Genomic DNA, 57,671 nt, shown 5'->3' with positions numbered 1-57,671 from the left:
CAATCCTGTTATATCCGCAGAAGTTGTAGCTACCGTAGTAACTAATGTTCCGTCTTGGAATACATCATAAGCCGTTACACCGATATTGTCTGTAGAAGCATCCCAGCTAACTGTTGTAGAAACATCTGTAGTATTAGAAGCTACTAAGTTCGTAGGAGCTGTTGGTGCTTCTGTATCTGGAGTATCTGGCTGTAAATTAAATGCTACAACGTGGTTTTTTCTAAAACCTCCATCAAAATACTCAGCCGTATGCCAGAATGTTAAATCATCTGTAGGATCGATAGTCATGTGACCATAATCTCCATATCTGAAAGAAGGATCTACCTGAGTACCTTCTACTGCAGATTGTTCTGCTAATGTCATAGTTCCTATTGGATCACTAGCCAATCTTCCTGTATAACGGATAGAAGGAAAAACAGAAGTACTTACCACTGTATAAGCTAATCCAATATTTCCTTGACCATCCATAGCCATACTTCCACAAAAAGCACTCAAACCATCTGGCTGCACATAAGTACCTTCTTGAAAGATAGTCCATGGTTGACCATCTGCAGTTTGTCTAAATTCATACCAGCGAATACCTGCAAGATCATCATTACCATCTAAATCAACGGCAAAATTAAAAATCATTGAGTTATGACTAGGGAAACGTCTATATGTTGTCATATATAACATAGTCGCTTGCAATGCATCGATATCATTACCGCTAGGCTGTGGTAAATTAGAGAAAGATCCTCCATCAAATACACTATCAAAAGGAGCAGTTAAAACTTCTTGAGGTTGAGAAATAGTTGAATTAGCAACGTTTGTCCAATCCACATCTGTTGTCCATACTTTTACGTGATCCTGAGAAACTCCTGTCCATCCATCATCCTGTAAATAGATGATAGAATGTCCTACTCCAACAGGAGGTAATGTAGGTCCTGTAGCACTAGATCCTCCTGGACTATAGAAACCACTTGTAGTGATTCCAGGAAGCGGAAATCCAACAAATTGAGCGTTAGGATCTCCTACTAACATTAGATCTCTTTCTACTGCGTAAACTACCTCGCTAGTAGCTGCAGATCCAGAGTCTTTATTAGCAGTTATATAATATCCATCACTCCATATAGATATTTTTTCATAATCAGGGAATGAACCTGTATTAAATCTGTAAGTAAACCACCCGTCGTTAACAGGATCTGGTCCTTGTCCCACTGCAATTAAAATACCATTTGGAGTATTACTAAACTGCATGATAACAAAACGCTCTGCGTAATTATCATACAATACGATTGGATCTCCTAAGCTTTCTCCAGGAAAGATAGTCGCTAGAGAAGCTTCTGCTAAAAGGACATTTCCAGCTCTATCACGAATTCCGAAACCAGAGTTAAATGCGTACACATAATGATTAGGACCAATAGCTCCTGTAGGATCCGTTGGAGTACTAAACCCTTCGTGTGATTGAAAGTTCGCTACTTCTGTAGAGATAGCGGTTCTTGCAGATTTCTGCTGAATCTGCATAAGCGGATCATTTTGTCCTGCAAGGGGAAGTCCTTTGCCAGGAACGTAGGTATTTTTACCTCTTCTTTTTTCCTGACCATGTTTTATCATTCCTTTGGCTGAAATGATATTATCCATCTTTGATAGAGCAGGCACGGTTCTGACATACTCGGCCTTTCCAAACAAGCTGGCTTTTTGAGGTTTTTGTTGAGCAATAAGCCCAAGACTACAAAGCATAAAAAATGCAAAATAATAGAATTGTGTTTTCATATCTAAAATTTGGTTAACAATTACTTCACTGAACCATATTTTAGCATAAGTAGTAGGTCTTTGGATTGCGAATAGGGGGCATGCGCATAATCAAAGCTTAAATTTTATACTCAAAAATTTAACATTTCGAGCGATTTAAATATAGATTATTTAACGAAGGAATAAAAAAAAACAGTGTCATAAAATACTTACAATCAAGCATTTACTTTAAAACCGTAATCAAATTAAGGGATTTATATTTTAATGATAATTTAACAATAGTGTTAAATTTGTGCATTATTTAACATTGAAGAAACAATAATATTTTCTATAGTAAGTTAGTAGAGTATTTTTGATCCCTTATAAAATCTATATACGCTCAAACCCTAATCAATATAGAAATAAAAAAAAGAGCTATGATTACACATAACTCTTTTCCCGCAAAAAATGGCTAACACTTAAAATTTAAATTGGTCTAAAAATGTACCTCTGCTTTTCTTACAATATGAAAACTGAATAGAGAACCTTACCGATTATAGTAAATCCTAAAGGTCGAAACGCAATCCCAAAGACACATTTCGCTGATCAACTGCTGCATTTTCGAAAATTGGAGACAGATCATACTTAGCATATAAAGACATATCTCCGAAACCGAAATAGCCGCTTAAACCATAAATTAAGTCATTGGTATTATAATCTCTTTTGATTTTATCCTTTATACGTTCACCGTTTTCTTTATATTTTAATTTTTGACGTGTACTTATATTTGCACCAGCATATCCACCTAAGCCAATTCTAAATTTCTTCCTTGTAGAAAACCTTAATCTTTCGTCAGTTTCTATTCTTTTAGAAGGGCCAAATTCAAAATGTACAGGAACTACTATGTTATCCATTCTAAATTTAGATTTATCTAATTCCACTCTAAATTCTTCTAACTCCGTCTGATCCCCATTCTCAACGAAATATCTATTATCTGTAGGTTTCAGACCATTAGATTGATAAGAAATTCCATATTTGATTCTCATAAAATTTGAGTTCTTAAAAACTCTTGTTTTCCAAGCTAAACCGATTTCAAAAAATCTACTTCCCGCAATTTTATAATCCGAATCATCAAGCGATTGATCTTCTACGATCGCATTGTTTAATCCAAAAGCAACCACTAAATCTGAATAGGTACGCTTATCATATTTCTTCTTGCCTTTCTTTGTATTTTTTACATTTATTCCAAACAAAATATCACCATCATCATGATCTCTAGCACCAAAACCTATAGAGAGTTTTGTTTTATCAGAAAGGTATGATGCATTATTACGCTCTAATAATGCTATTTGATTATCCACAATTGCCAATCTATTTTCAATATTTAAGGCATGTTTCTTAGCTAAGCTTTCTTTTAAATCTTGAGCTTCATCAGTTGTTATTTCGCCTTTTACCAATCTTTCATTAATCTCTTCCACTCCTTTTTTAAGCTCTTCCTTTTCAGAAAGCACTATGTCTTCTTTTTCTTTTTTTAATTCCTCTATTTTATCAGCATTTTCTGATTCTTGTGCCGTTAAAAATTGGGCATTAAGTGTCATTGTCGTAATCACGACGAACATAATTAGTGTTCTCATAAATAATTGATTTGACTTACTCTCTTCCCTCTCGAAGATGAGAGGGAATAAGTAAGAATTGATTGATGAATGTTTATATTAATTATCTCTTTCTGCTACAGTTGTTTTAAGTTTTTCAAAACCAGTTTTTAGCGCTTCAAAAACCCGATCTTTAAATGACTCGTCCAATTCTGATTCTACGTCTAGAAGCAGTGCGGAAGCATTTACCGTATTAGATTGTAAAATTTGTTGTGTAGTAATTTCGTGCTGAGCTTTTAGTAGCAAAGCCTCTATCTCTTCATCCGTAACCACTTTATTATTTTGTTCCAATTGTTCCACTTGTGCAACTATACCTGAAACTTTATTGTCAATAACTCCTTTATTTATCTCTAAAGGATCTTCTATTTCTTTAATTGGATGAGTAATAACTTCTGATTTTTCTGTAATAACTATTTTTGTGTCTTCTTCGGAGTTTTCTTCTACCTTTTGTACAGATTCAATGGTAGCAATAGTAGACCGAAGGGATTTTTTATTCTGTATTCTTTCTTCTTTATTCTTCTTTGTAATTGGAGTATTGATTTCTTTCTCAATTGCTTCTGTTGTCTCTTTATTAACAATTATTTCCTCTTCTTTTAATGCATCAATATTAACTACATCTATATCTTCTGATTGTTTACTATCATTTTTTTCATTTGTAACCTCGACCAATTGATTATTAGAAGGTTTTAAACTATCGGAAGAATTCGTAAAAAATGTGGTGGTCATTAAAACTCCTACTATACTAGCAGCTAGACCCATCCACCAATACTTCTTAACTTTTTTTTGCCCACTTTTTGCGTCAAGCTCTTGATCTAATCTTTCCCAAATCGCATCTGATGGTTGTATCGTGCGCTGTTCTAGCTTATCCTTTATATTATCTTCAAATTTTAACGGCGCCATTACTAATCATGTTTTGTTGGTTTAACTTCTGCTGTAACACTTTTCTTGCTTTAAAGAGTTGAGATTTAGATGTACTAATACTTATATCTAGCATTTCAGCAATCTCATTGTGTTTATATCCTTCTACAGCATATAATATAAACACCATTTTATACCCCTCTGGCAGACTATCAATTAGCTCTTGAATTTGCCCTACTCCTAGTTCTATATGTATATTATTCCAGGACTCTTCCTTATACATTGAAATATCCTCAGTAAAAACTAATTGCTTTTGCTTTCGTAAAAATGAAATAGACTCATTAATCATAATTCTCCGAATCCATCCTTCAAAACTTCCCTGAAAACTAAACTTCTTTAAATTCATGAATACTTTCAGAAATCCAGACAGCATAACTTCTTCTGCATGATGAATATCTTTTATATAATATCGGCACACGCTCAGCATTTTTGACGCATGCTTTTCATATATCTGATGCTGGGCATCACGATGTCCCTTTGCAGCTTTCTTAATGAGTTGTGTTTCGCTTTTATAAAACTGAATAACTTTCAAAGTAAAATCAATTATTTAAGATCTTCTATATACATAGACGCAACAAAAATTAAAAAGGTTGTCTGAGATAATAAAAAAATATTTTTTTATTTCGACTCTTCAATATCATCTATAACCCATTGTAGTTCTTTATCTTCTGCAGTTACATAACTTTCTATAGGAACATCTGGTTTAATCCCATAACCATCTGGTTCAATACTATATGGAGCATTAATTTTTAGCAACCCTACACGCATATTTATTTTAGAATTAGGTAATTCTATTGGTGCATACACTCCAGCAACGGTTCCATTATATGCGCCACCTGTTTCTTCTCCTACAAAAGTTGCTCGTTTTGTTGCTTTTAAATGTGTAGAAAAAATACTGCTGGCGGAAAAACTTTCACCATCGATTAAAACATAAATCTTACCCTTATAATTATTCGGCTTAGGCTCTCTTAACTTACTATATTTAAATTTAAAGTACGAATCTCCTTTTTCCTTTTTTACTTTAAACAGCTGATACACTGCTAATATAGGAGATAATAATGTAGCTGCTGTTTTGGTAGTTATTGATTTCGTATGGAAGTATGGATATAAAAAACTTAACCTTCCGGTCATTTTTGATTTTTCTATAAACACATATTCTTTATCTGCTACATAGGAATATAGATCATCAATTTCCGTTAATCTCCCTCCCAAATTACCTCTTAAATCTATTACTAAGTTTGTAGATTTTGCAGAATCAATCTTAGCAAAACTCTCTTTATAAAACTCTTTATACCCGCCATTAGTAAAGCTCTTTATTTTCATATAGGCAATGGGCGTTTCGCTCTTTGACTTTAAGAAACTAAAATTCCTGTTATAATCATCTGTTCGCTTATTATATCCATACTTATTATTTTTCTTGTAGAGGTTTTTCCGAGCTTCTTTTGCTTTCTTTCTTTCTAATTTACTTAGTTTTTTCTTTACCTGCTTTATAGTATCACTTTTAACAGATGAGTCCTTCGCTTTATCATAACTAGCATATATATACTTTTGATAGAGGCTATCTTTAAACTTTAAATTTAATAAAACGCTATCTTTTCGTTTATGTGTATTCATATAAAAGAAACCGAAACGATTACCTATAAATTTTGGAATGAAAGTTTGGTTATATCCATCGCTAGCATGAAATGTTTTAAAAGAAGCTAAAAGGTCTTCTACTTTTTCATCTTCGAACGCAATAACTTCAGATCCTTTTATGATTGTAGTATCTCCTTTAAAAACCTTTTTCACATAAAGCTTATCTTCCGAACTCTGAAAAGACAGTGAATTAAAAGGAGAATCTCTTTTTCCTTTCTCTTTGATGGACTCTTTGGTTTGCTTAACTGAAGGTGCTTGTATAGATAAATGTCCTTGTTTAATACTCGTAATAACAGGAGCGAATACTGTATAAAACTCTTTTGTAGTTAAGGGTTTTGTTAGCTCATCCTTTAGTTTATTTACCTTCCCATCTAATTCTTCCTGAGAAATATACCAGTATACATCTGGATGTAACTTTTTTAGTTTTTTATAAGCATACTCTACATCTTCTTTTAATTCTTCTGGACTATGTTTCTTACTTATTTGTTTATTATACTTCTCTACAGATCCACAACTTGATATCACTATTATAATAGCACTGTATAAAAATAGTTTTCTATTCATAAAACACGAATTGTTTAAGATTAAATGCGTTTGATATTCTTTGAGAGAGACGATAATAACTCGTAAAAGTATCTCATCAAGGAAAATATTTTATAATTATCCTTGATCATCAAATCTAATACCAACTTTTATTTTTGATTAAAAAATTGGAGCAACCACCATCATACTCCAAGAAAGATAAAGAGAATTTCGATTATTTCTTCCTATCGATTACGTAGCTAACCATTAATTCTAGTGAAGACCTATACTCTGATTCTGGGTACTCTGACAAGATCGTTAAAGCTTCTTCTTTAAATTGATGCATAATTTTGGTAGCATACTCTAACCCTCCACTAACCTTTACAAAGTCAATGACTTCTTTTACTCTTTTCTTATTCTTATTATGATTTTTAACAGAGTTGATAAGCCATTTCTTCTTTTCTTTTGTACAATGGTTTAAAGTATAGATCAACGGCAGAGTCATTTTTTGCTCTTTGATATCTATTCCTGTTGGCTTCCCAATAGCCGTATCGCCATAATCAAATAGATCATCCTTTATCTGAAAAGCCATTCCAATCAGTTCACCGAATTTTCTCATTTTTTCCACTGATTCAGATTCTGGCTCTACAGAACATGCTCCTACACTACAGCAAGCAGCAATTAATGTAGCAGTCTTTTGCCTAATAATCTCGTAATAGATATCTTCGGTAATATCAAGATTTCTAGCTTTTTCAATTTGCAAAAGTTCTCCTTCTACGATTTCTCGTACCGCAACGGAAATGATTTTCAACAAATCAAAATCATTATTATCAATACAGACTAACATTCCTTTTGATAACAGATAATCTCCTATAAGAACTGCGATTTTATTCTTCCAAAGTGCATTAATCGAGAAAAAACCTCTTCTACGATTAGAATCATCTACCACATCATCATGAACAAGACTTGCTGTATGTATAAGTTCTATAACTGAAGCTCCCCTATAAGTACGTTCTTTGATTTCGCCTCCGGAAACCATTTTAGCAACAAGAAAAACAAACATTGGTCTCATTTGTTTTCCTTTTCTATTTACGATATAATGGGTAATTCTATTGAGTAAAGCAACATTAGAATACATGGATTGAGAAAACTTTTGTTCAAAAAGTTCCATCTCATCACTAATAGGCAGTTTTATTTGCTCAACGACTTTCAATCCGAGGTAGATTATTTTGTGTGTTAACTAGTTGCGAAGATAGTATAATCCGTATTGAGCATCAAAACACTTCATCAATAATTTATATGAAACATTGATTTAGGATTTATTAGCCAACTGTCCGCAAGCTGCATCGATATCTTTTCCTCTACTTCTTCTTACATTTACGACAAACCCTTTCGATTCTAGTGCCTTTATATAATTATCGGTAGCGGCATTCGAAGCTTGTTGAAACTCTCCGTCATCTATAGGGTTATATTCAATCAAATTTACTTTACAAGGAACATATGAACAAAATTGCACTAATGCATCTATATCTTTCTTGGCGTCGTTAATCCCCTTCCATACCACATATTCGTAGGTTATTCTACTTTTGGTTTTGCTGTACCAATATTCCAAGGCTTCTCTTAGATCTTTAAGAGGAAAGTTTTCGTTAAATGGCATAATGGAGGTTCTTACACTATCAATTGCAGAATGCAGTGATACCGCTAACTTAAATTTCACTTCATCATCAGCCATCTTTTTAATCATTTTTGGAACTCCTGAAGTCGAAAGCGTAATTCGCTTTGGGGACATTCCAAGACCTTCTGAAGATGTAATTTTATCTATAGCTTTAAGAACATTATTGTAATTCATTAAAGGCTCTCCCATTCCCATAAATACAATGTTAGAAAGCGGTCGATTATGATATAGTCTACTTTCATTATCAATTGCTACCACTTGGTCATAAATCTCATCTGGATTTAGGTTTCGCATTCTTTTTAATCTTGCAGTAGCACAAAAACGGCAATCTAAACTACATCCTACTTGTGATGAAACACAAGCCGTAGTCCTTGTAGGAGTTGGTATTAAAACAGATTCAACTACTAATCCATCGTGTAGTCTTACCGCATTCTTAATAGTACCATCGGTACTTCGCTGCATTTGATCTACTCGTATATGATTGATTACAAAGTGATCTTCTAAAATCTGTCTAGTTGATTTAGAAATATTGGTCATCTCCTCGAAACTGTGAGCTCCTTTATTCCATAACCATTCATATACCTGATTCCCTCTAAACGCTTTATCTCCATTCTCCACAAAAAACTGACGTAATTGTTCTTTGGTAAGCGCTCTTATATCTTTTTTTTTCGGTTTCATTTCGTTACAAAAATATGTAAAAGATAGGTGTATACCGAAAGCGATATAAACAATTTAAAAAGTATGGTTGATATGTAGTAATTTAGAATTTTACTGTTCGAAAATCCTCTCGATTATCTTTACGGGATGTTTTAACACGTTTCCATTGATGTACTCCGCCACCACCACGATATTTAACATTAAGTACATCTAAATCATCTTCATCTATCCAGATCTGACAATCTGATACTTTACCAGTTTTGATATCGGTAAAGAATCCATTGGTATACTTAAGATCATTTTTAAGTCTCAAATTTTTCAGAATTACTAATCCTTCCACGGGTTGGTTTTTATCATCTCCCTGACATTCATAGCACACTGCATCTCTTTCTGATTGACGTAACATTCGCTGAATAGATCCGAAAACTTTATTTTCAATCATATAAAGTTGCACAATATTAATTGCTACCCCAGTTTTTTTATCGTAAGCTTTCCACTCGCCCAGAATTGGGTTTGCATCAAAAGAACCCAGTAAATCCTCTTTTAGTTGAGAATCAATTGGATTTTCTCCCAACCAAATTTTAAACAGCGCCTTTTTAAACTCTAAACAATCTCTTACAGCTCCTAATCGCTCCTTATTTTTGTAAAGAGTTACCTTTTTATCTTTAGTATAGACAATTTTAAAGATCTCGTACTTATTTATTTCTTTTGGAAGTAGCTTGATAAAATCTCTAATCTGATCTTCCATCAAATAACTATTACCATCTGTAGCTCTTTCTAAGCCATTTCTAATAATTTCTTTTAACTCATCATTAGAAATGTCAGCTATAGTTTTTATGGTAAGCGCCATAGTTTCATCCTTATTAGCTACCATTAGTCCATCATCAACACCATCCACTTCAAAATCTAAATATAATCCAATGGTATATAATTTTTCTCTTTCTCCAGCACCATTAAGCATTAACTCATGATTTTCGAATACATCGATATCATTATAATGAAGGTTACCAACTTTAGTTTGAGAAAACGAGAATAGGGTTACGAAAAGAAATACAATGTGTAATATTCTGCTCATAGGTTAACGTTTTTTGATTTAGGGTGCTTGCAAGAAACGATTAATTTTTAAAAAAGAAGAATCTACTATTAGCTCCTTTTACACTTTTCGACAAACAACCGAATTATTCGATATTCAACCACTTTTGCATTACGGTTTAACCGTAATTTTTATCAAAAGCGTCGCAAAATAGTTATTTTTTATGAAATAAACATTATAACCTATTAATTTTAAGATTTATACAACATCTACTTGAATACATACTTTAATTTAGAATTAGGAAAAAAGTATATTATTTTGGATATATTATAAAAAAAACCTCTGCATTATCAATGTAAAGCAGAGGTTTTTTCTTACTTATTTAATAACTTGTACTTAGAGAATCAACATGGCATCTCCGTACGAATAAAACTTATATTCTTCTTTCACTGCCTGCTCATAAGCCTCTTTAATAAAATCATGACCTGCAAAAGCAGAAACCATCATTAACAAAGTAGACTTTGGTGTATGAAAATTAGTTATCATACTATTTGCTATACTAAAGTCATATGGAGGAAAAATAAACTTATTCGTCCAACCTCTAAATTCATTTAAAGTTTTATCCGAAGAAACAGAACTCTCTAAAGCTCTCATTACTGTAGTTCCAACAGCACAAATTCTTTGCTTATTAGCTATTCCTTGATTAATAGTTTCTGTAGCCTTTGCCGTAATATAAGCTTCTTCACTATCCATTTTATGCTTAGATAAATCTTCTACCTCTACAGGATTAAAAGTTCCTAAACCTACATGCAAGGTAATTTCTGCAAAATCTACTCCTTTTATTTCCAAACGCTTCATTAGGTGTTTAGAAAAGTGTAATCCAGCAGTAGGAGCTGCAACAGCACCTTCATTTTTAGCATAAATTGTTTGATATCTTTCTTCGTCTTCTGGCTCTGCCTCTCTTTTGATATATTTTGGCAGAGGAGTTTCTCCTAAGTCTGTAAGTTTTTGTCTAAACTCGTCATAGGATCCATCATACAAAAATCTTAGCGTACGTCCTCTAGATGTGGTATTATCAATAACTTCAGCAACTAGACTTTCATCATCTCCAAAATATAATTTATTCCCTATTCTAATTTTTCGTGCTGGATCAACAAGTACGTCCCACAAGCGAGTTTCCGAATTTAATTCTCTTAATAAAAACACTTCAATTCTCGCACCAGTCTTTTCTTTATTTCCATATAATCTAGCTGGAAATACTTTTGTATTATTTAAAACCATAACATCATTAGGTTCAAAATAATCAATTAGATCTTTAAACTGTTTATGCTCTATGGTTTGATCTTTTCTATTAAGAACCATTAAACGTGCTTCATCCCTATTTTCTGAAGGGTATTCTGCTAATAATTCTTTTGGAAGGTCAAAGTTGAAATGTGATAACTTCATTAGTGTTTCTTTTTTAGGAGCAGCAAATATACAATCTGGATATAGGGGTTGTCAAGTAAATCAACAGATATATTTTTATTTACAGCACTTTAAAATCCAATTTCTTTAAATCATCCCAAAAATCAGGGTACGACTTGGACACTACATCCGCATCGTTAATACATAATGATTCTCTTAGAGCTAGTGGTGCAAAAGCCATAGCCATTCTATGATCGTGATAGGTATCTATAGCAATATCAGAATTAATTAACGTAGAAGCATTTAACCTTAAAGAATCATCAGTAATTGATACCTCACCTCCTAATTTTTCAATTTCGACTTTTAATGCTTCTAATCGATCAGTTTCTTTAATCTTTAGTGTATGCAAACCAGTAAGATAACAAGCTTTTCCTAGACCAAAACAGGTAACAGCGATTGTTTGCGCAATATCAGGAGAATTAGACAAATCTAATTCTAAGACCTGGGAACCATCGAAAGATTTGATCTTTTTAAGAGTAATCTTATTGTCTTTAAAAGTGGTTTCAACACCTAATCTTTTGTATATTTCTGACAAAGAAGCATCTCCCTGATAACTATCTTGTTTATAACTTCCTAAAGTTACGTTGCCAAAGTCTGACAAGGCAACAATACTATAAAAATAAGATGCTGAACTCCAATCAGACTCCACTACCACAGTTTTTGGTGACACTATCTTTAAAGGCTCAATTTGAATTATGTTATTCTCAAAACTTCCATTAATCCCAACATCCTTAAGCAAACTTAATGTCATATTGATATAGGGTACAGAAGTTACTTTTCCTTCCAAAGTAATTTCTAATCCATTTGGCAAAGAAGAGGCTATCAGCATTAAAGCTGATATGTATTGACTACTTACATTTGCAGCTAGCGAAACTTTACGGCTTTCTGGATTTTTCCCTACTATTTTTATCGGCGGATATCCCTCATTTTTAACATAGGAGATATCACATCCTAATTGTCTTAAGGCATCTACCAATATTTTTATTGGTCTTTCTTGCATTCTTTTGCTACCAGTAAGCACTGTAGTCCGACCATTTTTTACGGCAAAGTATGCTGTTAAAAATCGCATTGCGGTACCTGCATGATGAATATCAATAAGTTCCTCATTACTAGCTAATGCAGCTCTCATTAGTCTAGAATCATCACTATTAGAGATATTATCTATTTCAATTTCTGGATAAAGAGATTGTAAAATCAACAACCTATTGGTTTCGCTTTTCGATCCAGTAATTTGTAGATTGTTATTCTTAATATTCGAAATATGGCTTAATTTCAAATTCATTTTATCGATTTGATTTGTGTTTTCTTAGTTCAAAATAGTATCCCTGAATCATCCCGTAGGCAAGTCCTCCCACAGCCCTTGATATCAAATATCTCACCCATCGACCATTATTGATTTTATCATCCATAAAAGTATCAGAGGTAATCCCTCCATATTCCATAATATGTGTAACAAAACCAAGTAGTATCATCGCTATAAGTCCTAAACGCAATACAGTAATCCAATATCTTTTGGAAGATATAATTGTTTTAAACATTACTTTAATTTCTCATTATTATGATGACGATCGTGATCTCTCTTTGTTTTAATATCCAGCTTTTTATCAAAAGCTTCCTGGAGATCCACTCCTGTTTGGTTAGCCAGACATAAAACTACAAACATTACGTCTGCAAGCTCTTCACCTAGGTCCTTATTTTTATCACTTTCTTTTTCACTTTGCTCTCCATATCTACGTGCTATAATTCTAGCAACTTCACCTACCTCTTCTGTAAGTTGTGCCATATTAGTAAGCTCATTAAAATAGCGAACTCCATGATTTTTGATCCAATCATCTACCGCTTTCTGGGCGTTTTGAATATTCATTTTATATCTTTTTAAGAACTATTTGCTCATTTTCTTTTTGTATCACTTGATTATAAAACTCCTTAATAGCAGGATAATAATTTGCTGGTATTACTGGAGCGGTGATCGTTTCATCGACCACAACCTGTATTATTCCATTTACAACATTTAATCTAAATGAGAATTTTCCAAGATTATCTGGTAATTTGAACGCTGAAGTTTTAGGACATTCAGCAACCGTATATCCATCAGGTATTTTAATATTCAACATGTACTTATTAGAAAAACCATATCCAAAGTCTACAGGGTATTTCCTATCATCAGATTTGAATATATTCTCTTTATCCCTCAAAAATAATAAAGGTGAAAAGAATATTTCATCTTCTATCGCTTCAATTTGATCTTCTATCATAAAATTAAATTTTTCACTTATGCCTTTTCCATAAGCTTTCATACCTTTTACAGTATACTCATCCAATTCAGATATCCCATATTCTTTTTGAAAACGTTGTGCTCTACTTTGATCATCTTTAGCACCATTATCTACTCTAAAATCATGTGCTAAATAATCTCTATAGTTGACGTTCATTTTTCCCTTTGCTACTCCTTGATCATCAATCTCACATTGTACTCGATATGCCATAACTGATGGAGCTTCTGGTCTAAAGTCAACCATTTCTGAAGTCCCATTTTTGGCAATCACCCTTCCCATACCCTTTATAATGCGTTTTGATAAAATATTAGGCATACCATATTTATCCGTAGCATCTAAATATATCAATCCTCCATCTGGTAATTTTATTCGCGTGATCACATAATTAAATCCGTCGATTGTTGGAAATAGAGGGATGGCAACATCACTTGTACTACAAATTACAGGATTGGCATTTATACCTGCATATGTAAGCATGGAAGTTAACATAAGGTTTATCTCAGAAACGCTTCCAGTATTTTCCTTGTAAGCCTTTTTCACCCCATCATTTACAAAAACTCCTCTTCTCTTATTCCAGGACATTTTTTGTTTTACAAAATCATAAATTTTTATTGCTTTATCCAGCGGTATTGTTATCCCACTTAATAGTTGATCAATATCATCCTTGTAATAATTAACTTTCTTTAACTCAGCTCCAAAATTCTGGCTATCATAAATTGTCTTAGACACATCTTCCCAGGTAGTAGACCGATAATCTATTGGACTATTAGGATATTTCACATAAGACAATTCATAATTAATAGAAGAAATATAATTTGTAATATTTCCTGAATAAGGTTCTACTTTAAATGCAGGTACATTCGTAGACTTAATTTTATCTACAGCTATTCCGTAATCCGTGCGATTGTTATTGACAGCAGACCAAACTATAAAATCTCTTTTTGTAGATTCTTGCAAATTAATCGGTAAATAACCCGTTGTCATTTTCTTAAAATTATAGTACTCCGGTATACTAACCTGAACCTCTATATTCTTTATTGGAATTTGACGTTGTAAATAAATTCTATCTATACTATAAACAAAGGGTGATGTGATCTTATACTTATATTCGATAACAGATCCCTCCTGTAAGGAAGGCATCGTAAATTTTACTTGATCTCTATTCTCAGAATATTCATTTTTAAATATCCCATCTTTCTTCAATTTTGTTTCAACGATTTTATCGTTTACAATAGAATAAGTTACTCCCTTAAGATTACTTATTTTCTCTTTATCTCCATTGTTTTTATAAAGTAGCAATTCTGTAGTAGCATAATCAAACCCTTCTTTATTATACAGCTTTACCCTTTTGAAAACTTCCGTGATCAGCTGAAAACCATTTTGTTGATTAAAATCAAAACGTATTTTTTTACTCTCATATAACACTGCTGCATTGGCTGAGCTGTCAGATGAATATGATTTTTCTAGTAACTCTTCTTTAGAAATTTTTCCAAATTTATATTCTTGTGCCCACGAATTCAAAGATATGAACAGTAAAGCGACTACTGTAATTTTAAATAATTCCCCCATGTTTAGTTGATTAGTTTTATTGTTGTTTAAGTACTATTTTCGTTTTGTCTGCATTTCTAATTTTAGACATAAACTGTCTATATTCTTCATACTTTTCCTTAGGATATGTCCCATCGTTTATCTTTAAAGCTCTGGTATACTTAAGAGTTGATTCATCAATACGCTCAATGTTACAGGAATAACTCCCAAAAATGCTCTCAAACGTTTTTTTCTCTGGAAGCTTACTAAAACCATATCCTGCTGGAATTTTAATTTCATATTCGTCTTTATCTTCATATCCCCTCGAAATCACCAAAGGTGTTTTTCTGTTTGCATACTTAGGTTTTTTACTTTTAATCCTATTGAAAAAATTAGGAACTATTAATAACCTACTACCCGCTTTAGTCGCATAGTTTCTAGCATTAATCTTTACTTTTTCTTGGTAGATTATATTATTTTTATCATCGATAAGTTCTACATCCAGGATATTTAAATTGTTTATGTAATCCCAATATTCCTTAAAATAAAGTTTTTGATCTTTTATGGATTTGGTCTTAGTTAAATATCTCCAATCATATTGCAATCCTTCAGAAGTAGAAACTACATCTGCAGTTATTGAAGCATCTGCTTGTAAGAAAACTGTAGCCTTTGTATAAAGCGTATTTTCTTCTGGTTGATATTTTTTTGTTCTTTTAATTTCTCCTCCATCGGGCTTAACAACAAGTACATTCCTATCATCTGTAAAATCACCAATGAAGTTGAATGGAGCGGTTTGACTTGTACATTCTAACCAAATATCTCCTTGTTCATCAGGAATATTTAATATCGCATGATTACCTTGCATAGAAGCAAAGTCTGCATCTATATCTCTTTTATCAGAATCTCCGTATACCACGGTGTAATAAGAAGTAATATCCTGAGATTCCAAAAGAGCTTTGGTATAATTGGTTAGTGCTTTACAATCTCCATACCCTAACCGATCTACATCTTCGGCTTTCATTGGCATCCATCCACCAATTCCTAACTGTACACTGATATATCTGGTTTTACTTTGTACAAATTCATAAATAAGTTTTGCTTTTTCTTTATTGGATTTTGCATCAGCTACTAATTCAGAAACTTTTTGAATAACTGAATCCGGTAATTCACCTCTTCCAGAAACCAAATTCTTGTATTGCCATGCTCCCATACTTTGCCAATCCTTAGCAGATCCATCAACGTTGACTAAAGAAAAATCCCCAAGCGTTACTTTTCCCATAGGAACCAACTCTCCGAAGGAAGGACTTCTATATTCTTTGGTAAGTGCCGGTACTTTTGATAATTTATAAGATATTTCCTGATCTCCTTTTAGTAATTCAATTGGATATCCTTCAAAAGATTTTTCCTTTGTTCTAAGCGGAATTTTTCTCGGATTAATAATTTTGTATGAAGCTTTTTCAACACTAAGATTATAGTTAGATATTGGAAACCAAGGCTCTATAAAAGCTGAATTTTTAGTTTCCACTTCACTTTGATAAACTAAAGTATACGGATAATTAACAGGAGTATAATCGAAATAGATATAACGATTATCTCCAATTAATGAAAAACCATCATACATGCTTCGATCACTAAAATCTTTCCTCTTAAACTTTTTAATTTCCTGTCCTAAAGAATTATAAACTAAAGCTTTTACATTTTTTATTTTCGTTTGAGGATCATATGGCTCATAATAATCAGCATTTTTTTCACCATACTTATTTAAAACAGTCACTACTCTTCTGGTTCTTATAATTACAGAATTAACCGAATTAATTTCTATCTCTACATCTTCTGATCGTATAACAGCATTTGCATTTTTAGTAAGAGTAGAATCCAAAAGTACCGACTGTAACTCAAAATTTTCTTGACAATTAATTTTCGAAAAGACACACAGACATAGCACAACTAGAAGTTGTTGTATTTTTTGAAACATATTTATCTTATTCTGGGGTAGTTATTATTCTTTATTCTTAGTATCAATAATAATTGTAACTGGTCCATCATTGAGCAGAGATACCTTCATATCAGCCCCAAATTGACCAGTTCCAACGTTTTTTCCTAAATCTTTTTCGAATTGTTTTACAAATTCTTCATACAGTGGAATTGCTTTCTCTGGTTTTGCAGCTTTAATAAAACTAGGTCTATTTCCTTTCTTTGTACTTGCATATAATGTAAATTGACTTACTACTATGGCATTCCCACCTACATCTACAACACTCTGATTCATCATACCTTTATCATCTCCGAAAATTCTTAATCTGCTTATTTTTCCAGATAACCAATCAATATCCTCTTTTGTATCTTCATCTTCTATACCTAATAAAACCAAAAGACCTAACTTAATTTCTGAGATTTTCTCTTGATTTACGGTAACAGAAGCTTCCGATACTCGTTGGATTACTGCTTTCATAATAGTATGTGTCAAATTGGAAGGAAATGTTACCCTAAAAACTTAAAAAATTATTCTTCGTTATAATTATTTTTTCGGTAGTGCTCATCTTCGCCCTCTAAAATCTGTAGATAACTTTTGTAACGGGACCAGGCAATTTCTTCATTTTCTAATGCTTCTTTTACTGCACACTTTGGTTCATTGATATGAAGACAATTATTAAACTTACATTGTTGTTTAAGCTCAAAGAACTCTGGAAAATAATCTCCGACTTCTTCTTTTTCCATATCTACAATACCGAATCCTTTAATACCAGGTGTGTCGATAATTTTGGCATCGAAACTAAGATCATACATCTCTGCGAAAGTGGTAGTATGTTGACCTTGTTGATGTTGATCACTAATCTCTGCTGTTTTTAAAGACAAATTAGGCTCTATAAGATTAACCAATGTAGATTTACCGACACCGCTATGACCAGAAAACATACTAGTATTTCCTTTCATTAACTCTTTAACTTTATCGACATTCTTGCCAGTTTTTGCAGAAATTCCAATACAATCGTATCCTATCTCCCTGTATAGTGCTGCAAGATATTTTATCTCTACAAGTTCATCCTGGTTATAAGTATCTATTTTATTAAACAACAACACAGCCTTGATATCGTACGCTTCTGCAGTAACTAAAAATCGATCTATGAACGCAGTAAAGGTTGGAGGATTATTAAGAGTAACTAATAAAAAAACCACATCAATGTTTGAGGCAATGATGTGGGTTTGTTTGGATAAGTTCACCGATTTTCTGATAATATAATTCCGGCGTTCTCTAATATTCTCAATAACACCAGTCTCTCTGTCATTTTTAGTTTCCAACTTAAAATCAACTACATCTCCAACAGAAACCGGGTTGGTACTTTTAATACCTTTTATTCTAAATTTACCCTTTATACGACATTCGTATACAGCACCTTCTTCCGATTTAACGGTATACCAACTTCCAGTAGATTTATATACAGTTCCTGTCATAAACGCAAAGATGCAAATAAATCTCTATTCCAAAGAGCTAATATTCATATTTAAGACTTCGCTACCTTTTTTTGATGATTGATTGACTCTTGGTGAATAGCTTTGTAAATTCTTAAAATAAATTCTTCGCTTAATCCTTTTTCTTCTCCTTCAAGAATCATTTTTCCTAAAATTTCATTCCAACGCTTGGATTGCAGGATAGCTACATTTTGCTTTGCTTTTGCTTTTCCTATTTCGTCAGAAATTTTCATTCTCTTTGATAGTACATCTAATAATTGATTATCCGCTACGTCGATTTTTGCTCTCAACTCACTTAATGTCTTCTGGTAAGACTCGTCTACGCCTACTTCTTTACGAATTTTTAAATCTTTCATATGCTGAATTAAAGTATCTGGTGTAATTTGTTGTGCGGCATCACTCCATGCATTGTCTGGATCATAGTGAGTTTCTACTATAAGTCCGTCAAAATTAAGATCTAGTGCTGTTTGAGAAAGGTCAAAAATCAAATCTCTCCTTCCTGCTATATGAGAAGGATCTAAAATTAACGGAAGATCAGGAAAACGATTTTGAAGATCAATTGGAATCTGCCATTCAGGAATATTTCTATATTTCGTTTTTTCATAGGTCGAAAAACCTCTGTGAATTACTCCTAAATTTTTCACATCTGCAGTATAAAAACGTTCTACCGCACCCAACCATAGCGAAAGATCAGGATTGATAGGATTTTTGATCAATACTGGATTATCAATTCCTTTACAAGCATCTGCAATATCCTGAACAATAAAAGGTGACACTGTACTTCTTGCCCCTATCCAAAGAACATCTACTCCATGCTCTAATGCTAATTCTACATGATGTGGGTTTGCCACTTCGGTAGCAATCTTCATTCCTGTTTCTTCTTTAGCACGTTGTAGCCATTTCAATCCTAAAGCACCAACTCCTTCAAAATTCCCTGGTCTTGTACGAGGTTTCCAGATTCCTGCTCTTAGTACAGTTGCGTCAGAATCTTTAAGCTGATGCGCAATTTTAACTACTTGCTCTTCAGTTTCAGCACTACAAGGACCTCCAATCACCAATGGATGATCCAAATTATATGCATCTAACCAGTTTCTAAGTTCTTTCTTATTCTCCATTTCTATTTTTTTATACTGTTTTAATTTTACGTTTTTAGAAGGTTATAGTTGTTATGATATTCCTTTTAGAATAGCTTTTATATGATTTGTATCTTCCATTTCCTTATATATTTCAACAAAATTATCCTCCTCCATTAATTCTTTAAACTGTGTCAGATTTGCAATATATTCTGTTAATGTTTCTATTACATTTTCTTTATTATGTCTAAAAATTGGGGTCCACATTTCTGGTGAACTTTTTGCCAAACGGACCGTAGAGGCGAAACCACTGCCTGCCATATCAAATATATCTCTTTCGTTTTTTTCCTTTTCAATCACTGTCTTACCTAACATAAACGAACTAATATGAGATAAATGCGAAACATACGCTATATGTTTATCATGCGACGCAGGATCCATATATCGAATTCTCATTCCTAATCTGTTAAAAATCTCCATGCCACGTTCTTGCAATTTAAAGGCTGTTTTTTCCACTTCACAAATGATATTTGTTTTTCCTCTATACAAGTTGGCTATCGCTGCTTGTGGTCCCGAAAACTCTGTTCCTGCAATAGGATGAGCAGCTAAATAATTTCTTCTTTTTGAATGATCTCCTACCGAGGTACATAACTTCTTTTTTGTAGAACCTACATCAAAAACAAGACAGTCGTCATTAATTTTATCTAAAATTTTTGGCAATAACTTAACCGTAATATCTACAGGAACGGATACAATCACCACATCAGCTTTATCTAATTCTTCGAAAGTAGATTTTTCATCAATGATTCCTAAAGAAATCGCTTTGTCTAAATGTTGTTCATTTTTATCTACTCCATAAATCTCTGCCTCGTTAAAAGCTGCTCTAATATCTATAGCAAACGACCCGCCTATTAACCCTATTCCTATTACAAATACCTTCATTCTATATACAAATTACGATTTTTGATGTACGATGCTATTGTTCGCAAATTGTGTTTGTTTTTTCTCAAATCGTTCAATTGCTTCTTTTATATTTTCTTTAGTAACACATAATGAAAAACGAATATATCCTTTACCATTACTCCCAAAAATATCTCCAGGAGTTATAAACACACTGTTTTTATACAATATATGATCAATAAATTCTACTGCGTCGATTCCTTCTGGCAATTTCGCCCACACAAACATTCCGGTTGCTGTTTTATCAAATGAACAACCTAATAATGAAGCTAGTTCCCATATTAATTTTCGTCTTTCTTTATAGATAGCATTTATCTCATCATACCAATCATGGGATAATTTCAATGCTGCAATAGCTCCTTTTTGAATACCTAAAAACATACCACTATCCATATTGCTTTTTACTTTAAGGATTGCTTCAATTTTATCCTGACTTCCAGTTACTACTCCTACTCGCCATCCAGCCATATTAAAGGTCTTACTTAGAGAATTTAACTCTAGTGCTACATCTTTCGCACCTCCTATAGATAAAATGCTAGTCGGATTATCGTTTAATATAAAGCTGTATGGATTATCATTTACCAATAGTATGTGATGCTTTTTTGCAAAAGCAATTAATTTTTTAAGAGTCTCTACACTACCCGAAGCTCCTGTTGGCATATGAGGGTAATTAATCCACATAATCTTAACTCTGCTTAGATCCTTTTTTGATAACAACTCTAAATCCGGTTCCCAATTATTAGCTTCTTTTAGATCATAAAATAGTGGTTCTGCACCTACCAAATTTGTAACAGATGTATAGGTGGGATATCCAGGATTAGGCACCAATACCTGATCACCTTCATTAAGGTAAGCTAATGAAATATGCATAATTCCTTCTTTAGAACCCATTAAAGGCAAAATCTCATTTTCAGGATTTAATGCTACTCCATAGTTAGTATTATAAAAATTGGCAAAAGCCATTCTAAGTTCTGGAACACCCTGATAACTCTGGTATTTATGTGCGCCATCTTGCAATACTGTTGTCCGTATAGCTTCTACAACTTCTTTTGGAGGGTCCAAATCAGGACTTCCAATAGCCATGTTTAAAATCGGCTTTCCTGAAGCCGCCAGTGCCCTAACTTCACGCAACTTTTTAGAGAAATAATATTCCTCTATCGTTTCTAACCGTTTTGCTGTTTGAATACTCATCCGTTCTGATTTTTATATTCTCCTAGTATTTTTAATTCCAAAGCCATAATCTTTAATATAGAAATAGCTTTTTGATATTCTTCATATTTATCAAACGTTACATCCACAAAAAAGGAATACTTCCATGGCATATCAATAACTGGTAATGACTGAATTTTAGTAAGATTCAGTCTGCAATCGCTCATAACGTTAAGTACAGTAGCCAAACTACCTCTTTTGTGATCTGTAAGAAATTTTAATGATGCTTTATTGATTTCCTTACTATCCAAGCCAGAGCTTTCATCTGTATTGAGAATAAAAAATCTGGTACTATTTGTTTTTATAGTTTGAATATTTTTTGCTAAAATTTCCAAATCATAAATTTTAGCTGCGGTTTCTCCTGCAACTGCCGCTATACCTCTTAACTTCTGCTCTTGAATTCTCTTGGCAACATCAGCTGTATCCGCATCTTCGACCAACTTAATATGAGAGTGTTTACGAAAAAAATCTTTACACTGAAGCAAAGCCATAGGATGAGAATATACTTCTTTTATATCAGAAATTTCCTGATTTCCCAATGCCATTAAACAATGATGAATTGGCTGAAAATATTCTCCACAAATGGTTAAATCATGTTCATCAATGTAGGCATAATTAGGAATAATTGATCCCGCGATAGAGTTTTCGATCGCCATCACTGCATCGGTACTTTTCTTATTTTCTAAGCTGTGCACTAACTCCTGAAATGACATGCATTCGTGAACATCAATCTCATTACCAAAGTATGCCTGTGCCACTCCATGGTGATACGAACCTTTTATTCCTTGTATGGCAACTCTTTTACTCAAACGTTTTAAATTTTATGTTCAAAAAAAAATCCCGATTCTACATCGGGATTCTAATTTATAAATTTGACTTATTTATTTACATAGCGATCCCGAACTTCCTTTAAAATAAAAGAAGAAAAAATAAAATCGGTTCCAAGTAAATAAATTGTTCATTTCTGTTTTAATTATGTTGCTAAAGTAGCTAAAACAATTACTATACAAAATAAATTTTAGTTTTTTTCATCAATCCGCAGGTATTATCATTAATTATTAATTTTTAACCTGCAATTACTATTAAATTTTGAATAAACTAACCTTTATAATAAGAATTTTCTAAGTTTTAAAACACTAACAAACGTTAGTAATTATATTACTCCCAGCTCTTTACCTACTTTGGTAAATGCTTTAACGGCTTTTTCTAGATGTTCTCTATCATGTCCAGCTGATAATTGAACTCTAATACGTGCTTTTTCTTTAGGAACAACAGGATAGAAAAATCCAATCACATAGATTCCTTCATCAAGTAATTTTGCTGCAAATTCCTGAGCTAATGTTGCTTCGTATAACATTACTGGTACTATTGGATGATCTCCAGGAACAATATCAAATCCTGCGGCTGTCATTTCTGATCTAAAATACTTAGTATTTTCTTCTAGTTTATCTCTTAAGGCCGTAGAGGAACTTAATAGATCTAATACTTTTATAGATGCTCCAACAATAGAAGGTGCCACGGTATTAGAAAATAGGTAAGGTCTAGATCGTTGACGTAACATGTCTACAATTTCTTTTCTGGCTGCTGTAAAACCTCCTGATGCTCCTCCAAGAGCTTTACCATAGGTTCCTGTAATGATGTCTACACGTCCCATTACATCTCGATATTCATGGGTACCTCGCCCAGTTTTTCCAAGAAAACCAGTAGAATGACATTCATCAATCATTACCATAGCATGATACGCATCTGCTAAATCACAAATTTTATCTAACTGTGCGATAGTTCCATCCATCGAAAATGAACCATCTGTAACAATTAATATTCTTCTAGATCCTTCTGCAGCTTTTAATTGCTTTTCGAGATCGACCATATTATTATGTTCGTATCTAAATCGCTTTGCTTTACACAAACGAATTCCATCTATAATAGAAGCATGATTTAGAGAGTCTGAAATAATTGCATCTTCTGCTGTAAGGATTGGTTCAAAGACTCCTCCGTTTGCATCGAATGCTGCTGCATATAAAATACAGTCTTCCATTCCTAAAAACTCTGCAGTTTTACGCTCCAATTCTTTATGTATATCTTGAGTTCCACAGATAAAACGAACAGAAGATAATCCATAACCGTGAGAATCTATAGCATCTTTACCAGCTTGGATAACATCTGGATGAGAAGAAAGTCCAAGATAGTTATTCGCGCAAAAATTTAAAACATCTTTGGTATTCGTTGTATCGATCTCGGCACCTTGTGGTGTGGTAATTATTCTTTCTGACTTATATAAACCAGCTGATTTAATATCATCTAATTCCTTCTGTAAGTCATCTTTTATATTTGAAAACATGTATATATTGTTATTGTATTATATTTATTATTTTGATTTTTTAGCAACAGTAATTTCTAAAACATTAGTATTTCTTTATTTCTTGAACCTTGTTTGTACTTCTGTTGTAATTTTTGGATCATAATCTCAGTAATACTCTTAAGATCATAATTAGCTTGCCATCCCCAATCTTTTCTTGCAGCTGTATCTTCTATAGATTTTGGCCATCTTGCTGCAATTTCTTGTCTAAAATCGGGTTCATAGGTAACCTTAAAATCGGGATATAATTTACGGATTTCGGCGGTAATTTCTTCTGGAGAAAAACTCACTCCCGCAATGTTATAAGAAGTTCTAACGGTAATATTTTCTTTTGGAGCATCCATTAATTCTAAAGTAGCTCTTATTGCATCCTCCATAAATATCATAGGAAGGGTTGCATCTTCTTTCAGAAAACAACTAAAGTCTTCTTCTTTTACTGCTTTATGATAAATATCAACAGCATAATCAGTCGTTCCTCCTCCAGGCAATGATTGGTATCCTATGACTCCAGGATATCTAATCGATCTAATATCTAATCCATATTTAAGAAAGTAATACTGAGCCCAATTTTCTCCAGATGCTTTACTCATTCCATAAACTGTAGCAGGATTAAGATATGAGTCGTTTGGAGTATTTATTAGTGGTGCGCCTTCTCCAAAAACAGCAATAGAACTCGGGAAAAACACTTTTTCTATTTGATTCTTTCTGGATACTTCAAGAACATTAAAAAGTGTTTTCATGTTAATATCCCAGGTAGCTAATGGATTTTCTTCTCCTTTGGCCGATAAAATTGCAGCCAAATGATATATCTGAGTAATCTTATATCGTTCTACTACCTCTTGGATTCTTTGTTGATTCGTAGCATCTATTACTTCGAAAATTCCTTTGTAAGAATCCCTTTGCTCAAGATCAGAAGCAATTACATTTTCTATGGTATATTTTTTCTGAAGCTCTTTGGTTAATACAGAACCGAGCTGACCATTTGCACCAATTACTAAAACTTTTGTATCCATTTTCCTCTTAATTTTTTAACACTTTGCAGTGTTATTTACTTACTAAAATAAGAATAACAATGTTTATATTTGATAAAACAAAAAAATTAAGTAATTTTTACTGATATATTGCTTTTAAAAAATATTATTTACTTTTAACAATAAGATAACGATAGATTTAAAGTAATTTTTAATCAACATTTATGGATCAATTAGACCAAATAGATTTAACCATTCTTAGAATTCTTCAGAAAGACTCTAAAAAGACAGCTAAAGAAATAGCCTCTATTCTAAATTTAACTCCTTCTCCTGTTTATGAACGAGTTCGTAGGTTGGAAAAACAAGGATTTATAAAAAAATATGTAGCGATTTTGGATAAAAAATTAATTGACAGATCAATTACCACTATTTGTCAAGTATCTATGCGCTATCATAATGAGGCATTTATTGAAAAGTTTGAAGAACAAATTCAGAATCTAGATGAAGTACAAGAGTGTTATCATATGGCTGGACAGGTTGATTTTGTATTAAAAATCCATACCAAAAGTCTTGAAGAGTATCATGATTTTGTAAAGTCGAAACTCTCTAAAATAGAGAATATTGGTGTTCTAAACAGTACGTTTGTTCTTAAGGAAATTAAACATTCTTCAGAATTTTATATTTAATCAAATTGATTAGAAAAGTATTCTTTAAGCCAGAATGCTGTTTTTTTCATTTTTCGGTTGAGTGTAGTTTTATCCATACCTACGATTCCAAATTTAGGAATATAACCTTCTGCCCATTCAAAATTATCTACAAGTGTCCATAACAAAATTCCTTTCAAATTAATCTTCTTGGCTATAACGTTTTCCGTTCCAATGATAATTTTCTTGTAATAAGCTATCCTTTTAGAATCATCTTCTACATCTGACAAAGCTATTCCGCACTCTGATAACCATAAGGGTTTTTCTGAATCGTATTTGGAAAACCGTTCTAAAAAAAATTCTGCTCCTTCTGGATGAGTTTCCCATCCCATTACTGAAACAGGCACTTTTCTTTTTTTTGGACTTACCAAAACACAGCCTAAATAAGGAATATACCATGCACTTTTCACTACTTCTCTAGCATATGTTTGAATACCCCAGAAATCAAAATCTATTTTCATGATTTCCATATCTCCTTCTTGTATGAATTTTTCAATATTAGTTACAAGTGGTAATTCATTTTTAGGGTATCCTAATCCAAGATAAGGTTCTATGCATAAACGATTCATTAATGCATCTATTCTAAGTGCGGCTTTTTGATCTCTTTTTTGATTTGTAAAGGCTTCAATTTTAGTACAACTTACCGCAGTCCCTACAAGCAAATTATCATCTGTTTTTAAAATATGAAATCCTTTCGCCTGTGCTAATAAAATATGATGAATACTGGCACTGAAATTTTTAATTCCTCGTTTTCCTGGAGCGTGTATTCCTAGGAAATATCCAGCTCCAATACATACTATAGCTTCATTTACAAGAATCCAATTTTTTACACGATCCGAGAAATGATCCTTGAGAACACGAACATAATTTTCATAATCTGCGATTACCTCCCTATTTCGCCATCCACCTTTGTCTTGTAATTTTTGAGGTAGATCCCAATGATATGTAGTGATCCAAGGCTCTATTCCGACCTTAAGACAATAATCTATTACCTTATTATAAAATGCGATTCCTTTCTCGTTAATAGCTCCAGTACCATCAGGAATTATTCTTGACCAAGAGATAGAAAAGCGAAATATCTTTAACCCGATATCGACACATACATCAATATCCTCCTCAAAACGTTCGTAAAAATTAGTAGCAATCTGATTATTGGATTTATCCTTTATTTTTCTGGAATTCTTGGTAAATGTATCCCAGATAGAAGCACCCCTTCCATCTTTATCAAAAGCTCCTTCTGTTTGAGCTGCAGCAGTAGTGACTCCCCAAATAATTTGATTCTTAGAGCCCATTAATGGAATAAAATACTATTTAAGAAAAAATGGTAAATTGTTAGTGTTTAAATAAACCTCGCTTGAAAAAAGGAAATAATACAACAAAAAATACTTGCTGAACATTACATATTATTTTGTCAAATAATCTAAGTACAAACCTTACTATTTTGCTAGCTATCATATTGAATACCTTTTAATTATAAATTTAACAAAATGTAACTCAGGTAAGTTTATCAAAACATTATCAAAAGGTTATGATCTGTTTTTTTATTTTTTTATTTGATTTACATACAATAAATAAGGTTTTATGTACTTTTGAATATAAAGGGAAGTTATGTCTATTTCAGTTTCAAAAATTTCTAAAGTATATAATGAGCAAAATGCTTTGAAAGAAATTTCTTTTGAAGTAAAACAAGGAGAAATTGTTGGCTTTTTAGGTCCGAATGGTGCTGGAAAATCCACAATGATGAAAATTCTGACTACTTATTTAGATGCTAGCTCCGGAAAAGCACAAGTAAATGGATTTGACATACATTCTGAATCTATGGATGTACAAAGGAATGTAGGCTATCTTCCAGAACACAATCCTTTGTATTTAGACATGTATGTTAGAGAATATTTGGCTTTTAATGCTCAGGTTTATAAAGTAACTACATCTCGAATTGAAGAAGTAATACAACAAACTGGTTTACTACCAGAATCCAATAAAAAAATTAGTCAATTATCTAAAGGATATCGCCAACGTGTAGGATTGGCCTGTGCATTACTTCATGATCCCAAAGTATTAATTCTTGATGAGCCAACCACTGGACTTGATCCAAATCAGTTGGTAGAAATCAGAGAACTTATCAAAACGGTAGGCAAAGAAAAAACAGTTTTTCTTTCTACACATATTATGCAGGAAGTAGAAGCCATGTGTGATCGTGTTATTATTATCAACAAAGGTGAAATAGTAGCTGATAAAGACTTAAATGAAATGATGGATCAAACTGATCAGATCATTGAAGTTGAATTTGATTATAGAGTAGAAGAAGCCTTTTTATCCAAATTTGATTATATCAAACAGGTTAAAAATGTCCATGGCTTTGTATACTTACTCACATTTGATACTACAATCGATATGAGACCCTCAGTTTTTGATTTTGCTCATGATAATCAACTAAAAATCCTGCAGCTTTCGAGAAAAAATAAAAACCTAGAGAGTTTATTTAGAGAGCTAACGAATTAAACCTTACTATTTTTTATCCAGTCGCATTTTCAAAATCATAAAGCACTTCTTTTAGTTTTGCTACTGATATTGGTTTTACAATATACTCACTAACACTTTCGTAAGATTTAGCACGTAATACATCCTCTGGATCTACAGAAGATGAAACTACATAAATAAGAATCTTTTTATTACAAGGAATCTTTATAAACTCTTCTAAAAATTGCCAACCATCTAAAATTGGCATATTTAAATCTAACAATATGATATCCGGCAATTGTTCTTTGGCAGAAATGATTGCTTTTAGATTATCCAAAGCTTCTTGACCGTTTTTAAAGACCAAGATTCCTTCGCAAAAGTCGATGAGTTGCATCACCTTCTTAATTCCAAAAACAAAAATTGGATCATCATCTATAACACAGGCAATATCTATTTTACTCATATCTCATATAAATTTTAAAGGTTGTTCCTCTATCCACTTCGCTACTAACTTCTATTTTACCACCAATAGCTTCTACTTGGTTCTTTGTTATAAATAATCCAATTCCTCGGGCATTTTTAATTTCGGTATGAAAGGTTTTATACATTCCGAATAATTTAGATCGATGTTTTCTTAGGTCTATACCTAATCCATTATCTTCAATTGATAACACCATATATTTATCTTCTTTTACAGCACTTAATGTAAGGTAACTTTCTCGCTCTAATGATCTATACTTAATACCATTAGTTATAAAGTTAAGTAATATACTATCTAAGTAAGCTGGTACTGCCATCACTCTTATATTATCATTTATCTGGTTATTTATGGCTACTTCGGATTCTATTGCGATTGCAGAAACGCCTCTTATGACTTCATCTATCGCTTCTTTGAGATCAATTGGAACCAAACTTTTATCTAAGGAAGTATTAATCAATACAACCTCATTTAGATGCGCAATAGTATCTGAAAGATTTAAAGAAGCAGTTTTAAATAGCCTAATAATTTCATTATCTCTAATCTCTGGATTTTCCTGTAAGAACAAATCCAATAACATCTCAAAATTTCCGGAATGAGACTTCAGATTATGTGAAACGATATGTGCAAAGTTTTTCAATCTTCGATTTTGATCTTCTGCTACTCTTAACAAAGATTTTAGTTCTTCTTCTTTTTTAATTCTGGTAATATCTGAAACGTGTATGATAATACCTCCTATTTCATTTTCATCAGAGTACCAAGGTCGCAATTCCCAAGATAACCAGACAAAATCTCCCTTTTTTCTATGTATTTTTTCCTCATAATTTTTAATTACCGTACCCTTTAAACATTTAGCAATATTCATTTTTCTGATCTTGCTAACCTTTGAAAAGATAGTGTAATAAGATTTTCCTATAATATCCTCTCCTTCTATATCATAAATCTGAAACCATTTTTGCGATGCGGCCAAATAGTTCATTTTTTTATCAAACATCGCTATGGCACTTGGAGCTTGTTCTATAAAAAGTCTATTTCTTTCGAAGTCTTGCTTTTTTTCTGTAATATCTTGATGAGATCCGAAAACCCACTCTGGTTTTCCTTTTTCATGCCAGCTAACTACTTTTCCCTTAGTCAATATCCAAACATACCCCCCATTTTTGTGTTTCATCCTTACTTCACATTCGTATATAGGAGTATTTCCTTTGAAATATTCTTCCAGATATGTATTTGACTTTTGAATATCATCAGGGTGCGTATATTTAACCCAAGTATCTATAGAAATCGGTCCAATTTCATCTAAGGTATAACCAATAATTTCTGCCCATCTTTCATTAAAAATAGTTTCTCCAGTTTCGGGATTCCACTGCCAAGTACCAAGATCCGTCCCATCGATAATATGCTCAAATATGGCCGATTGTATCCTTAGTTCTTCTTCTTTTTTCTTTATCTCCGTAATATCAGTATGAGCACCAAGCATCCATTCTGGGTTACCTTCTTCATCCCAACTTACTACTTTCCCTCTGTCTAAAACCCAAATCCATTCTCCATTTTTGTGTTTCATTTTAAATTCACACTCATAAAATGGAGTTCTTTTTTCAAAATGTTCTTTTAAAAGTTCATTCGATCGATCTTGATCTTCCTTGGTAGAGTGTGCTAACCAGGTTCCTAAAGAGATTGGTTTCAGCTCTTCTAAAGTATATCCAATCATCTCTGCCCAGCGTTCATTTAGGATAGTTTCACCAGTTTTAACATTCCATTTCCACGTTCCTAATCCAGTTCCATCAATAATGTGTTCAAAAAAAGCGGACTGTAACCTTAGCTCTTCTTCTTTTTCTTTGATATTAGTAATATCGGTATGAGCACCAAGCATTTTAATAGGTTTCCCTTGATCATCTCTGAGCATTACACCTCTACAACGCACCCATACGGTATGTCCTAGTTTATGTTTAAATCTAACTATTTGATCATAGGGAACTGAGGGATCCTCTGCGTGCGCAGTAAAATTGGCATATATATTTTTTAAATCTTCTTTAAAGACTATTTCTTGCCAAGCATCTGTTTTATGGGGTTTGGTCGCCGGATCATATCCAAAAAGAGTCCAATATCTTGGATTCATCCATACATTATCAGGATCCAATAGATCCCAAAACCATATCCCATCTAAGGCTGCTTCTTGTATAAAATCAAAAATATAACTATCAGTTTTGATTAAGCCATATAGTTCTTCCTTTAGATAGTGATCTCTATTCGAATCTTGCGCTATATCCTTTACTCTCGTCAATTTCATGGTCATTTTCATTTTTATTTTTATAAACGAATGAGGGAATTGTGCAAACGTTGAATATCACTTAAAGTTACTGAATATTCCCTAAATAATTCGCTAATTTTTGTAACATATTTCTTAAAAAAATCCATTTTTTAAGAAAAAATACAATCTGAATTTAGAATTGCTTTCCCTTCTTAAGGTAAATCTCAAATGTAGTTCCCTGATCTACTTTACTTTTAACCTTAATTTTTCCACCAAGTGCTTCAACCTGATTTTTTGTGATAAATAGTCCAATACCTCTCGCATCTTCATTGTTATGAAAAGTTTTATACATTCCAAACAACTTAGAACCATACTTTTTTAGATCTATTCCTAGTCCGTTATCTTCTATAAGAATGACGATAAAATCATCTTGAATCTTAGCTCCTATATTAATATAACTATCACGACTTTTAGATCTGTATCGAATCCCATTAGTCACAAAATTTAAAATAATACTATCTAGGTAAGCAGGAATAGCTTGTACCCATAATTCCTCGGATATATTATTATTGATAGTAACTTCAGCGTCCTTTGAGATTACCGATATTGTTTTCACTACTTCATCTACGGATTTTTTAAGATTACTGGAGGTCAAATTTTCGCCAATAGAATTATTAATTTGTACTACCTCGTTTAAATGTTTTATGGTGTCTGACAGTCGAGTAGAAGCCGTTTTAAATAGTTGTATCGCCTCAGATTTTTCAGCTTCGGGATTTTCTTTGGTATAAATATCAAGTAACATCTCGAAGTTACCTGATTGAGATTTTAAATTATGAGATACGATGTAAGCAAAATTTCTTAACCTTTCATTTTGTTCTTCCGTTAGTTCTAAAATGGATTTGAGTTCGTCTTCAACCTTTTTTATATCGCTAATATCTGTAGCGACTCCTAAGTAACCTATCGTTTTATCCCTTTCTTTGATTGCAGTGACTGTAAGCTGCACAGGAAATCTTGTTCCATCTTTCCGAATATATGTCCACTCCTTTGTGTAATGCTTTTTTTTATTTGTTAATTCAATAAAAACATCAAAACCTTTTACTTCTTTATGTAACTCATGCGACAATTTCCGTCCAACCAATTCTACTTCTTCCTGATCATGAATAATGACTGGACTTTGCTTATATAACATTTCCTCGCGATCATATCCTAAAAGATTTTCAGCTCCTTTATTAAATGTCGTTATGATTCCTGAAACATCGGCCCCAATTATTCCAACTCTACTGCTCGATTCCAAAATACCTTTTAACTTAGCTAAAGTATCTTCTAATCTCTTTTGATTATATACATTCTGAGTCGTATCGGTTATTTGAGATATAAAATATAATGGTGTTTCTTCTTTATCTCTTACTAAAGAAACCGAAAGCAATCCGTGTACTTCTCTACCATTCTTATGAAAATATCTCTTTTCTAGATGGTAAAAGGATATTTCGCCATTTAGAAGCTTATTCAATAATCCTAAGTCTTTATTTAAATCTTCAGGATGGGTAATATCTTGGAATGTCATGTTAGTTAATTCTTCCCTTCGATATCCTATCATATTGCAAACAGCATCATTTACTTCTATCCATCTTCCATCTAGACCAATAATAGCCATTCCTGTCGCCGCACTTTCAAAATTCCCTCTAAAAGCTTGTTCACTTATTTTTAATTTCTCTTCGGCTAATTTTCTATCTGTAACATCATGCATAGCAACCACAGCTCCTCTAACCTCGCCATTAACACCAATCAATTGAGAACCGTTGGTTACAACATATCTTTGTTTGCTAGATGTCGATGTAATCACTATTTCATCATCCATCACCTGATTTCCTCTTAAAGCTTTTATAAGAGGAATCTCTTCTTCTTTTAAGGGTGTAATCCCATCAGGTTTTCGTAGACCATAATATTCTGATAAATCCGAAGGAGAAATTGGTTTGGCTTGCAATCCATGCCATTTTTTAGCCGTTTTATTAAATAAGGTTAACAAACCTTTATCATCACAGGACACAACACCTACATCGATACTATCTAAAATTGCTTCTAAAAAAACTTTTCGTTCTTCGCTAAGCTCTTCCGCTTTTTTTAATTTGGATATATCTGAGGTATGTTTTAACAAACCTCCTATCTGTCCTTGTTTATTGTACCATGGCCGTAATTCCCAAGAAATCCATTGATTACAACCTTCATTTCTCTCTAAACAATCTTCGTCTTTTCTAAGCGTTTCCCCATTTAAGCATTTATTATAAATACTTTCCCATTTTTCTTTCATATCCGGAAAAACTTCATATTGAGATTTTCCTATAATATCTTGTCCAACTATATTATAATCTTCAAACCACCTGCTAGATGCTGCAAGATATCTCATATTGGTGTCAAACATGGCTATTGCGCTTGGTGCTTGACTTACAAATAATCTATTCTTTTCTAAAGCTTTTTTGTTCTCAGTGATATCGACTTGAGTTCCTACTAATAATTCAGGATTACCTTCTTCATCCCAACTAACTATTTTTCCTTTTATCAATGCCCAAATCCAATCTCCATTCTTATGTTTCAATCGTGTTTCGCACTCATAGTAGGGTATCAACTTTTCATAATGTTGTTGCAATACCTTTGTCGATTTTATATGATCAGAAGGATGCATCAAATCTACCCAGGTATTTAAAGAAACTGGTTGTAATTCTGAGAGGGAATATCCCATGGTATTAGCCCATCTCTCATCAAAAACTACCTTTCCTGTTCGCAAATTCCATTCCCAAGAACCTGAATTAGTACTCTCAATAGTATCTTTATACTTTTCAACTTGCTGCTGTAATTCGTATTCTGTATTTACTAATTTAGTAACATCTGCATATACCCCGATCATCCATAAAGGTTCACCATTGATATCCGAAATAGTAATACCTCTGCATCTCAACCAAACTATATGTCCTAACTTATGAGTAAACCTAACCACTAGATCATATTGTTTATTTGGCTGATCGAGATGCTCATCCAAACTTTTCAATATCTTTTCTAAATCTTCCTGAATTATTATTTTTTTCCAAAATGATTTTTCTTTTGGAATTTCGGTGGCAGTATATCCAAGAATACTCCAAAATTTTTCATCCATCCATTTTTGGTCAGGATCTTTTAAATCCCAAAACCAAACACCATCTAGTATAGTATCTTGAATAAAATCAAAAACTTTTTCGTCTTTCTTTACAATTTCGTAAAGTTCTCTTTGTAAATAATTCTCTCGTAAATGAACGTAATTTCTAAAAGTAGTTTCCTCGCTATAGGCCATACAATTTTGTTAAGATTCAACTGTTTGCTCTGCGGGGTAATTAAATTTACGCAATATTATCAATTATATAAACCAGTAAAACCATTAATTTTGTGTTACAAAACCGTAACACAGTTATGATAAAAAAACGCAATAAAAATAAACGTAAATATATGATTTACAATTTCTTGAAAAGAAAATAAAGATACATAAAAAAGAAAAAAACAAAGTGAAAATCACAAAATTTAACAAAAATTATTGAAAAAAATTAAAGGGAAAAATCCCTTTTGTATGTAAATTTCAATTAAATATTAGTCTTCCTGTAAAAAACTCTTGCACATCTACCACTGGAGGCTGATTTATGGAAATGACATCTCCAGTACTTCTAATTTCACCTGTTATTGACTCTCGAGGGTTTACGATAATTTTGTTTGTTCCTCTGTGAAAAACATCGACATTCTCCGCTATAAGCTTATCTCCTTCAAATCTCCCAGTACCTGAGAAAAAACCAACCCTTAAGTTAATGACTCTCCCAGTTACAAAAAAAGATGCGATATTATTTCCTACTACAATAATATTTTCGCAATCTACTTCTAAGGTAAAAGTTCCATTAATATTCCCTCCATTATCTTCATTAAAATCTTCAGATAACAATCTCAATTCAGGATAGGTTAGTATGCCATCAGAAGAAATATCAAATTGGGAAGCACTTCTAATTTCAGTAATATTAGGAGCTGTTACAAAAATTTTAGTTTGATTAAAATCTCTTACAAAATTACAGTCATTAGTATTACTTAACACTAATCGATCACCTTCGACAATAGCAGAAACCTCATTTAATAAATTATCTCCAGTTTCTATTACTATAGAGGTCTGTTCTCCTTGTTTCAAAACCATTTCTACATTCTGATTTACTAAAATTCTAGAAAAATCTGGAACCTCAACTTCTTGTCTTACTAAATCTCCTGTCCTTTGAAAACAATCTATAGCGTTCTCGCTATCACAAGAAATAATAAATAGCATCAATATTATTATAAGTATCTTTTTCATAATCTGTAACCAATAGAAAATTCAACTGCCTCAGCTTTTGCCGCATGTGATCTTACAGTAACTGATCCAAATATATTTTTATTTGCATAATATCTCAATCCAAAACGATTATACACCTGACCTTCAAAATCATATGGGTAATAAATATAGTACCCCAACTGAGTTAATACAGAGATTTTGTTAATTCTTAATTCATGTCCCAAAGACAACCCAATTCTTTTTGCATCTTCATCTCCTGTTGTATTATCATTTCTAAATGCTCCAGAAGCTCTAAAATCTATAAATCTTTCCAAAGCTTTTGAGAAAAATAATTCAGCTCCAAGCTGGACACTACTTTTCTTATTCAAACGTTTATCGGCAAAAACCGCAAAGGTATAAAATGGGAACTGACCAGATCCAACAACATCACTTTCGTTGATTCCGCTCCTAAATATAAAACCATATCCGAAAGGTTCTGATCCCCTTACTTCGCCCTTTTCTTTTTCTACATTTTCCGGATATTGTGAATCTAACACATAATTAAAACCTGCATTAAACACTAGTGTATTTGTACTTTTATTTGGTGCTTTAAAATTTGCATTAGAATAATGAATAACTCCTAATCCCATTTGAAAACCAAGTCCTCCTAAGATGTTTTCTTTTTTTAGATTGAGCATTGCAAATGTAGAACTCATGAAATGTGATCCATATGCCACATTTCTAAAATTATCATCTTCATCGTATGGACTATTTGTATAGGCTAATCCTTGTCCTAATCTAAACATCAAAAGACGTTTGAAAAAATAAAAGTTATAATGTAAATAGACCCCAAAGTTTTGACCCAAAAACTCATTATCCATATCCTGATATATGAATGAGAGCCCATAATCGGGTGAGTTATATAATCTTTCCCATTCTTTATTACCAAAGGTCTTTCTGTTTACCGAAAGTAGTACTCCTGAAGGATGTCCTGTTATTAAATGAGATATATCTGGATTATGTTTTAGAATAGTTCCATAAAAGTTGTTTACATCAAAACTATAATACTTTTTATCCTCTTGTGATTGCACGTAGTGCACCAACAATATCAATACTATACAAATGCGCTTTATCATTGTGGCAAATGTAAGATAGCACTTTTAGGTTTCCAAAATCTTGATAGTTTTAGAATACGCTTTCTGCTATTTTTTTAATATTATCAGATTTTCCCATTGAATAATAATGTAATACAGGCACTCCGTATTCCATTAATTCTTTCGATTGTTGGATTGCGAATTCTATTCCTACCTCACGAACTTGCTTATTAGTCTTACAACCTTCTACAGCACTTACTAACTCATCGGGCATGTCTAGCTTAAAAACTTGAGGTAATAATTGCAGATGTCTTTTTACCGCTACAGGTTTGATACCAGGTATTATTGGGACATTAATCCCAGCTTCTCTAGCTTTTTCTACAAAGGCGAAATATCTTTTATTATCAAAAAACATTTGGGTTACCACATAATCAGCACCAGCATCAACTTTATCTTTTAATCTTCTTATATCAGCATTCATAGACGGAGCTTCCATGTGCTTTTCTGGATATCCGGCAACACCTATACAAAAGTCAGATTGATTATCACTTTCTATAACTTCATGTAGAAATCGACCATTATTCATATTTACAATCTGCTCTACCAATTCATTTGCATAACAATGACCTCCTTTTGTTGGACTAAAATATTTTTCCTCTTTCATCGCATCTCCACGAAGTGCCATTACATTATCAATACCCAAATAATGACAATCCACCAAAAGATATTCCGTTTCCTCCTTTGTAAACCCTCCACATAGTACATGTGGAATTGTATCAACATTATACTTATGTGTAATTGATGCACAAATACCAACTGTTCCTGGACGCATCCTTGTTAATTTTTTATCCAAGAGACCTTCGCGATCAATATAGATAAATTCCTCTCTCGATGTAGTTACATCTATGAATGGAGGATTAAATTCCATTAAGGGATCTATATTATCATATAATTCTTGGATACTTTTTCCTTTTTGGGGAGGAATTAATTCAAATGAAAATAATGTTTTTCCTTTAGCCTTTTTTATATGATCGGTAACCTTCATTTAGTTTTAGTTGTTTACTTGGTGTTTTTTATTCTACTAGGTTAGGACTTAACCACTTTTTTGCCAGCTCGAAGTCGATATTTTTTCTTGAAGCAAAATCTTTGACTTGATCTTCTTTTATTTTTCCCAAACCAAAATATCTTGCTTCAGGGTTAGCAAAGTAATATCCCGAAACCGAAGCTGCCGGCCACATCGCCAGACCTTCAGTAAGTTCAACTCCTATATTTTCTTTTACCTTTAATAGTTCCCAGATTGTTAGTTTCTCGAGATGATCCGGACAAGCGGGATATCCTGGTGCAGGTCTAATCCCTTTATAAACTTCTTTAATTAACTCATCATTAGACAGTTTTTCTTCTTTAGCATATCCCCAATGTTCTTTTCTTACTTTTTCATGTAGATATTCTGCGAAAGCTTCGGCCAAACGATCTGCTAAAGCTTTAATCATAATTGAATTATAATCATCATGTTCTTTTTCAAAATCCTCTGCCAGCTCTTTGGTTCCAAATCCTGTCGTAACGCAGAAACATCCTATATAATCTTGTCTTTTAGATTCTTTTGGAGCTACAAAGTCGGCTAACGCGAAGTTGGGTTTACCAGCATGCTTTTTTAATTGCTGTCTAAGAGTTCTAAATTCAAAATTTCCAAAATTACTTTTAACTTCTATATCATCATCATTAATGGTATTCGCTTCGAACAACCCAAATATTGCTTTTGCACTTAGTAATCTTTCATTAAGTACTTTGCCCATTAATTCCTTCGCGTCTGCAAATAAGGAATTAGCTTGTTCTCCTACAATTTCATCATTTAGAATAGCTGGATATTTCCCATGAAGATCCCAAGACCTAAAAAATGGAGTCCAATCAATATATGGCTCTAGCTTTTTTAAATCAAACTCTTCGATAATCTGAACCCCTAACGCATTTGGTTCTGTAATTTTGGAAGTGTTCCAGTCGATGGTATATTTATTTTTTCTTGCATCTTCAATCGATAGGTACTCCTTCTTTTTTGTTCTTTTTAAGAAGCTCTCTCTAAATTTTTCATAGTCTTCTTTTAATGCACCTACATATTTTTGATTACTTCTTTTATTCAAAAGATCTCCTACCACAGTCACTGCTCTTGATGCGTCATTTACATGTACCACAGCATTTTGATATTGCGGATCTATTTTTACCGCGGTATGTGCCTTAGAAGTAGTTGCTCCTCCGATCAATAATGGAATTTTAAAGTTTCTACGTTCCATTTCTTTGGCTAAAAAAACCATTTCATCCAGAGACGGAGTAATCAATCCACTCAATCCAATGATATCGACACTTTCATCAATTGCGGTCTGAATAATTTTCTCCGGCGGTACCATAACTCCTAGATCCACAATCTCATAATTATTACACCCTAATACAACAGACACTATATTCTTACCGATATCATGAACATCTCCCTTTACAGTAGCCATTAACACTTTTCCAGCAGAACCATTTCCTTCGGCTGAACTTGGGTTGTTTTTCTTTTCTTCTTCGATATAAGGTAATAAGTAAGCAACTGCTTTTTTCATAACCCTAGCTGATTTAACAACTTGTGGTAAAAACATTTTTCCCGAACCGAATAAATCTCCAACTACATTCATTCCGGTCATCAGATTACCTTCAATTACTTCAATAGGCTTATCGGCTGCTTGTCTCGCTTCCTCTACATCCTCTTCTATGTATTGATCAATTCCTTTTACCAATGCTCTGGTTATACGGTCTTGCAAAGGTTCTTCTCTCCAGGAAAGATCAACTGTTTGTTCTTTTTTAGTTCCTTTTACGGTTTCGGCAAAATCAAGTAAACGTTCAGTTGCATCCTCTCTTCGATCTAAGATCACATCTTCTACATATTCCAATAGATCTTTAGGTATATCATCGTATACTTCGAGCATTGTAGGGTTTACAATACCCATATTCATTCCAGCCTGAATAGCGTGATATAAAAACACAGAATGCATGGCTTCTCTAACCACGTTGTTTCCTCTAAAGGAAAAAGAAACATTACTAACTCCACCACTGACACTACAATGAGGTAAATTTTCTCTTACCCATCTCGTAGCTTCAATAAAATCTATTGCATTTTTACGATGTTCTTCCATTCCAGTAGCTACTGGAAATATATTTAAATCAAATATGATATCCTCGGGAGGAAAATTAACCTGATTTACTAGGATATCATAGGATCTTTTAGAGATCTCAATACGGCGCTCATAATTATCTGCCTGACCAACCTCATCAAAAGCCATTATAATTACTGCTGCTCCATATCTCTTGATTTTTTTGGCATGTGCTATAAACTCTTTTTCTCCTTCTTTTAGACTGATAGAATTTACTACACATTTCCCTTGCACGACTTGTAATCCTGCTTCTAAAATATCCCATTTAGAGCTATCAATCATGATTGGCACTCTGGCAATATCGGGTTCTGCCATAATAAGATTCAAGAACCTTACCATCGCTTCTTTTCCGTCTATCAAACCATCGTCCATATTGATATCGATCACCTGAGCTCCTCCTTCTACCTGATGTCTGGCAATATCAAGTGCTTCATCAAATTTCTCTTCCTTGATGAGACGAAGAAATTTTCTAGATCCTGCTACATTAGTACGCTCACCAACATTTATAAAGTTCGTATCAGCCGAAACAATCATCGGCTCAAGTCCGGATAACTTTAAGTATTTTCTTTTTTCCTTTACCGCCATAATCTAAATCACTGCTTCTAATGATCTTGGTTGATACTTTTTTGCAATATCTGCAATTGCCTTGATATGCTCTGGAGTAGTTCCACAACATCCTCCAATAATATTTATCAAATTTTTGTCTAAATATTCTTTTATTTGATCTGCCATTTGCTCCGGAGTTTCATCATACTCTCCAAAAGCATTTGGCAATCCCGCATTGGGATGTGCTGACACCCAAAAATCAGCTTTCTGTGATAGCACCTCTAAATGTGGAGTTAACTGATTTGCTCCCAAGGCACAATTAAATCCTATAGACAATAAAGGAATATGCGAAACAGAAATTAAAAATGCCTCCGCTGTCTGACCAGATAGTGTTCTCCCACTTGCATCTGTTATGGTTCCACTTACCATGATTGGCACCTCTATATTTCTTTCGTCTTTTACTTCTTCTATTGCAAAAAGAGCAGCTTTTGCATTCAATGTGTCAAAAACAGTTTCTACCAAAAGTATATCAGATCCTCCATCTAATAATGCTTCCACCTGTAGTTTATATGCTATCCTTAACTCATCGAAAGTGACCGCTCTAAAACCAGGATCATTTACATCTGGTGACATGCTTGCAGTTCTATTGGTAGGCCCAATTGATCCAGCAACAAAACGTGGCTTATTAGGTTCGTTAACAGTAAATTCATCTGCCACCTCTTTAGCTATCTTGGCAGATTGAAAGTTTAATTCATATACTAATTCTTCCATTTCGTAATCTGCCATCGCAATAGTTGTTCCAGAGAATGTATTGGTTTCTACAATATCCGCACCAGCTTCAAAATACAAACGGTGTACTTCTTTAATTGCTTCAGGTTGCGTAATACTCAATAAATCATTATTCCCTTGAACTGGAACTTTCCAATCCTTAAACCGTTTGCCTCTAAAATCTTCTTCGGTAAACTTATGACGTTGTAGCATAGTCCCCATTGCTCCATCCAACACAAGGATTCTTTCCTCTAATATTTTTTGTATATCCTTCATTTAAAAATCCGATAATTACACACATGTAGTTTGATCCATAAAAAGATCTTTACATATGAAAAACATTCTATCTAATACTAAAATAACAGTACTAGACATAGGTTATCAATCATACAATTACTATATCAAGAAAAATAAATGGAAATAGGCTAAGCCATACATCATTGTTATCTATTTCGTGTGAAACGAATAGAATGTAGCACCTTCTTTAACAGATAAAGGGTTGCTAAGGTTTCATAGGGTCTATTCCCTCCACCTTTCTTGATAACATAATTAAATTTATGAACTGCGTAAACGTTTTCTACGTAAAACGTTTACAAATAAAAGGCATAGCCTTTTATTTTGCAAGTTTAATCTATTTTTTTAGGATTCTGGAGCTAATTCAATCTCCAATCCATCTAATTCTGGAGTGATTGGAATCTGGCAACCAAGTCTACTATTATCCTCCACATAAAAAGCTTCTGCTAACATTAAGTCCTCATCTTGTCCCATTTCCGGAAGCTCATGATCTGATAAAATATAACATTGACAAGATGCACACATAGCCATTCCTCCACAAGTACCTTCTACCGGAAGTTCATAAGCCTTACACACCTCCATTAGGTTCATTGCCATATCAGTAGGAGCTTGTACTTCATGAATTTCTCCTTCTCTATCTTTTATCTTTATAGTAACGTCTGACATACTATTGCTTTAAGGGTATAAAAATCCTCGTAAATATACCGAAAATGATCAGTATTACTTACGAGGAAAGAAATTTATAAGTCTTATACGATTGCTTTTACTACCTCTTTTTTGGCTTCTTTTTTAGATCCATCAAATCCTTCTACTCCACCTACTGTAGTATATTTCATAACATATTTTTTATCAGGGAAGATTCTCTGATAGGCACTCTGACACATAATGGCAGCTTCATGGAATCCAGAAAGTATTAACTTAAGCTTTCCCCTGTAGGTATTTACATCACCTATAGCATAGATACCTGGAATATTTGTTTGATAATCATACGAATTATCAACTTTAATAGCATTCTTTTCTATTTCTAATCCCCAATTTGCAATTGGACCTAATTTTGGTGATAATCCGAATAATGGAATAAAGTAATCTGTATCTACATTAATATCTCCTTGTGTCTTGTGTTTGATTCCAACACCTGTAACGTGATCTTCTCCTTTAATTTCTTTTACTTCGGCTTCGGTAATTAAGTTTACTTTACCCAGTTTAGTTAATTCACCTACTCTTTCTACAGAATCTAAAGCACCTCTAAATTCATTCCTTCTGTGCACTAAAGTAACCTCACTTGCCACATCTGCAAGGAAAATAGTCCAATCCAAAGCAGAATCTCCACCTCCTGCAATTACTACTCTTTTGTCTCTATACACCTCAGGATCTCTAATAATGTATGCCACTCCTTTATCTTCGAAATCCGCAATATTAGGAATTGGTGGTTTACGAGGCTCGAAAGAACCTAATCCACCAGCAATAGCAACAACTGGTGCATTATGCTGGGTTCCTTTGTTGGTAGTCACCAAAAAGGTATCATCTTCTAACTTTTCTATAGTCTCTGCTCTTTCTCCTAGGGTAAAACCTGGTTCAAAAGGTTTTATCTGCTCCATTAAATTATTCACTAAATCTCCAGCTAGAATTTCTGGAAATCCAGGAATATCGTAAATTGGTTTTTTAGGATATATTTCCGAGCATTGTCCACCTGGTTGTGGCAACGCATCGATAAGATGTGTTTTTAATTTTAATAATCCTGCTTCAAAAACAGTGAATAAACCTGTTGGTCCTGCTCCGATGATTAGAATATCAGTCTTGATCATGTTCAACTTCTTTTTTTCCTATTAATCCTTTGGTAAATTCATTGAGTGTTTCCACTTTTTCCTCGAAATCACCTTTTATTGTTTTTCTATATTCGTTTAAATTTTTGACTAAGTCATCAATATTTTCTGGAATTACTTCTTCAAAAAACTGACGTAATCTTTTGGCAGTGGTCGGTGACTTTCCATTAGTCGAAATAGCCACTTTCACATTACCTTTGGTAACAATACCTCCCATATAAAAATCACAGTATGGAGGATTGTCTGCTACATTCACCAATTTACTTCTTTTCCTACAATCTTTATACACTTGTACATTAACTTTTGGAACATCTGTTGTAGCAATTGCTATATGTTTTCCTTTCAGAAAACGTCTGTGATATTTCTTTTTTATCATTTTTACTCCGAACTTACTCGCCAAAGCCACAGTATCTTCTCTATACATTGGAGACACCATTGTTACTTTAGCATTCGGGCTTGATTTTAATAAGAACGTTAGTTTTTCTTCGGCTACATTTCCTCCTCCTACTATTAGAATTTCGAGATTTCTAACCTTTAGAAAAACCGGATATAAATTATTTCTTTCTTTCACACGCTTAAATTTTATTAATTATTTCAATAATAAATTAATTATAAAATTGAGAACCTGTGTAACCACTCTGTTCTCGTATTAAAAATTTAAACATTTTCTTTTTTCAAACAAATATTAAATTTTTCAATACTCGTTTCATCTTTATTGCTATCCTGAACTATCAAGATACGATTTCTTCTTTTATATTCTTACAAATAGAAGCTAATTTAGCTCTTTGTTTCACTACTTCTCCGATTACAATAATGGCAGGTGAAGACAATTTTTGTTCTGAAACTACTTGTTCTATAGTTCCAATCGAACCATATCCAAACCTCTCATTATCAGTTGTTCCGTTCTGGATAACAGCTACAGGAACCTCTTGTTTATTTTCGGCTGCAAAGATACTAACAATTTCGCTTAACTTGCTCATTCCCATTAAAATTACCACAGTCGCATTAGATTTAGCTGCCAGGCAAACGTCCTGTGATAATTTATGAGATTTTGTTGTTCCAGTGATCACCCAAAAACTCTCGGATGAACCTCGTTTTGTTAGTGGAATTCCTTGATACGCTGGCACCGCTAGAGATGATGATATCCCAGGAACCATATTTGTTTCAATTCCAAATTCTTGCACATAATCAATTTCTTCTGCTCCACGTCCGAAAATAAAAGGGTCTCCCCCTTTTAGTCGAACGACATGACCATGACTTTTCGCTCTACTAACAATTAATTCATTGATCTGTTCTTGTTGATAAGCGTAACACCCTTTTCGTTTCCCTACAAATATTTTTTCGGCATTTGGAGCATATTCTAATAGAGATTCATTAATCAATGCATCATACAATACAACATCTGCTGATGCTAATGCTTTAATAGCTTTTAATGTAATTAAATCTGGATCACCAGGACCTGCTCCTACAACTGTTAACTTTGGTATCTTGCTACTCATTTCCATCTACTTACATAATTTATTATCCCAAATTCGTATGATGTAAAGATATTATACATTTTCCACTTCAAGTGCTCTAAAGGCTTGCACTTTTTGCAAAAATTGCCCTGCATTTTTAATATAATCCACTGCAAAATCCTTACTTGGTGCATTTCTTTGAATCTGATATATCAAATCTGCAAACGTTCCATCTAGATTTATTTTGCCAGTTGACACAAATTCTTCATCAAACTGATTGATAATACCAGCATGTGTATTTGTCTTCTTATTTTCCGCTAACAATAGGGCTTTTGCCGAGTTAACAAGAGAACTGTAAGCATGGTAAACTGCGTCTGAATACACTTCATTTTCAAAAGATACTTTTGCATTTTCTATTTTCTCTTCACTTTCCAAGAACAAAGTAGCAATTAAGTCTATGACTACACCTGCACATTCTCCAATTCCAATCGCTTTTACATATTCCTCTTCATTTCCCCAATCGATAAAATCTTCTTGGGTAAGATTATCCACATTGGATAAGTCTGTTAGAAAATCGTAGAAATATTTTTCTCCTTGGTTTGCATAATACTCTACAAATTTTCTTCCATTCGAATTTGCTTCAAAATCATCTAATATTCTACGTAAAGCCTCTGGTCCTCTTCTACTTGGTACTTTAACCACTTTATCTGCAAATCGACCTTTACCATCTCCTAGATTTCCTCCACCCAATAATATTTGAAGCGCTGGCGCTACTAACTTATCTTTGGTTCTAACAGACATCCCTTGGAAACCAATATTTGCCATATTATGCTGTCCACAGGCATTCATACATCCACTGATCTTAATTACAAGATCCTCTTTTTCTAAATATTGAGGGTATTCTGTTTTTATAACTCTTTCTAATTCTTCTGCAATACCGGTACTACTTGCTATTCCCAAATTACACGTATCAGTTCCTGGACATGCAGTAATATCAATTGCTTTATTATAACCTGCTTCAACAAATCCTAACTTTTCTAATTCTTGATAGAAGAAAGGCACTAAATTTTCATTTACAAAAGGAATTAAAATATTTTGACGCAGTGATAACCTTAATTCTCCTGCTGCGTATTTTTCTACTAAATCTGCTAATAATCTTGCCTTATCAGTGTAGAAATCTCCTAATAAAACCTTGATTCCAATAGCAACATATCCATCCTGTTTTTGTGTGATCACATTGGTAGATTTCCATAAATCAAAAGCTTTTTGATCTTTAATTTCTACCACAGGTGCTTCAACATCAACTGGAACGGATGCTACATATTTTTCAGCATCTATCTCCACTGTTTTTTGCGCTATAGCTTTTTGCTCTGCCTCTAATAATTCCTTAAAAGCGTCTAAGCCAATATTCTTAACTAAAAACTTCATTCTCGCTTTGGCTCTACTTTTACGCTCACCATGACGATCAAAAATTCTTAACACTCCTTCCATCAATGGAATTATTTTGTTAGCTGGTAAAAAGCTATATAACTCATCTGCATGTCTTGGCTGTGACCCTAATCCACCTGCTAACATCACTTTAAACCCTCTTATACCATTTTCTATCTTAGCAATAAATCCTAAATCATGCATATATGACAATCCTGTATCTTCTTCTGTTCCAGAAAAAGACACCTTGAATTTACGCCCCATTTCCTGACAAATAGGATTTCTTAAAAAGAAACGAAACAATGCATCTGCATACGGTGACACGTCGAAAGGCTCTCTTGGATCAATCCCTGCAGTTTCGGAAGCTGTAACATTACGTACCGTGTTTCCACAAGCTTCTCTAAGAGTAACATCATCTTTTTCCAGTTCTGCCCAAAGTTCTGGAGTCCTATTCAAATCCACATAGTGTATTTGTATATCTTGCCTAGTCGTTATATGCAATCTACCTCTAGAATACTCATCAGAAACCTCACAAATTCTTCGTAGTTGATTACTTAAAACTTTACCATAAGGTAGTTTAATACGAATCATTTGCACTCCTTCCTGACGCTGCCCATATACACCTCTTGCTAAACGAAGGCTACGAAATTTTTCCTCATCAATTTTCCCTTTATGGAATTGCTCAATTTTATTTGCTAATTCTATAATGTCTTTTTCGACAACTGGGTTTTCTATTTCTGTTCTAAAACTTTGCATTTTTTTTCGTGTTTAAAGCTTAAAAAAAGACGTACCTATGACTTTTGTATTCAATTTTTAATTCTTAAAAATTCTTGTTTCTTTATTTCTAAATGTTGGCCATTTAACTAGTCTATAAAACCAACGCCTGCGGTATTGTTTGTTTGAGAATCTATTAATATAAATGATCCCGAGGCTTTATTCTTACTATAAGAATCAATAGCCAAAGGCTTACTTAATTGTATCTGAACTTTTCCAATTTCATTAAGACTTAATGAATTTTGCTCTGTATCTTCTCCAGAAAAATCTGTAGCAATCGTGCCGCTAACATTTTTCACTTTTGCTAAAATTCTGCTACTCCCACTCTGAATCAAATAATTAGTTCCTGGATTTAAATTCTTATTATCCATCCAACAAACTGTAGCTGATAATTGCTTTTCTACTTTTGGTTGTTCTGATGATTTTACAATCATATCTCCACGACTAACGTTTACATCATCTTCTAAGGTTAATGTACAAGAACTACCTCTACCTGCTGTATCAAATTGCTGATCAAAAAAGAATATTTCTTTTATTTTAGACGTTGTTAAAGACGGTAAAATAGTAACCTCATCTCCAACCGAAAGATCTCCTCCGTACAACTTACCTGCATATCCTCTAAAATCATGGAATTCATCTTTCTTAGGTCTAATCACTGTTTGTACAGGGAAACGCACCTCTGCTTTTTCAAATACGTCTTGCGCATCTAATTCTTCTAGATGCTCTAACAAAGTTTGACCATCATACCAAGGCGTATTTTCAGATTTAGTAACAACATTATCCCCTTGTAAAGCACTAACAGGAATAAATGTAACATTTTGCTCTTTATAATCACTTTTAGCAATTAGCTTCTCAAAATCAGACTTAACAGCATCATATTTCTCTTTTGAAAAATCAACCAAATCCATTTTATTAATTGCAACGATAACATCTTTAACCCTTAACAGATTATTGATAAAAAAATGTCGGTATGTTTGTTCGATTACTCCTTTTCTAGCATCTACCAAAATAATAGAAGCTTGGGATGTAGAAGCTCCTGTAACCATATTTCTGGTATATTCTATATGTCCTGGAGTATCCGCTATAATATAACTTTTGGTTTTTGTTGAAAAGTAAATATGAGCAACATCGATTGTAATACCCTGTTCTCTTTCTGCTACTAATCCATCTGTAGCCAATGAAAAATCAAGATAATCAAATCCGTTTGCTTTACTTCTAGTTTCTATAGCCTCTAACTTATCGGTAGTCAATGATTTTGTATCGTATAAAATACGACCTATCAAAGTACTCTTCCCATCATCTACACTTCCTGCTGTTGCTATCTTTAGTACGTCCATAGCTATTTATTAATTATTCTCTAAGAGTAGAGTATTCTTTTTTATTTATTATTTTATTTTGGATTCTAGCCTACGCTAGGATGACAAAATTTTAAAAATATCCTTGTTGTTTTCTTTTTTCCATTGCCGCTTCCGATCTTTTATCATCGATACGAGCTCCTCTTTCTGAAATTGTTGATTCTCTTATTTCCGCAACTACTTTATCGATGGTAATTGCATCAGAAAGCACAGCAGCAGTACATGACATATCACCAACTGTACGAAATCTAACCAATCGTTCTTCTACCAGTTCATCCTCTTCTCTATGCACGATATCATCTTCTGCAGACCATATCATACCATCTCTAACAAACGTTTTACGTTTGTGTGCAAAATAAATCGATGGAATTTCTATCCCTTCCTTCTGGATATAACTCCAAACATCTAATTCGGTCCAGTTACTTATAGGAAATACTCTCACGTTTTGTCCTAAATCTATTTTGCCATTGAGGTGATCGAACAATTCTGGCCTCTGATTTTTCTCATCCCATTGACCAAAATCATCTCTTACCGAAAAAATACGTTCTTTGGCTCTAGCTTTTTCTTCATCACGCCTAGCACCACCGATTGCAGCATCGAACTTAAATTCTTCTAAAGCATCCAAAAGTGTTGTAGTTTGTAAACTATTACGGCTAGCGTATTTTCCTTTTTCTTCGACTACCTTGCCCTGATCAATAGAATCCTGAACATTACGTACAATTAATTCTACTCCTAATTCTTCTGCTAAGCTATCTCTAAATTCGATAGTTTCTGGAAAATTATGCCCTGTATCAATATGTAATAAAGGAAATGGGATTTTAGCAGGATAAAATGCTTTCTGTGCCAGTCGCACTAATGTAATAGAATCTTTCCCTCCCGAAAAAAGTAATACAGGCTTCTCGAACTGAGCAACTACTTCTCTAAAAATATAAATTGCTTCACTTTCCAAAGGATTTACTTCTAGTACTTTTTTATCCAAAACTTGTTCTTTTATATGTTCAATAACTTCCATATAATGTGTTTTTTAATCTTCTTTTTTACGTCCTACACTACTACACCAGATTAATTAGTATGTAATCCACACTCTCTGTTTCCTAACACTTTGGTAGGGTCAAAATATTTAAATTCGTTTGGTAAATTATGCTGTTCTAAATACACATCTAACTCTGCATCACTGTAATAGTAGAATGGACTTACTTTAAGTACTCCATCTCCACTCAAACTCAAAATATCTAGTGAATCTCTTAACGCTGTTTGTCCTTTTCTCAGGTTAGTAAACCAAACATCTGGTTTAAAATCTGCCATTGCTCTCTTAAAAGGTTCTAGCTTTACTTGTTCGGTAAACAACTTATGCTTAGGGTCCTCGATATCAGGAATCCCCATCACCACATCTCTATGAGAAGAAGTTTGCTTAGGAACATACAGTTTAATGTTTAATTTCAATAACTCAATAACTTCCTCAGCATGTCTATATGTATTCGGTGTATTATAACCTGAATCACACCAAATCACTGGAATATCCGATAAAGCCTGAGCACATACATTTAGTATTGCGGCTTCATAAGGTCTAAAGTTAGTTGTTACCACAGGTGTTTTTGCATTTAAAACAGCCCATTGAACAATTTCTAAAGGACTCTTATCCTTTAAAGTATTATTCAATCTTTCTATGTCTTTTTCTGTAAAGTTCATCTTTAATTTCTCTTTTCCTGTAATAGCAATTATTTTCCCCATTTGATTCGATTCCAAATTCTTTCATGAAAGAAATACAGTATCATCTTTGTCACAAAATCAATTGATGCGATAGATGTAGCTAGAGCGATCTCTCCTGTTAACACATAAGAAACTATCAATGTATCCAACGTACCAACGATTCTCCAGCTAATAGCTTTTGCAACACTGCGCAAAGGCTTTTCTGAAGCTCTATCAGTTTCGTACGATGTTTTTTTCGTAGCTACTTTATCTAATATCATTTGATCTACAACCATTTTTTAATTAAAACCTATTACCCTATCGGAATAGTAGATTATTAAACAAATGTAGATATAAAATTCTATTATTAAGTCTAAAAAACTTTAAAAAATTACTAGAAATGAAATAATTATGATATTATTAATAAAAACCCTAGCAGATTAGTAGATTATTAATCAAATTATCTTAAATCCTCTGAATCAATCATAATAATATCTGTTTTTACAGTGGTACTATTGTTGAAGTTGTCCCATATTTTAAAACGAAGACTATGATATCCAGAATTTATATCTTCTAACGCGTATTCTATTACGCCGTTTTTATAAGTGTCGTTTTGATTTTTGAAAGAATTATTAAGAATAACCCTCTTTTCTTCATCACCATTAATGATCAATTCTATCTGATGCCCAAGACCTTCTGAAAGATTTATACCACTTTCATCACTAATAAATACTTCCATTTTCGTATTAGAGGTAATAACATTAATATCTTTAATCTCTTTACCTCCTAAAAGCATTTTAACCTTAGGGCTTTTGACATCTTTTGCTACAGCATTATTTATACCTCCCATTAAAACTTTGTCATATACACCAAATAAGTCTTTTGTAGTATTATCCTCTTGAGCGTATAAACTTATTTTTCTAGTTCCCACAGCAACATCCATATCTTTTGGCAACACAAAACTGATATCAAATCGTCCTTTTTTAACTCTTGCATTACTTCGAACAACAACCTTATCTTGACTCTTATAATTCATCCTTATCAAATCACCTTTTGCATCTTTAATTCGATCATTTGCCAATGTTTCCCTATCTTTTTCTCTATCGAAAACTGTAAGTTGTATATTACCTTTAAAATCTTTCTTAACTCTTCCTTTATCATTTATCAATTGCCCGGATATTTTTACTTTATCTAACACCTTCAACGTATCTTTAAACTTATCGATCGGTATGTTATTAACATGAGTTATTTGAACTCCAGCAGAAGGCAACTGAAGCGACATGACCGGATCACCAATAAAAAACACATTTCTTTTATCATGAAATCGTGAACTATTTTTTAACTTCAAGACTGCTTCTGCTGGTTTTAATGATGCTCCATTCTCTGAAAACAAAGACCTTATAACTTTATTATTTATTCTAATCCCACTACTCAAAAAAATCTCTCTTGTTGTTGCAATTAAACCTATTGCTCCTCCTTTCGGATTCTTAAAAAGATACTCTCCCACAGAAGTCGTATGTGGGTTATCAAAACGAGTAGCCAAGCAAGTAACGGTAATAAACAAAGGAAGTCGATTGATATTTCTTAATTCCCTGGCTTCTTTTTTAGTAAAAAAGAATTCAATTCCAAAGCCTTCTTCTTCTGCATGTCCGAAATAATCAACTACTGCTGCACCTCTGTGAATTCTTTTCACTAGATCTGAAGTGACTTTAGGATATTTTTGACCACTGAAAGAGGTATGTTGTAGATATGAATCACTATACATCTTCGAAATATTCAAAAAAGGATATTTCACAACTATTGAATCCGACAATTTATCCAGATTTTCCTGAATCCCTCTTTCCCATCTTTTATCGATATCATCAGAAAGTAATAATATATCATTTCGCCAATCCCCTAAAGAACTCTTTTGATGGTATCCTATAAATTTATTTACAAACTCATCTGCTTCCTTTGCATCGTTTACCAATATTCTACCTACTACAATATCTAAGTCATCTTTTAACTGCATCGTTCCTTCTTCGGGATCCATCATCACAAAAAAATCATCTGAAATATATGATCTTGTATTAGAAAAACTATTGTAGCTTATAAAACTAGGAACATCATTTTTTTTAAAAGTTCCAAGAGTTGAAACTCCTTCTAACTTATTTTTGTAATCTATCGTAGCATTACCCATGAGGCAGACATAAGAAACTCTTTTATTTTCTTCAGAAGCATTACTATACACGTACCTAATGAAATTCCTAATGGCACCTATGTCTTTTTTTCCACTACTAAACTCATTATAAATTTTTTGTAATGAAACTACTTTTACATTAAGACCATTATGAACTCTATGAAAATTTGCTAATTTGTTTGCTGCTCCTAACATCTCGTGTGTGGTAATAATCAAATAATCAATATCTAAGAACTTACCTGTATCATCCAAAAAAATGGTCCCATTTAAATTCTGATTTTCTACTTTCGATTCTTTTAGTAGCAAAGGAGTGTAAAAATGATTAAACAAGACAGAGACGAACTTTCTTTCTTGATTCATTCGAATATTAAAATCGAATGTATTATTTAGCGAATAATTTTTATAGACAGTAAGCTCCGAAGGATTTGTAACATCCCACACTTCTTCAATCTTACCAGCATTCGATAGTTGTACTGTTGCTATTTTATCTATATTTCGAGAAAGCGGTGTTCCAAATTCTAAAGGTTTATCCGTATTTATCAATAGTCTTTCTGTAGACACACTTATATAGTCTATAAAAGCTTTTCCAAAGGCTTTTTCATTAACGAAGTACTTTAAACCAAAACGTATAGAATCTGAGTTTGTTCTAAAGGTTTTTTGCAATCGACCTTCTCTAGCAAAGACATTATTAGAAGATGGTGGAAAACTAATCTTTTCTGGATGTTTTCCATTAACTTTAACCTCTAGTCTAGAGGACTTATAAGATTGATTGGCAGCAATCAAGGTATAGTGAACCGATGCTGTATCTACCTTATTAGGAAAATGGAAGGAAAAGTGTTTTTCTTCATTTTCTTTAATTTTATCGCCAAACCATCTTCGCCCCATTAGACCAAGATTAAATTCATCAGTTTCATGAAACTGGTAGTCTATAAAAGATGTAATGAGCGTATCACCTTTTTTAATTGAATCCTTAGCTTCAGAAATACGTTTCCCTTTTTTACCATCTGCGGTGATAAAATAAAATGACCTATCATCATATAAATTTATGTGGGTTTTACTATCAGAATTATATCCCTCAGTACCACGACCATAAAATAAGATGTAAGTATCTTTAGATAATTTACCATCTTTAATTCCAACAATTTTTATTGGATTCTCTATTAAATCAAAAGTAGTATTCTCTTTGTTTCTTAACGGTAACATAGAGCCACCATTACCATAAACTTTAATAGTGGCTGGATCTATATTAGAAACATCCAACCCTAAATCTTTCAAAAATTGATATGAGATTTTATGAACTCCTGTCTTAGCAACATAAAACTTATACCAATTTCCTGTTGTTAAAACAGAGTTCGATAATGGAATTTTAGATGCTTTTTGAAATGAAGGTTGTTGCAGATTCGCATGTACTAATACATCCATTCTTCCGGTGCAGAATGCAACAAAATGAACTGCAAGGAAGCAAAAACTAATAACATTTAGTCTATTCATACTAAATTAATTACACCAACTAAATTCTTTTGAAAACAAATTAAATTACACAAAAGCATCTGTTAAATGTACTATATTTTTAGTGTTGGAATATCCAAATATTATACCATTATATCTTTTCCAAGGCTTGTTCTATATCTGCGATAATATCATCAATATGTTCTAAACCAACCGAACACCTTACCATTCCATCTGTTATCCCTACAGAAAGTTTATCCTCCGTTGCTAATTTACTATGTGTAGTAGATGCTGGATGGGTAACAATGGTTCTAGTATCTCCTAAATTCGCAGATAACGAACACATTTGAATACTGTCGAAAAAAGTTTTCCCTCCTTCTACTCCATTCGTAACTTCAAAGGCTACGATATTGCCTCCAAGCTTCATTTGTTTTTTAGCTACTTCATATTGCGGATGAGATTTCAAGAAAGGGTACTTCACCCAATTTACCTTTGGATGTACTTCTAAGAATTCTGCCAATTTCAATGCATTTTCACAATGACGATCTGCTCGAACCGAAAGCGTTTCCAAACTTTTAGATAATACCCAAGCATTAAAAGGAGATAAAGCAGGTCCTGTATTTCTTGAAAAGAGATAGATCTCTCTGATCAATTCTTTTTTACCAACGGTTACCCCTCCTAATACTCTACCTTGACCATCAATCAATTTTGTAGCAGAGTGGATTACTAAATCCGCTCCAAACTTTATTGGGTTTTGTAAATAAGGAGTTGCGAAGCAATTATCTATAACTAATAAAAGATTATGCTTTTTAGCAATAGTTCCTAAAGCTTCTAAATCCAAAACATCAACTCCTGGATTCGTTGGAGATTCTGCATAAATAATCTTGGTATTAGACTGTATCAGACTCTCTATCGTATTTACTTCATTAACCTTAAAATAACTAGTTTCTATATTCCATTTAGGGAGATACTTAGTAAAAAGAGAATGGGTAGATCCAAACACTGATCTTGCTGAAACGATATGATCACCTGCATTCAATAATGCTGCAAACGTAGAAAATACAGCAGCCATACCTGTTGCAAATGCATATCCATCTTCTGCTCCTTCCAGCTTGCAAATTTTATCTACAAATTCTGTTGTGTTAGGATTACTAAATCTACTATATAGGTTTCTATCTTTTTCTTCAGCAAATGCCGCCCTCATTTCTTCGGAATCTTCAAAAACAAATCCCGATGTCATATACATTGGAGTAGAATGCTCTAAGAACTGAGTTTTTTCAGTTTGTGTTCTTATTGCTTGAGTTTCAAAATTATTGCTTTTTAAGCTCATACTTCTTCATTATTAACCACTACTTTATAATTAATTGTAGCTGTTGGTTCTAGCGTTTTAGAAACAGAACAATATTTTTCAAATGATAACTGAGCTGCTCTTTTTGCCTTTTCTGGCGAGATTTCTCCTTCTAAAAATACAGTTACCGAAATTTCTTTAAAAGGTTTTGCACCGTCTATTGCTACACGTGTTCCATCTACTTCTGCCCTGTACTCTGTAATCTCTTGTCGTTGTTTTTTTAATATAGAAATCACATCAATAGCACTACATCCTGCTACTCCCATCAACACATATTCCATCGGGCTTGGCGCAAGATCATGTCCACCCACTTCAGCTTTACTATCAATATAGGTCACATGACCTCTTTCATTCTTTAATTCGAAATGGTAATCGCTATCTATTCTTTTGAGTTGTATTTTCATTTTATTTTTAAGTTTCTTTATTCGCTAAGTTTATCCTTTTTCTGTTAATCTCAAAATATCACCAAAAACTCCTCTAGCAGTAACAGCTGCTCCCGCTCCCGCTCCCTGAATTACGATCGGTTGATCTCCATAAGATTCTGTGTAAATTTCGAATATAGAGTCGGATCCTTTTACCTGACCTAACGCGCTACTTTCTGGTACAGACACTAACTTTACATCCAGAATCCCTTTTTCTTCAAATAAATCACCATGTAAATCACCAATATATCGTAAAACATGGTTAGACTGCTGCTCGTCTTTTATTTTTTGATAAACAGGGTTTAACTCTTCTATCTTATTCAAAAAACTGCTCGCATCGCCGCCTCGTAAGTTTTCAGGAATCAAATTATGAATATTGATATCTACAAACTCATTACTTAGGTCTAACTCTCTTGCCAAAATCAATAGCTTTCTACCTACATCATTTCCGCATAAATCTTCTCTTGGATCTGGCTCTGTAAATCCTTTATCCATTGCCTCCCGTAATACTTCACTGAATACTCTATCCTCCTTAGAAAACGTATTAAACAAATAACTAAGAGATCCAGAAAAAACACCTTTAATTCTGGTAATATTTTCACCTGATAAATGCAGTAGTTTTATAGTATCAATTAAAGGCAAACCTGCACCGACATTAGTTTCGTATAAATATTGTTTCTGATACTGTTCTAATTTACTTCGTAAATCTTTATAAAAATCAAAACTTAAAGTATTCGCAATCTTGTTAGAAGACACGATATCAAAACCATTCTCTACTAACTTCAGGTAATTATCAGTAAACTCCTTGCTTGCTGTATTATCCACTGCAATTAAGTTTTCTAAATGGTATTGGTTGGCAAAATCAATTATATCCTGAATTCCATAAGTAACTCCTTCATTTATATTTAATTGCCAATTAGCACCCACTCCTTTTGGATCCAAAAGCACCTTCCTGGAATTTGCTACTGCAAAAACATTAAGGTCGATTTTTTTTCTTTTTTTAATTTTCTCAGCAGACTCTAAAATTTGATTGATTAAGGTTCCTCCAACCAATCCATGACCAAAAATGGCAATATTAATTTTTTTCGTCACTCCAAAAATCTCTCCATGAATTACATTTAAAGCCTTATGAAGCTGCTTTTTATAAACGACCAGACTCACATTATTGCCTGAAACAGTATTATTAAAAAGTAACGGAATAACCTGATTTTTAATGAGTGCATTATATGGTCTATGAAACGTACTTAAATCCTGTCCGATAATAGAAATTACAGAAACCTCATCCTCTACCGTAATCGTATTTACATCTTGTGTCTGAAAATCCACTTCAAATTCTTGTTCCAGGACTTTTTTGGCTTCATTTGCTTTTTCTGAAGCTACCACTAATCCTATCCCTCTTTCTGAAGAACCTTGGGAAATAATACTTACACTTATATTCTTGTAAGCAAGTGCTTTAAATATTCTAGCATCTACTCCTACTTTTCCAAGAAGTCCCCTTCCTTCTAAATTAATTAAAGACACATTTTCTAAAACAGACAAAGATTTAATTCCTTTTTTACTTGCTTCAGACGTAATTAATGTACCATTATCATTATGATCAAAGGTGTTTAAAATTCGTAAAGGAATATCCTTCTCGATTAAAGGAATAATGGTTTTTGCATGTAAAATATTAGCTCCAAAATAAGCTAATTCATTAGCCTCTGTAAAAGATAGCTTTTCTATTTTTTTGGCATCAGCTACCAGATCTGGGTTCGCTGTATAAATACCATTTACGTGGGTGAAGTTTTGCAACTCCTCTGCATCTAAATAGTTTGCTAATAATGCAGCCGTATAATTACTTCCATTTCTACCCAAAGTAGTTGTTTCATTCTTGGTATTTGAAGCTATAAAACCAGTTACTATATTTACTGTATCTCCGTTATACTTTTTAAAATGATTCACAACATTTTCTTTAGATAACTTCTCTAGCGGTTGTGCTTCTCCAAACGTAGCATCCGTTTTAATTAAAGCTCTACTATCTGTAAAATTAGCATTTACACCTCTTTCCTGGAGCAAATGGGTAAGCAATTTAGCAGAAATCACTTCTCCTTGAGATAATACCTGATCCTTGATTCTTTTACTATAATCACCTAATAAAGAAACTCCTTCAAATAATTTATCCAAGGTTTCAAATTCTATATCTGCATTGAAATTAGCATACTCTGCCAATTGATATTTTTTGAATGAAGCAAGCTGTTCTTGGTAGCTTTCATTATTTACTGCTTTTTCCAAAATTTCTTCCAACTCATCAGTGGACTTCCCTCTAGCAGAAAGTACGACAGCCAAAGCTTCTCCACTCTTTGCCTTATCTTCTATTATATCTACCACTTTATGGATTCCTTTTCCATTGGCAAGTGATTTTCCTCCAAATTTTAGAATTTTCATTTTCTAATTCATTTTAAAATACATCAGATAACAATTCACCTAGCTGATCAAATTCTATTAAAAAAGCATCATGTCCATGCACTGAATCTATCATGTGATGTGCAATATTTGTTTTCACCTTTTTAAGT

47 protein-coding genes and 1 riboswitch (2 of these 48 only partly in view) are annotated in these 57,671 nt (G+C 33.1%); of the genes, 2 read left to right on the top strand and 45 right to left on the bottom strand.

The window, feature by feature from the left end:
- The 22 genes from Q1B37_RS03360 to Q1B37_RS03255 all read right to left on the bottom strand — a co-directional run.
- Positions 1–1,752: the 5' portion of a T9SS type A sorting domain-containing protein gene (locus Q1B37_RS03360; protein WP_299895419.1), read on the bottom strand. The gene continues 1,521 nt to the left of window position 1, outside the view; the window shows 1,752 of its 3,273 coding nt (coding positions 1–1,752); the start codon lies at positions 1,750–1,752; the stop codon falls past the left edge of the window.
- A gap of 524 nt (positions 1,753–2,276) precedes the next feature.
- Positions 2,277–3,344, bottom strand: a complete 1,068-nt coding sequence (locus Q1B37_RS03355; RefSeq protein WP_299895417.1) for a hypothetical protein — start codon at positions 3,342–3,344, stop codon at positions 2,277–2,279.
- A 78-nt stretch (positions 3,345–3,422) separates the two neighbouring features.
- On the bottom strand, positions 3,423–4,262 hold the full coding sequence (locus Q1B37_RS03350; RefSeq protein WP_299895414.1) for a hypothetical protein: 840 nt from the start codon (positions 4,260–4,262) through the stop codon (positions 3,423–3,425).
- Positions 4,243–4,812: an RNA polymerase sigma factor gene (locus tag Q1B37_RS03345; RefSeq protein ID WP_299603049.1), complete on the bottom strand. Its 570-nt coding sequence runs from the start codon at positions 4,810–4,812 to the stop codon at positions 4,243–4,245. The genes Q1B37_RS03350 and Q1B37_RS03345 overlap by 20 nt, the downstream gene beginning before the upstream one ends.
- An 86-nt stretch (positions 4,813–4,898) precedes the next feature.
- On the bottom strand, positions 4,899–6,479 hold the full coding sequence (locus Q1B37_RS03340) for a S41 family peptidase (RefSeq protein ID WP_299895411.1): 1,581 nt from the start codon (positions 6,477–6,479) through the stop codon (positions 4,899–4,901).
- 193 nt (positions 6,480–6,672) lie between these two features.
- Positions 6,673–7,650: a polyprenyl synthetase family protein gene (locus tag Q1B37_RS03335; protein WP_299603055.1), complete on the bottom strand. Its 978-nt coding sequence runs from the start codon at positions 7,648–7,650 to the stop codon at positions 6,673–6,675.
- Positions 7,651–7,749: 99 nt separating this feature from the next.
- Complete coding sequence (gene rlmN / locus Q1B37_RS03330) at positions 7,750–8,790, bottom strand: 23S rRNA (adenine(2503)-C(2))-methyltransferase RlmN (RefSeq protein ID WP_299895408.1); 1,041 nt, start codon at positions 8,788–8,790, stop codon at positions 7,750–7,752.
- A gap of 82 nt (positions 8,791–8,872) precedes the next feature.
- Positions 8,873–9,844, bottom strand: coding sequence for a chalcone isomerase family protein (locus tag Q1B37_RS03325; protein ID WP_299895405.1), 972 nt, complete (start codon positions 9,842–9,844; stop codon positions 8,873–8,875).
- 354 nt (positions 9,845–10,198) lie between these two features.
- On the bottom strand, positions 10,199–11,248 hold the full coding sequence (queA, locus tag Q1B37_RS03320; protein WP_299603064.1) for a tRNA preQ1(34) S-adenosylmethionine ribosyltransferase-isomerase QueA: 1,050 nt from the start codon (positions 11,246–11,248) through the stop codon (positions 10,199–10,201).
- A gap of 79 nt (positions 11,249–11,327) precedes the next feature.
- Positions 11,328–12,548: a 3-phosphoshikimate 1-carboxyvinyltransferase gene (locus tag Q1B37_RS03315; protein WP_299895402.1), complete on the bottom strand. Its 1,221-nt coding sequence runs from the start codon at positions 12,546–12,548 to the stop codon at positions 11,328–11,330.
- 1 nt (position 12,549) lies between these two features.
- Positions 12,550–12,804, bottom strand: a complete 255-nt coding sequence (locus Q1B37_RS03310; protein WP_299603070.1) for a hypothetical protein — start codon at positions 12,802–12,804, stop codon at positions 12,550–12,552.
- Positions 12,804–13,130: a nucleotide pyrophosphohydrolase gene (locus Q1B37_RS03305; protein ID WP_299603073.1), complete on the bottom strand. Its 327-nt coding sequence runs from the start codon at positions 13,128–13,130 to the stop codon at positions 12,804–12,806. Before Q1B37_RS03305 ends, Q1B37_RS03310 begins: the two co-directional genes overlap by 1 nt.
- A 1-nt stretch (position 13,131) precedes the next feature.
- Entirely contained in the window at positions 13,132–15,111 is a 1,980-nt protein-coding gene (locus Q1B37_RS03300) for a transglutaminase (RefSeq protein ID WP_299895399.1), read from the bottom strand.
- Positions 15,112–15,127: 16 nt separating this feature from the next.
- Positions 15,128–16,948, bottom strand: a complete 1,821-nt coding sequence (locus Q1B37_RS03295) for a DUF3857 domain-containing protein (RefSeq protein WP_299895397.1) — start codon at positions 16,946–16,948, stop codon at positions 15,128–15,130.
- A 120-nt stretch (positions 16,949–17,068) separates the two neighbouring features.
- Positions 17,069–17,521, bottom strand: a complete 453-nt coding sequence (gene dtd / locus Q1B37_RS03290) for a D-aminoacyl-tRNA deacylase (RefSeq protein WP_299603080.1) — start codon at positions 17,519–17,521, stop codon at positions 17,069–17,071.
- Positions 17,522–17,571: 50 nt separating this feature from the next.
- Positions 17,572–18,522, bottom strand: coding sequence for a ribosome small subunit-dependent GTPase A (rsgA, locus tag Q1B37_RS03285; RefSeq protein WP_299895393.1), 951 nt, complete (start codon positions 18,520–18,522; stop codon positions 17,572–17,574).
- 50 nt (positions 18,523–18,572) lie between these two features.
- Positions 18,573–19,655, bottom strand: coding sequence for a bifunctional 3-deoxy-7-phosphoheptulonate synthase/chorismate mutase type II (locus tag Q1B37_RS03280; protein WP_299603086.1), 1,083 nt, complete (start codon positions 19,653–19,655; stop codon positions 18,573–18,575).
- 51 nt (positions 19,656–19,706) lie between these two features.
- Positions 19,707–20,555, bottom strand: a complete 849-nt coding sequence (locus Q1B37_RS03275; RefSeq protein ID WP_299895390.1) for a prephenate dehydrogenase — start codon at positions 20,553–20,555, stop codon at positions 19,707–19,709.
- Between the two features lie 12 nt (positions 20,556–20,567).
- Complete coding sequence (locus tag Q1B37_RS03270) at positions 20,568–21,764, bottom strand: aminotransferase class I/II-fold pyridoxal phosphate-dependent enzyme (protein WP_299895387.1); 1,197 nt, start codon at positions 21,762–21,764, stop codon at positions 20,568–20,570.
- Positions 21,761–22,591, bottom strand: a complete 831-nt coding sequence (locus Q1B37_RS03265) for a prephenate dehydratase (protein WP_299895385.1) — start codon at positions 22,589–22,591, stop codon at positions 21,761–21,763. Before Q1B37_RS03265 ends, Q1B37_RS03270 begins: the two co-directional genes overlap by 4 nt.
- Before the next feature lie 344 nt (positions 22,592–22,935).
- Positions 22,936–24,123, bottom strand: a complete 1,188-nt coding sequence (gene kbl / locus Q1B37_RS03260; RefSeq protein WP_299895384.1) for a glycine C-acetyltransferase — start codon at positions 24,121–24,123, stop codon at positions 22,936–22,938.
- Between the two features lie 56 nt (positions 24,124–24,179).
- Entirely contained in the window at positions 24,180–25,154 is a 975-nt protein-coding gene (locus tag Q1B37_RS03255; RefSeq protein ID WP_299895382.1) for an NAD-dependent epimerase/dehydratase family protein, read from the bottom strand.
- A gap of 182 nt (positions 25,155–25,336) precedes the next feature.
- Between Q1B37_RS03255 and Q1B37_RS03250 the strand changes: the two genes are divergently transcribed.
- The gene (locus tag Q1B37_RS03250) at positions 25,337–25,798 is read left to right on the top strand and encodes an Lrp/AsnC family transcriptional regulator (protein WP_299895380.1); all 462 of its coding nucleotides are present in this window, start codon (positions 25,337–25,339) and stop codon (positions 25,796–25,798) included.
- Here Q1B37_RS03250 and Q1B37_RS03245 read toward each other — a convergent pair.
- On the bottom strand, positions 25,795–27,108 hold the full coding sequence (locus Q1B37_RS03245) for a family 1 glycosylhydrolase (RefSeq protein ID WP_299895378.1): 1,314 nt from the start codon (positions 27,106–27,108) through the stop codon (positions 25,795–25,797). The genes Q1B37_RS03250 and Q1B37_RS03245 overlap by 4 nt on opposite strands.
- 316 nt (positions 27,109–27,424) lie before the next feature.
- Here Q1B37_RS03245 and gldA point away from each other — a divergent pair, with 316 nt between their 5' ends.
- Positions 27,425–28,318 (top strand): gliding motility-associated ABC transporter ATP-binding subunit GldA, encoded by an 894-nt coding sequence (gene gldA / locus Q1B37_RS03240; RefSeq protein ID WP_299895376.1) that lies wholly within the window; start codon positions 27,425–27,427, stop codon positions 28,316–28,318.
- Positions 28,319–28,331: 13 nt separating this feature from the next.
- On the opposite strand, the gene Q1B37_RS03235 is transcribed toward gldA, so the two are convergent.
- From Q1B37_RS03235 to Q1B37_RS03130, 22 genes are all read right to left on the bottom strand, one after another.
- A complete protein-coding gene (locus Q1B37_RS03235; protein ID WP_299603113.1) occupies positions 28,332–28,739 on the bottom strand; it encodes a response regulator in 408 nt (135 codons plus the stop codon).
- The gene (locus Q1B37_RS03230) at positions 28,732–31,041 is read right to left on the bottom strand and encodes a PAS domain-containing sensor histidine kinase (RefSeq protein WP_299895374.1); all 2,310 of its coding nucleotides are present in this window, start codon (positions 31,039–31,041) and stop codon (positions 28,732–28,734) included. The genes Q1B37_RS03235 and Q1B37_RS03230 overlap by 8 nt, the downstream gene beginning before the upstream one ends.
- A 154-nt stretch (positions 31,042–31,195) precedes the next feature.
- Complete coding sequence (locus tag Q1B37_RS03225) at positions 31,196–34,324, bottom strand: PAS domain S-box protein (protein WP_299895371.1); 3,129 nt, start codon at positions 34,322–34,324, stop codon at positions 31,196–31,198.
- Positions 34,325–34,603: 279 nt separating this feature from the next.
- Positions 34,604–35,353, bottom strand: a complete 750-nt coding sequence (locus tag Q1B37_RS03220; RefSeq protein WP_299895368.1) for a head GIN domain-containing protein — start codon at positions 35,351–35,353, stop codon at positions 34,604–34,606.
- Positions 35,350–36,447 (bottom strand): acyloxyacyl hydrolase, encoded by a 1,098-nt coding sequence (locus Q1B37_RS03215; protein WP_299895365.1) that lies wholly within the window; start codon positions 36,445–36,447, stop codon positions 35,350–35,352. The genes Q1B37_RS03220 and Q1B37_RS03215 overlap by 4 nt, the downstream gene beginning before the upstream one ends.
- 49 nt (positions 36,448–36,496) lie before the next feature.
- Positions 36,497–37,450, bottom strand: coding sequence for a methylenetetrahydrofolate reductase [NAD(P)H] (metF, locus tag Q1B37_RS03210; RefSeq protein WP_299603125.1), 954 nt, complete (start codon positions 37,448–37,450; stop codon positions 36,497–36,499).
- 28 nt (positions 37,451–37,478) lie between these two features.
- Positions 37,479–40,172, bottom strand: coding sequence for a methionine synthase (gene metH, locus Q1B37_RS03205; RefSeq protein ID WP_299895363.1), 2,694 nt, complete (start codon positions 40,170–40,172; stop codon positions 37,479–37,481).
- Between the two features lie 3 nt (positions 40,173–40,175).
- Entirely contained in the window at positions 40,176–41,177 is a 1,002-nt protein-coding gene (locus Q1B37_RS03200) for a homocysteine S-methyltransferase family protein (protein ID WP_299895361.1), read from the bottom strand.
- 164 nt (positions 41,178–41,341) lie between these two features.
- Positions 41,342–41,448, bottom strand: a riboswitch (SAM riboswitch).
- A gap of 92 nt (positions 41,449–41,540) precedes the next feature.
- Positions 41,541–41,861, bottom strand: coding sequence for a 2Fe-2S iron-sulfur cluster-binding protein (locus Q1B37_RS03195; RefSeq protein ID WP_219006710.1), 321 nt, complete (start codon positions 41,859–41,861; stop codon positions 41,541–41,543).
- Positions 41,862–41,944: 83 nt separating this feature from the next.
- Positions 41,945–43,000, bottom strand: coding sequence for an NAD(P)/FAD-dependent oxidoreductase (locus Q1B37_RS03190; protein WP_299895358.1), 1,056 nt, complete (start codon positions 42,998–43,000; stop codon positions 41,945–41,947).
- The gene (locus Q1B37_RS03185; RefSeq protein WP_299895355.1) at positions 42,987–43,589 is read right to left on the bottom strand and encodes a bifunctional precorrin-2 dehydrogenase/sirohydrochlorin ferrochelatase; all 603 of its coding nucleotides are present in this window, start codon (positions 43,587–43,589) and stop codon (positions 42,987–42,989) included. Before Q1B37_RS03185 ends, Q1B37_RS03190 begins: the two co-directional genes overlap by 14 nt.
- Positions 43,590–43,749: 160 nt before the next feature.
- Positions 43,750–44,517, bottom strand: a complete 768-nt coding sequence (gene cobA / locus Q1B37_RS03180) for a uroporphyrinogen-III C-methyltransferase (protein ID WP_299895317.1) — start codon at positions 44,515–44,517, stop codon at positions 43,750–43,752.
- 51 nt (positions 44,518–44,568) lie between these two features.
- Positions 44,569–46,659, bottom strand: coding sequence for a HEPN domain-containing protein (locus Q1B37_RS03175; protein WP_299895315.1), 2,091 nt, complete (start codon positions 46,657–46,659; stop codon positions 44,569–44,571).
- 107 nt (positions 46,660–46,766) lie between these two features.
- Positions 46,767–48,014 (bottom strand): GTP-binding protein, encoded by a 1,248-nt coding sequence (locus tag Q1B37_RS03170; protein ID WP_299895313.1) that lies wholly within the window; start codon positions 48,012–48,014, stop codon positions 46,767–46,769.
- Positions 48,015–48,105: 91 nt separating this feature from the next.
- The gene (cysD, locus tag Q1B37_RS03165; RefSeq protein WP_299895310.1) at positions 48,106–49,044 is read right to left on the bottom strand and encodes a sulfate adenylyltransferase subunit CysD; all 939 of its coding nucleotides are present in this window, start codon (positions 49,042–49,044) and stop codon (positions 48,106–48,108) included.
- A gap of 50 nt (positions 49,045–49,094) precedes the next feature.
- Positions 49,095–49,721: a phosphoadenosine phosphosulfate reductase family protein gene (locus Q1B37_RS03160; RefSeq protein ID WP_299895844.1), complete on the bottom strand. Its 627-nt coding sequence runs from the start codon at positions 49,719–49,721 to the stop codon at positions 49,095–49,097.
- Positions 49,722–49,750: 29 nt separating this feature from the next.
- Positions 49,751–50,017, bottom strand: coding sequence for a DUF2061 domain-containing protein (locus tag Q1B37_RS03155; RefSeq protein ID WP_299603149.1), 267 nt, complete (start codon positions 50,015–50,017; stop codon positions 49,751–49,753).
- Between the two features lie 164 nt (positions 50,018–50,181).
- Complete coding sequence (gene porU, locus Q1B37_RS03150) at positions 50,182–53,391, bottom strand: type IX secretion system sortase PorU (protein ID WP_299895307.1); 3,210 nt, start codon at positions 53,389–53,391, stop codon at positions 50,182–50,184.
- Positions 53,392–53,500: 109 nt separating this feature from the next.
- Positions 53,501–54,679: an aminotransferase class I/II-fold pyridoxal phosphate-dependent enzyme gene (locus Q1B37_RS03145; RefSeq protein ID WP_299895304.1), complete on the bottom strand. Its 1,179-nt coding sequence runs from the start codon at positions 54,677–54,679 to the stop codon at positions 53,501–53,503.
- A complete protein-coding gene (locus Q1B37_RS03140) occupies positions 54,676–55,101 on the bottom strand; it encodes an OsmC family protein (protein ID WP_299603157.1) in 426 nt (141 codons plus the stop codon). Before Q1B37_RS03140 ends, Q1B37_RS03145 begins: the two co-directional genes overlap by 4 nt.
- 30 nt (positions 55,102–55,131) lie before the next feature.
- Complete coding sequence (gene thrA / locus Q1B37_RS03135) at positions 55,132–57,543, bottom strand: bifunctional aspartate kinase/homoserine dehydrogenase I (protein ID WP_299895301.1); 2,412 nt, start codon at positions 57,541–57,543, stop codon at positions 55,132–55,134.
- Between the two features lie 13 nt (positions 57,544–57,556).
- Positions 57,557–57,671, bottom strand: the 3' end of a protein-coding gene (locus Q1B37_RS03130) for an alpha/beta fold hydrolase (RefSeq protein ID WP_299895298.1). It continues 866 nt past the right edge of the window; the window shows 115 of its 981 coding nt (coding positions 867–981); its start codon lies beyond the right edge, outside the window; the stop codon is at positions 57,557–57,559.

The sequence above is a fragment of the uncultured Aquimarina sp. genome, assembly GCF_947492965.1.
GTDB lineage: Bacteria > Bacteroidota > Bacteroidia > Flavobacteriales > Flavobacteriaceae > Aquimarina.
This window is presented reverse-complemented; position numbering and strand designations above follow the sequence as displayed.

Coding starts and splice junctions, on each gene's coding strand:
- Q1B37_RS03355 (WP_299895417.1), bottom strand. CDS start 3,344: ATGAGAACACTAATTATGTTCGTCGTGATTACGACAATGACACTTAAT.
- Q1B37_RS03350 (WP_299895414.1), bottom strand. CDS start 4,262: ATGGCGCCGTTAAAATTTGAAGATAATATAAAGGATAAGCTAGAACAG.
- Q1B37_RS03340 (WP_299895411.1), bottom strand. CDS start 6,479: ATGAATAGAAAACTATTTTTATACAGTGCTATTATAATAGTGATATCA.
- rlmN (WP_299895408.1), bottom strand. CDS start 8,790: ATGAAACCGAAAAAAAAAGATATAAGAGCGCTTACCAAAGAACAATTA.
- Q1B37_RS03325 (WP_299895405.1), bottom strand. CDS start 9,844: ATGAGCAGAATATTACACATTGTATTTCTTTTCGTAACCCTATTCTCG.
- queA (WP_299603064.1), bottom strand. CDS start 11,248: ATGAAGTTATCACATTTCAACTTTGACCTTCCAAAAGAATTATTAGCA.
- Q1B37_RS03315 (WP_299895402.1), bottom strand. CDS start 12,548: ATGAATTTGAAATTAAGCCATATTTCGAATATTAAGAATAACAATCTA.
- Q1B37_RS03310 (WP_299603070.1), bottom strand. CDS start 12,804: ATGTTTAAAACAATTATATCTTCCAAAAGATATTGGATTACTGTATTG.
- Q1B37_RS03305 (WP_299603073.1), bottom strand. CDS start 13,130: ATGAATATTCAAAACGCCCAGAAAGCGGTAGATGATTGGATCAAAAAT.
- Q1B37_RS03300 (WP_299895399.1), bottom strand. CDS start 15,111: ATGGGGGAATTATTTAAAATTACAGTAGTCGCTTTACTGTTCATATCT.
- dtd (WP_299603080.1), bottom strand. CDS start 17,521: ATGAAAGCAGTAATCCAACGAGTATCGGAAGCTTCTGTTACCGTAAAT.
- rsgA (WP_299895393.1), bottom strand. CDS start 18,522: ATGACAGGAACTGTATATAAATCTACTGGAAGTTGGTATACCGTTAAA.
- Q1B37_RS03280 (WP_299603086.1), bottom strand. CDS start 19,655: ATGGAGAATAAGAAAGAACTTAGAAACTGGTTAGATGCATATAATTTG.
- Q1B37_RS03275 (WP_299895390.1), bottom strand. CDS start 20,555: ATGAAGGTATTTGTAATAGGAATAGGGTTAATAGGCGGGTCGTTTGCT.
- Q1B37_RS03270 (WP_299895387.1), bottom strand. CDS start 21,764: ATGAGTATTCAAACAGCAAAACGGTTAGAAACGATAGAGGAATATTAT.
- kbl (WP_299895384.1), bottom strand. CDS start 24,123: ATGTTTTCAAATATAAAAGATGACTTACAGAAGGAATTAGATGATATT.
- Q1B37_RS03255 (WP_299895382.1), bottom strand. CDS start 25,154: ATGGATACAAAAGTTTTAGTAATTGGTGCAAATGGTCAGCTCGGTTCT.
- Q1B37_RS03250 (WP_299895380.1), top strand. CDS start 25,337: ATGGATCAATTAGACCAAATAGATTTAACCATTCTTAGAATTCTTCAG.
- Q1B37_RS03245 (WP_299895378.1), bottom strand. CDS start 27,108: ATGGGCTCTAAGAATCAAATTATTTGGGGAGTCACTACTGCTGCAGCT.
- gldA (WP_299895376.1), top strand. CDS start 27,425: ATGTCTATTTCAGTTTCAAAAATTTCTAAAGTATATAATGAGCAAAAT.
- Q1B37_RS03235 (WP_299603113.1), bottom strand. CDS start 28,739: ATGAGTAAAATAGATATTGCCTGTGTTATAGATGATGATCCAATTTTT.
- Q1B37_RS03230 (WP_299895374.1), bottom strand. CDS start 31,041: ATGAAATTGACGAGAGTAAAGGATATAGCGCAAGATTCGAATAGAGAT.
- Q1B37_RS03225 (WP_299895371.1), bottom strand. CDS start 34,324: ATGGCCTATAGCGAGGAAACTACTTTTAGAAATTACGTTCATTTACGA.
- Q1B37_RS03220 (WP_299895368.1), bottom strand. CDS start 35,353: ATGAAAAAGATACTTATAATAATATTGATGCTATTTATTATTTCTTGT.
- Q1B37_RS03215 (WP_299895365.1), bottom strand. CDS start 36,447: ATGATAAAGCGCATTTGTATAGTATTGATATTGTTGGTGCACTACGTG.
- metF (WP_299603125.1), bottom strand. CDS start 37,450: ATGAAGGTTACCGATCATATAAAAAAGGCTAAAGGAAAAACATTATTT.
- metH (WP_299895363.1), bottom strand. CDS start 40,172: ATGGCGGTAAAGGAAAAAAGAAAATACTTAAAGTTATCCGGACTTGAG.
- Q1B37_RS03200 (WP_299895361.1), bottom strand. CDS start 41,177: ATGAAGGATATACAAAAAATATTAGAGGAAAGAATCCTTGTGTTGGAT.
- Q1B37_RS03195 (WP_219006710.1), bottom strand. CDS start 41,861: ATGTCAGACGTTACTATAAAGATAAAAGATAGAGAAGGAGAAATTCAT.
- Q1B37_RS03190 (WP_299895358.1), bottom strand. CDS start 43,000: ATGATCAAGACTGATATTCTAATCATCGGAGCAGGACCAACAGGTTTA.
- cobA (WP_299895317.1), bottom strand. CDS start 44,517: ATGAGTAGCAAGATACCAAAGTTAACAGTTGTAGGAGCAGGTCCTGGT.
- Q1B37_RS03175 (WP_299895315.1), bottom strand. CDS start 46,659: ATGCAAAGTTTTAGAACAGAAATAGAAAACCCAGTTGTCGAAAAAGAC.
- Q1B37_RS03170 (WP_299895313.1), bottom strand. CDS start 48,014: ATGGACGTACTAAAGATAGCAACAGCAGGAAGTGTAGATGATGGGAAG.
- cysD (WP_299895310.1), bottom strand. CDS start 49,044: ATGGAAGTTATTGAACATATAAAAGAACAAGTTTTGGATAAAAAAGTA.
- Q1B37_RS03160 (WP_299895844.1), bottom strand. CDS start 49,721: ATGAACTTTACAGAAAAAGACATAGAAAGATTGAATAATACTTTAAAG.
- Q1B37_RS03155 (WP_299603149.1), bottom strand. CDS start 50,017: ATGGTTGTAGATCAAATGATATTAGATAAAGTAGCTACGAAAAAAACA.
- porU (WP_299895307.1), bottom strand. CDS start 53,391: ATGAATAGACTAAATGTTATTAGTTTTTGCTTCCTTGCAGTTCATTTT.
- Q1B37_RS03145 (WP_299895304.1), bottom strand. CDS start 54,679: ATGAGCTTAAAAAGCAATAATTTTGAAACTCAAGCAATAAGAACACAA.
- Q1B37_RS03140 (WP_299603157.1), bottom strand. CDS start 55,101: ATGAAAATACAACTCAAAAGAATAGATAGCGATTACCATTTCGAATTA.
- thrA (WP_299895301.1), bottom strand. CDS start 57,543: ATGAAAATTCTAAAATTTGGAGGAAAATCACTTGCCAATGGAAAAGGA.